The sequence below is a fragment of the Streptosporangium amethystogenes genome (assembly GCF_000721075.1).
Lineage (GTDB): Bacteria > Actinomycetota > Actinomycetes > Streptosporangiales > Streptosporangiaceae > Streptosporangium > Streptosporangium amethystogenes.
Genome location: NZ_JOEQ01000009.1, coordinates 169,135 through 225,860, shown reverse-complemented (window position 1 = coordinate 225,860; position 56,726 = coordinate 169,135). Strand labels below are relative to the sequence as shown.

Annotated in this window: 47 protein-coding genes; 22 read left to right on the top strand and 25 right to left on the bottom strand. The window is 68.4% G+C overall.

Going from position 1 to position 56,726, the window contains the following annotated elements; genetic code table 11:
• Positions 1-287 precede the first annotated feature (287 nt).
• The 7 genes from IG98_RS0115945 to IG98_RS0115915 form a co-directional block, all read right to left on the bottom strand.
• Positions 288-794, bottom strand: coding sequence for a hypothetical protein (locus IG98_RS0115945; protein ID WP_157594360.1), 507 nt, complete (start codon positions 792-794; stop codon positions 288-290).
• Positions 795-908: 114 nt separating this feature from the next.
• Positions 909-1,193, bottom strand: a complete 285-nt coding sequence (locus IG98_RS0115940; protein WP_157594359.1) for a hypothetical protein — start codon at positions 1,191-1,193, stop codon at positions 909-911.
• A 252-nt stretch (positions 1,194-1,445) separates the two neighbouring features.
• A complete protein-coding gene (locus IG98_RS0115935) occupies positions 1,446-1,664 on the bottom strand; it encodes a hypothetical protein (RefSeq protein ID WP_030912261.1) in 219 nt (72 codons plus the stop codon).
• A 586-nt stretch (positions 1,665-2,250) separates the two neighbouring features.
• Positions 2,251-2,811: a hypothetical protein gene (locus IG98_RS0115930; RefSeq protein WP_030912258.1), complete on the bottom strand. Its 561-nt coding sequence runs from the start codon at positions 2,809-2,811 to the stop codon at positions 2,251-2,253.
• A 2-nt stretch (positions 2,812-2,813) separates the two neighbouring features.
• Entirely contained in the window at positions 2,814-4,604 is a 1,791-nt protein-coding gene (locus IG98_RS0115925; protein WP_245651580.1) for a DEAD/DEAH box helicase, read from the bottom strand.
• Positions 4,605-4,608: 4 nt separating this feature from the next.
• Positions 4,609-6,240 (bottom strand): MFS transporter, encoded by a 1,632-nt coding sequence (locus IG98_RS0115920; RefSeq protein ID WP_037970406.1) that lies wholly within the window; start codon positions 6,238-6,240, stop codon positions 4,609-4,611.
• A gap of 1,033 nt (positions 6,241-7,273) precedes the next feature.
• Positions 7,274-7,570, bottom strand: coding sequence for a hypothetical protein (locus IG98_RS0115915; protein WP_030912249.1), 297 nt, complete (start codon positions 7,568-7,570; stop codon positions 7,274-7,276).
• A gap of 45 nt (positions 7,571-7,615) precedes the next feature.
• On the opposite strand from IG98_RS0115915, the gene IG98_RS0115910 reads away from it, so the two are divergent.
• Complete coding sequence (locus IG98_RS0115910) at positions 7,616-7,807, top strand: hypothetical protein (RefSeq protein ID WP_030912246.1); 192 nt, start codon at positions 7,616-7,618, stop codon at positions 7,805-7,807.
• Positions 7,808-8,002: 195 nt separating this feature from the next.
• Here IG98_RS0115910 and IG98_RS0115905 read toward each other — a convergent pair whose 3' ends face one another.
• The 3 genes from IG98_RS0115905 to IG98_RS0115895 form a co-directional block, all read right to left on the bottom strand.
• The gene (locus IG98_RS0115905; RefSeq protein ID WP_157594358.1) at positions 8,003-8,932 is read right to left on the bottom strand and encodes an ADP-ribosylglycohydrolase family protein; all 930 of its coding nucleotides are present in this window, start codon (positions 8,930-8,932) and stop codon (positions 8,003-8,005) included.
• 359 nt (positions 8,933-9,291) lie between these two features.
• A complete protein-coding gene (locus IG98_RS0115900; protein WP_245651579.1) occupies positions 9,292-9,744 on the bottom strand; it encodes a VOC family protein in 453 nt (150 codons plus the stop codon).
• Between the two features lie 10 nt (positions 9,745-9,754).
• On the bottom strand, positions 9,755-10,597 hold the full coding sequence (locus IG98_RS0115895) for a helix-turn-helix domain-containing protein (RefSeq protein WP_037970491.1): 843 nt from the start codon (positions 10,595-10,597) through the stop codon (positions 9,755-9,757).
• A gap of 441 nt (positions 10,598-11,038) precedes the next feature.
• Between IG98_RS0115895 and IG98_RS0115890 the strand changes: the two genes are divergently transcribed.
• Both IG98_RS0115890 and IG98_RS0115885 read left to right on the top strand, forming a co-directional pair.
• The gene (locus IG98_RS0115890) at positions 11,039-11,227 is read left to right on the top strand and encodes a hypothetical protein (RefSeq protein ID WP_030912235.1); all 189 of its coding nucleotides are present in this window, start codon (positions 11,039-11,041) and stop codon (positions 11,225-11,227) included.
• Positions 11,228-11,454: 227 nt separating this feature from the next.
• Positions 11,455-11,682, top strand: coding sequence for a hypothetical protein (locus tag IG98_RS0115885; RefSeq protein ID WP_030912232.1), 228 nt, complete (start codon positions 11,455-11,457; stop codon positions 11,680-11,682).
• A gap of 133 nt (positions 11,683-11,815) precedes the next feature.
• Here the strand turns inward: IG98_RS0115885 and IG98_RS0115880 are convergent, their stop codons facing one another.
• From IG98_RS0115880 to IG98_RS0115870, 3 genes are all read right to left on the bottom strand, one after another.
• On the bottom strand, positions 11,816-12,616 hold the full coding sequence (locus IG98_RS0115880; RefSeq protein ID WP_030912229.1) for a class I SAM-dependent methyltransferase: 801 nt from the start codon (positions 12,614-12,616) through the stop codon (positions 11,816-11,818).
• 151 nt (positions 12,617-12,767) lie between these two features.
• Entirely contained in the window at positions 12,768-14,480 is a 1,713-nt protein-coding gene (locus IG98_RS0115875) for a family 43 glycosylhydrolase (RefSeq protein ID WP_211263992.1), read from the bottom strand.
• 128 nt (positions 14,481-14,608) lie between these two features.
• Positions 14,609-16,066, bottom strand: a complete 1,458-nt coding sequence (locus tag IG98_RS0115870; RefSeq protein WP_211263991.1) for a family 43 glycosylhydrolase — start codon at positions 16,064-16,066, stop codon at positions 14,609-14,611.
• Between the two features lie 323 nt (positions 16,067-16,389).
• Between IG98_RS0115870 and IG98_RS54295 the strand changes: the two genes are divergently transcribed.
• Positions 16,390-17,751 (top strand): S8 family serine peptidase, encoded by a 1,362-nt coding sequence (locus tag IG98_RS54295; RefSeq protein WP_051752164.1) that lies wholly within the window; start codon positions 16,390-16,392, stop codon positions 17,749-17,751.
• Positions 17,752-17,979: 228 nt separating this feature from the next.
• On the opposite strand, the gene IG98_RS0115855 is transcribed toward IG98_RS54295, so the two are convergent.
• From IG98_RS0115855 to IG98_RS54285, 4 genes are read right to left on the bottom strand one after another with little or no spacing between them, the layout of a single operon-like run.
• The gene (locus IG98_RS0115855) at positions 17,980-18,318 is read right to left on the bottom strand and encodes a hypothetical protein (protein WP_030912221.1); all 339 of its coding nucleotides are present in this window, start codon (positions 18,316-18,318) and stop codon (positions 17,980-17,982) included.
• Complete coding sequence (gene scnC / locus IG98_RS0115850) at positions 18,315-19,028, bottom strand: thiocyanate hydrolase subunit gamma (protein ID WP_051752162.1); 714 nt, start codon at positions 19,026-19,028, stop codon at positions 18,315-18,317. The genes IG98_RS0115855 and scnC overlap by 4 nt, the downstream gene beginning before the upstream one ends.
• Positions 19,025-19,336, bottom strand: coding sequence for an SH3-like domain-containing protein (locus IG98_RS54290; protein ID WP_030912215.1), 312 nt, complete (start codon positions 19,334-19,336; stop codon positions 19,025-19,027). The genes scnC and IG98_RS54290 overlap by 4 nt, the downstream gene beginning before the upstream one ends.
• Positions 19,333-19,758 (bottom strand): SH3-like domain-containing protein, encoded by a 426-nt coding sequence (locus IG98_RS54285; protein WP_030912212.1) that lies wholly within the window; start codon positions 19,756-19,758, stop codon positions 19,333-19,335. The genes IG98_RS54290 and IG98_RS54285 overlap by 4 nt, the downstream gene beginning before the upstream one ends.
• Before the next feature lie 424 nt (positions 19,759-20,182).
• On the opposite strand from IG98_RS54285, the gene IG98_RS0115835 reads away from it, so the two are divergent.
• A complete protein-coding gene (locus IG98_RS0115835; RefSeq protein WP_037970403.1) occupies positions 20,183-20,590 on the top strand; it encodes a hypothetical protein in 408 nt (135 codons plus the stop codon).
• Between the two features lie 107 nt (positions 20,591-20,697).
• Positions 20,698-21,009, top strand: coding sequence for a hypothetical protein (locus tag IG98_RS0115830; RefSeq protein WP_037970484.1), 312 nt, complete (start codon positions 20,698-20,700; stop codon positions 21,007-21,009).
• A 27-nt stretch (positions 21,010-21,036) separates the two neighbouring features.
• Here IG98_RS0115830 and IG98_RS0115825 read toward each other — a convergent pair whose 3' ends face one another.
• A complete protein-coding gene (locus tag IG98_RS0115825; RefSeq protein WP_169750123.1) occupies positions 21,037-21,702 on the bottom strand; it encodes a YoaK family protein in 666 nt (221 codons plus the stop codon).
• Positions 21,703-22,101: 399 nt separating this feature from the next.
• Between IG98_RS0115825 and IG98_RS0115820 the strand changes: the two genes are divergently transcribed.
• The 3 genes from IG98_RS0115820 to IG98_RS0115810 are packed head-to-tail and all read left to right on the top strand — an operon-like array spanning position 22,102 to position 30,206.
• Complete coding sequence (locus tag IG98_RS0115820) at positions 22,102-23,571, top strand: AMP-binding protein (protein ID WP_169750122.1); 1,470 nt, start codon at positions 22,102-22,104, stop codon at positions 23,569-23,571.
• Between the two features lie 21 nt (positions 23,572-23,592).
• Positions 23,593-23,859, top strand: coding sequence for an acyl carrier protein (locus IG98_RS0115815; RefSeq protein WP_030912197.1), 267 nt, complete (start codon positions 23,593-23,595; stop codon positions 23,857-23,859).
• The gene (locus IG98_RS0115810) at positions 23,856-30,206 is read left to right on the top strand and encodes a non-ribosomal peptide synthetase (RefSeq protein WP_030912194.1); all 6,351 of its coding nucleotides are present in this window, start codon (positions 23,856-23,858) and stop codon (positions 30,204-30,206) included. Before IG98_RS0115815 ends, IG98_RS0115810 begins: the two co-directional genes overlap by 4 nt.
• Positions 30,207-30,260: 54 nt before the next feature.
• Here the strand turns inward: IG98_RS0115810 and IG98_RS0115805 are convergent, their stop codons facing one another.
• Complete coding sequence (locus tag IG98_RS0115805) at positions 30,261-30,833, bottom strand: histidine phosphatase family protein (protein WP_037970401.1); 573 nt, start codon at positions 30,831-30,833, stop codon at positions 30,261-30,263.
• Between the two features lie 246 nt (positions 30,834-31,079).
• On the opposite strand from IG98_RS0115805, the gene IG98_RS0115800 reads away from it, so the two are divergent.
• Together IG98_RS0115800 and IG98_RS0115795 are read left to right on the top strand one after the other, a co-directional pair.
• Positions 31,080-31,298 (top strand): CbtB domain-containing protein, encoded by a 219-nt coding sequence (locus tag IG98_RS0115800; RefSeq protein WP_030912188.1) that lies wholly within the window; start codon positions 31,080-31,082, stop codon positions 31,296-31,298.
• 19 nt (positions 31,299-31,317) lie between these two features.
• Complete coding sequence (locus IG98_RS0115795) at positions 31,318-32,067, top strand: CbtA family protein (RefSeq protein WP_030912185.1); 750 nt, start codon at positions 31,318-31,320, stop codon at positions 32,065-32,067.
• A gap of 177 nt (positions 32,068-32,244) precedes the next feature.
• Here IG98_RS0115795 and IG98_RS46910 read toward each other — a convergent pair whose 3' ends face one another.
• The 3 genes from IG98_RS46910 to IG98_RS0115780 form a co-directional block, all read right to left on the bottom strand.
• A complete protein-coding gene (locus tag IG98_RS46910) occupies positions 32,245-33,873 on the bottom strand; it encodes a serine/threonine protein kinase (RefSeq protein WP_169750121.1) in 1,629 nt (542 codons plus the stop codon).
• A gap of 638 nt (positions 33,874-34,511) precedes the next feature.
• Complete coding sequence (locus IG98_RS0115785; protein WP_030912179.1) at positions 34,512-36,725, bottom strand: family 2 encapsulin nanocompartment cargo protein terpene cyclase; 2,214 nt, start codon at positions 36,723-36,725, stop codon at positions 34,512-34,514.
• A gap of 148 nt (positions 36,726-36,873) precedes the next feature.
• Complete coding sequence (locus IG98_RS0115780) at positions 36,874-37,095, bottom strand: hypothetical protein (protein WP_030912177.1); 222 nt, start codon at positions 37,093-37,095, stop codon at positions 36,874-36,876.
• A 176-nt stretch (positions 37,096-37,271) separates the two neighbouring features.
• Between IG98_RS0115780 and IG98_RS0115775 the strand changes: the two genes are divergently transcribed.
• The 3 genes from IG98_RS0115775 to IG98_RS50545 all read left to right on the top strand — a co-directional run bounded on the left by IG98_RS0115775 (position 37,272) and on the right by IG98_RS50545 (position 49,018).
• Positions 37,272-39,179, top strand: coding sequence for an N-6 DNA methylase (locus tag IG98_RS0115775; RefSeq protein ID WP_030912174.1), 1,908 nt, complete (start codon positions 37,272-37,274; stop codon positions 39,177-39,179).
• A gap of 730 nt (positions 39,180-39,909) precedes the next feature.
• Positions 39,910-48,657 (top strand): DNRLRE domain-containing protein, encoded by an 8,748-nt coding sequence (locus tag IG98_RS0115770; protein WP_051752154.1) that lies wholly within the window; start codon positions 39,910-39,912, stop codon positions 48,655-48,657.
• Between the two features lies 1 nt (position 48,658).
• The gene (locus IG98_RS50545; RefSeq protein WP_157594356.1) at positions 48,659-49,018 is read left to right on the top strand and encodes a hypothetical protein; all 360 of its coding nucleotides are present in this window, start codon (positions 48,659-48,661) and stop codon (positions 49,016-49,018) included.
• A gap of 285 nt (positions 49,019-49,303) precedes the next feature.
• Here IG98_RS50545 and IG98_RS0115765 read toward each other — a convergent pair whose 3' ends face one another.
• Positions 49,304-49,927, bottom strand: a complete 624-nt coding sequence (locus IG98_RS0115765) for an ATP-binding protein (RefSeq protein WP_169750120.1) — start codon at positions 49,925-49,927, stop codon at positions 49,304-49,306.
• 19 nt (positions 49,928-49,946) lie between these two features.
• Between IG98_RS0115765 and IG98_RS0115760 the strand changes: the two genes are divergently transcribed.
• The 8 genes from IG98_RS0115760 (at position 49,947) to IG98_RS0115720 (ending at position 54,905) form a co-directional block, all read left to right on the top strand.
• Entirely contained in the window at positions 49,947-50,816 is an 870-nt protein-coding gene (locus tag IG98_RS0115760; protein ID WP_084195378.1) for a helix-turn-helix domain-containing protein, read from the top strand.
• Complete coding sequence (locus tag IG98_RS0115755) at positions 50,807-51,046, top strand: DUF397 domain-containing protein (protein ID WP_030912162.1); 240 nt, start codon at positions 50,807-50,809, stop codon at positions 51,044-51,046. The genes IG98_RS0115760 and IG98_RS0115755 overlap by 10 nt, the downstream gene beginning before the upstream one ends.
• Before the next feature lie 223 nt (positions 51,047-51,269).
• Positions 51,270-51,560 carry a hypothetical protein gene (locus IG98_RS0115750; protein ID WP_030912159.1) on the top strand — a complete coding sequence of 97 codons (291 nt, stop codon included), beginning with the start codon at positions 51,270-51,272 and terminating at the stop codon, positions 51,558-51,560.
• The gene (locus IG98_RS0115745) at positions 51,557-51,826 is read left to right on the top strand and encodes a hypothetical protein (protein ID WP_030912156.1); all 270 of its coding nucleotides are present in this window, start codon (positions 51,557-51,559) and stop codon (positions 51,824-51,826) included. The genes IG98_RS0115750 and IG98_RS0115745 overlap by 4 nt, the downstream gene beginning before the upstream one ends.
• A gap of 68 nt (positions 51,827-51,894) precedes the next feature.
• On the top strand, positions 51,895-52,017 hold the full coding sequence (locus IG98_RS48700) for a DUF397 domain-containing protein (RefSeq protein WP_425428044.1): 123 nt from the start codon (positions 51,895-51,897) through the stop codon (positions 52,015-52,017).
• A gap of 123 nt (positions 52,018-52,140) precedes the next feature.
• A complete protein-coding gene (locus IG98_RS0115735; protein WP_157594355.1) occupies positions 52,141-52,539 on the top strand; it encodes a hypothetical protein in 399 nt (132 codons plus the stop codon).
• Between the two features lie 427 nt (positions 52,540-52,966).
• A complete protein-coding gene (locus tag IG98_RS0115725) occupies positions 52,967-53,716 on the top strand; it encodes a hypothetical protein (RefSeq protein ID WP_030912146.1) in 750 nt (249 codons plus the stop codon).
• Complete coding sequence (locus tag IG98_RS0115720) at positions 53,703-54,905, top strand: helix-turn-helix domain-containing protein (protein WP_084195376.1); 1,203 nt, start codon at positions 53,703-53,705, stop codon at positions 54,903-54,905. Before IG98_RS0115725 ends, IG98_RS0115720 begins: the two co-directional genes overlap by 14 nt.
• Here the strand turns inward: IG98_RS0115720 and IG98_RS0115715 are convergent.
• Positions 54,880-55,104 (bottom strand): hypothetical protein, encoded by a 225-nt coding sequence (locus tag IG98_RS0115715; protein WP_030912140.1) that lies wholly within the window; start codon positions 55,102-55,104, stop codon positions 54,880-54,882. The genes IG98_RS0115720 and IG98_RS0115715 overlap by 26 nt on opposite strands.
• Positions 55,105-55,370: 266 nt before the next feature.
• A complete protein-coding gene (locus IG98_RS0115710) occupies positions 55,371-56,315 on the bottom strand; it encodes a helix-turn-helix domain-containing protein (protein WP_051752151.1) in 945 nt (314 codons plus the stop codon).
• Between the last annotated feature and the right edge of the window lie 411 nt (positions 56,316-56,726).

Genomic DNA, 56,726 nt, shown 5'->3' with positions numbered 1-56,726 from the left:
CCCGAAGCGCAGACAACGCCACGAGCAGGCACAGAAGACGATCAAGGTGTCAAGCATCAAGCGAGGCCAGAGTGTCAACCATCAAGCGAGACAGGACACCCTCAAACGCGGCGGCGTTGCCGAATTATTCTTGTAGGTGTCAAGGGCGGCGTGCCGCGCCGCCGTATCCGCCCGCCATCCAGGCGTGCGGCGTGGGCGCCGATCCTGGCGGCGACGACCGGGCCGTATCCGCACCGCACGTTCGCCATACCCAACGCACTCACCGACCCCGGCGGCGCACCGCCGCATCAGGGCGAGACATCCTGGTCCGGTGAGGAGTGACGCGCGACCAGTTCGCCGATCGGCTCTATCCGCCAGTCAGGGACGTAGACACCTACCTGAATTCGTCGATCGGCACCGATCGCGTGCACCTTCGGGGGAACTGCCTTCCGTCGACGGCCTCTCACATCCACCGGCTCCACGGCGCCGACGCTGAAGGTCATCACGTCGACCGAATACAGGCCGGCAATGCGTTTGGGCTGCACATCAACGAAATCCGCCCAGTTCACCGCAACCCTAAAGGTATCTCTCTGAGCGATCATTCCCTCCTCGGTGACTGTCAGACTTCGGCGCCGCACCTTCATCACGACGAAAAGCAGATACACCATGCTCACGGCCACGGTAACCCCTGCCGTCAAATTCGCGGGCAAGCCAAGAGCGACAGCCAGGATGCAATAGATGACAGCGAGCACGATGGCACCGACTCCACCAGAGAAAAAGGCGAGTGACCAACGTGGACGGTAGATGATCTGCATGGGAAAACCGTACCGGTCCAGCCACAATCGCCACTCCTTCAACCCCATCACCCCTGGCGGGCGCTCCGTCTCCGGGATGATCAGGCGGGCGGGGGGTACGCGCAGCCTCGCGAGCTACTCGCCGCAGGTGCCGTCCGGCCGCATGATCGCATCGCATGTCAGCGGTATGACCGCCGAGTGGAGGCTTCTGTCGTTCACCGCCACGACCATCCGGAGGCAGTGGCCAGCGTCCGGGAGCACGTACGTCAGCACCTTGTACTTCTCGCCATCACGCCCAACGACGTTCTCCCGGTCCTTGTCGTCGTTCTCCTCCATGACAGCGAGCTCTGCGTAGGCCACGAGGCAGCGCCGGCGCGCAAGGTACTCCTCCGCGATCTCGGCTGCGACCTGTGCATTCATCCCCTCGTCTTCCCCCGCGCTGTGCCATCGGCATGCCATTAGACAGGGTGACGAGGGGTCAACCACGGTCACTCATGACCGACCGAACGCCCAGGTCAGCTGCTCTACGAGGCGTGGTCCACGCACTTCCCAAGCTGACAGCGCGGGTTCTTTCGTCACCTGATCCAGCGAATAAAGGCCAGGCCGGGGACCGCTTCCCGGCCTGGCTTGATTTTTCTGGGCTTCTAGTCGATTTTCCGCGCCCGTTACGGATTACAGTTGGCGGCCGGCGAAGAGCTCCACGTGGTAGCACTGTGGGCAGCGACGGGCGTCCACCAGCCATTTGGAGCGGCCCATCATCTTGGCTCCGCCGAATACTCCCCGTTCCAGTTCACCTTCCACCCAGACGCCGAAGCCGGGTTGTTTATGGTCGGCCAGGAAGCCCGGCTCCAGACCCTGGTGGCCACAGTGGGTGCACTTTCCATCAGACATTGGGCGATCATACGGACAAGCGGGTTTCTCGGCCATGGGAGATCAGGGGGTGACCCCGCGGCGGTCACCCTGCGGAACGACATGCATCATCGAGGTCATGCCGGACCGTGGCGGCTGCTCCCAGGTGCAGTTCTAGTTGCAATCCAGCGCCGTCCAATGCCGTCCCGGATGGACCGGCCGCGCACGTTGGTCCAGGTGGAACCGATCGGGACGGCCATGAGCCGAGTTGCTAACCCGGTTAGGGTTCACCATCCATTCGAGGCCCGAATTGCTGCTTAGGATTGCAATCCCCCGGCGACAAGGTCGAGATCGGCGATGGGTGTAGCTCGTTCTCGGGGACCTTTTGACACACGGCCAGCTCAGGTCACGTGTACATGGAGGCCATTTCTGCCACCTGCAACAGGCCGGTCTACGGCGAGATCATGTCCCTTTCTCGAAGGACTTCCGATCGACGCCACGGCGCGGGCGGAGCGGGCGAGCGGGGCCGTCACGGCCGGAGGATGCGGGGGCATCCGCGGGCTCAGCGGGTGGTGAGGGTGCGTGCCCTCCGGGTGGGCACGCACCGCTCCTTCTCAGGCCGGCCGGGTCACTCGGCCACCGTGAAGTAGACGGCCGAATCAAGGGAGTTGAGTGCGATCCAGCGCTGCGCCGTCGCTTCGGCGGGCGCTTGGCCGCCGCCCGCCGAAGCGAGGAAGAAGCCCTGCACGTCGAGAGCGATGCGGGGATCGTCGTCGATGCGCCGCGCCATGTCGTAGTAGACGGCCAGCTCATGGACGCACCGCGGGGTGGCAGCCGGGCAGGAGCAGTCGACGCTGTCGAGGACCGGCGCGGGCGGATGGCCCGCGTCAGCGGTCGCGCGGTACAGATCGTCGGTGAGCAGGGGCTGGATGCCGCTCAGCTGACGGGAGATCTCGGCCGTCGCCCCCGCGGACATCGGCGCGACCTCGATCGTGACCACCGAGGTGCCGCGACCTCGGTGTACGACGGCGCGCACGGTCCGGCCGTCGAACGTGATCTGCACCTTCCCGTCGCGTGCCATGCGCCGCGCGCTCGGCAGCTGGGGATCGGGACGGGTCTGGCGCAACAACTCGGCGAACCGGACCCAGTCCTTGCCCCACTTCGCATAACCGTAGTCGCGGTTGGCCATGGTCAGTTGACTCGCTTCCGGCGCAGGATCTCGATGAGAGGGTTGTCGTCCAGGCGGGTCAGCTCGGCGACGCTGGAAATGTCGGCGGTGTCCGACAGCGCGGACTTGCGGTTGTGCATGGCCGCGATGTGCTCCTCGACGGTGGTCAGGGTGGTGACGGTGACCGTGCGGGTCTGACCGATCCGGTGGACCCGGTCGGATGCCTGGGCCTCCACGGCCGGGTTCCACCATCGGTCGAAGTGGATGACGTCGGCGGCGCGCGTGAGCGTGAGCCCGGTGCCCCCGGCCTTCAGGCTGAGGACGAGCACCTTCGGACCGTCGTCGGACTGGAACCGGCGGACGATGTCGGCCCGTTGCTCCTGGTTCAGGCCGCCGTGGAAGAAAGGCGTAATCACCCCGAACTGTTCGGCGAAGTGCCGGACCAGCAGCTCACCGGTCTGCCGGTACTGGGTGAAGACGAGGGTCGGAGAGTCGTTCTCCAGGTTGTTGGCTACGATGTCGGTGCACAGGTCGAGCTTTCCCGACCTGCCCGAGAGCTCACCGAGGTCGTCCGTGATCAGGCCCGGATGGTTGCAGACCTGCTTGAGCGAGGTCAGGACCGCGAGCACCTTGGTCTGCCGTTGGGCGCCACTGCCGAAGCCGTCGTCGATGACCTGCTCCAGCAGCCGGTCGTACAGCCTCTCCTGCTCCTCGGTGAGGTCGCAGATGAGATCGGCGTGGATCTTCGGCGGGAGCGACCCCGCGACTTGGGACTTCTTCCGCATCAGCACGACCGGCTCGATGGCCCCGCGCAGCCGGGCGGAAGCGGCCGGGGAGCCGCCCGCGATCGGCCGTACGAAACGATGGCGGAACTGCGCCCGGTTCCCGAACAGGTGCGGTGCGACCAGATTGAGCAGGGCCCACAGCTCGTCGAGGTGATTCTCGACGGGCGTCCCGGTCAGGGCGATCCGCGCGTCGGCCGCGATGGTGCGCGCGGCCTTCGACACCTGCGTACGGGGGTTCTTCAGGACCTGCGCCTCGTCGAAGACCGCAGTGCTCCACTGGATCCCCGCCAGGGCCGGGCTGTGCGTGCGCAGCGTGGGGTAGCCGGTGAGCACCACCGTGCCGCTGTCCACCGTGGGCAGCGGCCCGCCGCGCCAGATCGTGGCCCGCAGGTCAGGTGCGAACCGCGCGATCTCGTGTGCCCAGTTCCCCACCAACGACGTGGGACAGAGCACCAGTTGCGGCCCCTTTTCGGCCCGTCCGGCGACACAGCCGATGGTCTGCAGGGTCTTGCCGAGTCCCATCTCGTCGGCCAGCACCGCGCCGCTGTGCGTCTCGATGGTCTCGCGCAGCCAGCTCACCCCGCGTACCTGATACGGGCGCAGCTTGGCGGTGAGCGCCGTGCGCATCTCGGCCCCCACCGCGGTGGTGCGGCGGAAGGCGCCGCTCGCGTGCTCCGGCGTCGTGACGGCGACACCTGCGGCGTCGGGGACCGCGTGCGCGGCGATAGGCAGAGCCGACTCGCCGCCCGCGATCCACGACCGCCAGACGTCCACCGACCGGCCGGGCGAGTCGAGGGGCACGGCCACGAGCCGGTCCGGCTCGATCAGCACGCAGTCGACGTCGGACACCTTGAGCCTGCCGAGGTCCGGCGTCGGGATGACCAGGGGGACGGTCTGGACGTCACCGACCGGCGGGGCCGGCCCCACGGCGCCGTCGGCCCAGGTCCACAGGGCGAACATGTGCCGGTCGGGCAGGTACGTGGCCTGACTGTCCGACCGTGTCTCGGGGAGTTTCTGCCTGGTTCCCATGGCGTCAGCGGGTCCCCACGTCGTCGCCTTCGCGGGCGGTCAGGTCCTCGGCCCCAGCCCGGGGGGCCGTCTCGTCCGCGGTCGGGCTGCCGTCCCGCGCGGGCTCCGGCTCGCCACCGGCAGCCGCGGGCTTGCGGATCGCGCGCAGGGCGAGCAGCAGCACGGCCGCGCCGAGGAGCGCGATGAACATGATCCAGACCGCGCCGACATGCATGGCGTGGACGAACGCGTCGTCGGCGGCGTGCCCGAGCGCGGGCAGGTGGGACGTGGTGGCGACGTGCCGCGCCTGTTCGGCGGAGACCCGCGCCTGCTCCCGTACCGGTCCGGGGACACCGTCCAGCGACGGCTCGATCGCGCGTCGGTACACGATCGACATGATCGTGCCGCCGACGGCGATACCGATCACACTGCCGGTCTGGCGCACGGTGTTGGTGACGGCCGACCCGGCACCGGCCCGCTCCAGCGGCAGCGTGCTGATCAGCGCCGCGGTCACCGGGCCGAGCACCATGCCGATGGACAGGCCCTGGACCAGCAGCACGACCTCGATCCAGACGAGGGGCGTGCCCAGTCCGAAGAGCCCGTACGCGCCCATGGTCAGCGCCGCGACGATCAGCGCCGGCACGGCGACGAGCCGCAGCGACCAGCGGTGCACCAGGCGGGCGCCGACGGGCGCGCCGAAGATCGCGCCGAGCGCGGTCGGGAGGCTGGCCAGGCCCGCCTCGATCGGCGAGTAGCCGCGCGCGCCCTGCAGGTAGAACGCGTTGTAGAAGGTGACCGCGGATATGGCGAACAGGAGCAGGCCGAGCGCCGCGTTGCCGCCGCCGAACACGCGCTGGGCGAGCAGCCGGGGATCAAAGCTCGGCATCTCGCTGCGCAGTTCGACGCGGACGAACACGGTCAGCAGGATCAGTCCGACGACGATCGGCGCCCAGACGTCCGTACGGTCCCAGGCCGCCACCTGACCCGCGCGGATCAGTCCGTAGGCGAGCGCCGCGAGGCCGGTGATGGACAGCAGCATCCCGGCCGGGTCCAGCGGTCGCACGACGGGGCTGCGGAAGTTCGGGACCAGCAGGGCGATGCCGATCAGCGCGAGGACCACGACCGGGACGTTGACCAGGAAGACCGAGCCCCACCAGAAGTGGCCGAGCAGCACACCGGCGAGCACCGGGCCCACGGCCATGCCGACACCGGCGGAGGTCGAGGAGATGGCGATCGCGGTCGACCGCGCCGGGCCGGTGAACGTCCATATGAGGATGGCCAGGTTGGCCGGCATGATCAGCGCGCTGCCGACGCCCATCGCCGCCCGCGCGGCGATGAGCTGCCCCGCGTCCCCCGCGTACGCTGCCCACACCGAGGACGCGGCGAAGACCACCAGGCCCGTCGCGAGCACGGCCCGGTGGCCGAAGCGGTCGCCCAGCGCCCCCGCGGTGAACATCAAGGTGGCGAAGGCCAGCGTGTACGAGCCGGTGGCCCACTGCAGCTCGGCCGGGCTGGCGTTCAGCCCACGGACCGGGTCCGCGAGGGTCTCCAGGGTGGTACTCAGGACGGTGTTGTCCAGCCAGATCAGCAGTGAACACACCATAAGAACGGCAAGAATCAACTGCTGCCTGGACTTCGGCAACGTGGATGCAGTCATGAATACCTTCGGATGCGGTCTGGAAAAGCTGACTAGCGGACCGTAGGCAACCATCGGGCGTATGTCAATTCCCGGTCGGCCGGTAACGGTCGGCGATTTTCCGGCGCCCCCGAGGGCATACCGCCAAGTGCTCTGTCAATTCTTGAAGATGTGAGCGGGCCGGCGGTTTAGTGCGCTCCCGTGGGCATACCGCCAAGTGCTCTGTCAATTTCTGATCCTGTTGTTTGACTTCGCGTGAATTCCGTGCCCCACCCCGTGTTCTGCCTCTGCTCCGCGCCCTGTCCCGCCCCGTGTACCGCGTCGTGCGCTGCACCGGAAGTAGGAAGGAGGTGGGCGCCAGCGCCGGTGCGGCCGCCCGTCCTGGGGCCGCCGGGAGCGGCCGAGTACCCAGACGGCTACCCCGTACGGGCGGTCCTTTCGGCCTGCCGGTTCAGCAGGCCGAACATTCTTCCCCGCGTATTTTTGGAATAGAAGGATTGGAATTCACCCGGGTCGGTGGAACGGAAGTCGCCGGGGTATTCATGGAAAGGCGGGGGACAGAGCCGACCGCATTCTTGCCAGGGTGTTGCTCGTCCGCAGAAAGAGGAGAGGTGCGTCCTGGATCAGGTTTGCTCTGGCGGTTCTTCTATTCACGCCCACCAATTGATGTTCTGACCGGTGGTCCCGAAGGCTTCGTTCGGTCGGTTGCTGAGATCACGAAAGGTGCCGCGCTCGGGTTGCTGTCCGGGCGTCCAGGTGGCGTCGCATTCCTCGCGGAGGAGGAAGCTGATCTCGCCGCCCCGTACTCGGTAGGACTTGACCCATCCCTGACCGCATCGAGGACACCACTGTCGCCCGTGCATGCGGCCATGCTTTCCAACTGGAAAGCGTTCGTCACAACGGCACGCCCAGTGAGAGGTCAGGCTGTGAGGTCGCATTCGGCCTGTTAGGTGCGTTTGTGTTCTTGGTGGCCGTGGTAGCGCAGGTAGGGTTCTAGGTCCCCGTTCGTCTGGACGGCGCGGAGGGTGAGGACGGCTTCGGCACCGGACAGGCCCTACCGGGACCCGGCTATGTCGAGCCTGTCGGCGACGAGATGACGGCATGTCTCGTCACCGTCATTATTGGCGACCTCCTGGCCATCGACCAGAATGCGGCACTTGGCCGGCTTGAGCATGCCGCTGGAGTCGCTGACAGAGCCGGGGATGATGGAGAGCAGGTAGCCGACCTTCTGTTCGGCCGCGGTCAGTTCGATGGTCACGGTCTTCTTCCAGGGAAGGGTGACATCCGACTCGCTGCCGTCGGTGTCGGCGAAATAGACGATCGGCTGCTGGACCTTCCCCTTACCGTTCACCTCCAGAGTGACCTCGCGGTCACCTTCCGGGGCGCGGCAGGCTGCGTGGACGGCGAGGTCGACGCGGGAGGAGCGGCGGACGGCGCGGACGCCGACTCGTCGGTTCCGCCACAGGCGGCAAGCGGTATCAGGACCATCACAAGCAGTACGGAAATTCGCCCGTTCATCATCAACTTGGATATAACGGCCAAGGCTATAGCCGTCTACGAGCAACTGGAGCTGCCCCGGTTCAGTTGACGCATCAGGGCTTGCGGGCCGTCGTCCGCTCTAGGACGAGGTCCTTCACACATCGCGGGCCATGGAAGTCGTGGTGCTGGGGATCCGCTGCGAACACATGGGCACCCGCCGGTAGTGCGCCGACCCGCCCGGGAAGGCGCTCCGGGTACGGGGCGGGGCTGATGACACCGGGCACAGTCATCATCACTTCCAGCCCTACGGCTGAGAACCGTCTGCGGCGTCCGGCTCACGGCCGAGGGGCGGGGCTCCTGCCCAGTCCGGTAGCGGCTCGCATCGCCTCCTCCACTCCGAAGGCGGACGGGCGCTCCCTGAAGCCGCGATGATGCCGCCGACGATGGCGCAGGTGGTGTCGATGTCACCACCTGCCGCCGCGGTGGTCCACATGGCCGCTTCGAAGTCCTGGCGTTCGCGAGCCGCGACCCAGAGGGTGAAGGGCACCGTGTCGTGCGCGCTGACCTGCCGCCCGTTGCCCAGCATCGTGGCGGCCAGGGCGGGATCACTGACGGTGAGGAGTCGCCGGGCCTCGGCGATGCCGTCGTGGACCATGCTCGCGGGCACGTGCTCTCTGAGCCTGTCCAGGAAGCCTCCTGGTGGGAGCCGAGGCTCCGTGACGGTCGTCGCCGCGGCCACGGCCACGGCTATCGCGCCGGCCACCGCTTCAGGATGGGTGTGGGTGACCTGCGCCGACAGAGCGGCCTGGTGGACGACGCGCGCGAGATCGTCGGCGAACCAGGCACCGAGCGGCGCCACCCGCATCGCGGCGCCATTACCCCACGAGCCCTTGCCGTCGAACAACTCGGCCGAGAGCGCCCGCCAGTCACCGCCTTCGCGGACGAGGCGGAGCATCCGGTTGGTGGCCGGGCCGTACCCGCGGTCGAAATCGTGACGGGTGGCGAAGCCGGCGGCAAGGCGATCCTGGTCGATGGCGCCATGGTCGGCCAGGACACGGTAGACGGAACAGGCCATCTCGGTGTCATCGGTCCACTGCCATGGGTCGGGCGGGAGCAGACGGCCGGCCAGAGCGTGGCGGTTGGCCGGAACGAAGAACTGGGAACCGAAGGCGTCACCCAGAGCCAGGCCGTGAAGAGACACTGTGGCACGCACAAGAGGATCAGAGGAGGACATCCCCTTCATTGTGAGGTACGCCAAACGTTCACCGTCACGACGGGAGAAACGGGCCGAGCCCGCGTCCCCGATGTTCGCCGTAAGGCACACACCGCCCTGACGGAACAGCGGGCTCTCCACGTACCACTACCGAATCGCTCTCGCATGGATCAAGCCGGTGCCGATAGCCACTCCAGCGCGTCGCCGACCGTCTGCCCACACAGCCGGGGGCGAGTGTCCGCGAAAAAGCGGCGCTCGGAGAATGACGGTGCCCCGGAGTACGGAGAGGACGGCCGGGCCGGATCACCAGCCCCCTCCCGCCCGCGGCCGCAGCGGCATCGGCGACCTGGCCGCCCAAACGCGTACCTGCACCCGCGCCCTCAGCGTAGCTCGCCCGTGATGATCCACAGGTGGCCGAGCGGGTCACGGATGCGGCCCGAGCGCTTGCCGTAGGGCCGGTTCTCGATCGGCACAACCACCTCGGCGCCGTGGACGATCATGCGTTCGCCGACCGCGTCCGGATCGTCGACCTCGACCTCGAGGAGGACCGCGGATCCACCGAGATCATCGGGGGACGTCCACCCCCACGATGAGACGGCCGGCGAGACCCGGAAGGACGACCCGCCGACGCGGTGATCAACGACGCTGGGCCTGCCATCGTCGTTCCGGGGAGCGCGGAACACCTGCTCGGCGCCAAGGGCGACCTGGTAGAACGCCGACGCACGGTCCGGGTCGGGCACGATGAGACGGGGAGAAAGATGAATATCAGGCGTCATGAACCCATCGTCGGGCCGGACGAAGGCAGGGGTCTTGAAGATTTGGGAACGCCCCATGCGTCCGCCGTCATCTGGACGCACCCCCGTGGTCCGGTGGCCTGTCGCGGGCTGATGACCCCTGCGCGGTCAGGCCTTCGGCGCGTAGCCACTCGGTCGGTGTGCACCCGGCCATGGCCCGCCATTCCCGGGTGAGGTGCGCCTGGTCGGCGAATCCCGACGCCGCGGCCACTGCCGCAAGGCTGACCGTCCCGGCGCGGGCGGCGGCCATGAGCCCGCCTCGTGCGGCCTCGAACCGAAGGAGCCGCTGGTACTCCTTCGGCGTCACCCCCAACTCGGTGCGAACCGTACCGCTCAGATGACGCCGGGAGCACCCGAGAAGCCGAGCCGCCTCCTGCACCCGGGCGGTCTCGGACAGTGCCGCCAGCGTGGCCCGCAGTTCTTGGCCGCCGGTCTTTCCCTCGTGCCGGGCCCGTCCAGCGATCAGGGCGCCTTCGACGAGGGCTCGGCGTTGTGGCCAGGACCGGCAGGCCGCCAGCTGCTCCGGCAGGTACGCCATCGCCGGGGCCACGTCGGCGAGATCGGCGACGTGCCCGGCCAGCGCCGACGCCGGGATCCCCAGCAGCGCGCCGGCACCCAGCGGGCTGAGTGTCAACCACACGCCGCGCGTGCCGCCCTCCTGCCTCAGCTCGGCTGCGCCCAGGTGAAGCCCTGCGACGACGGCCCGGAACCGTTTCCGCGAGCCGGGCCGCCCGAGCCACGCGATCTCCAACGAGTCCGCCTCCGGGATCGTGATCGACATCGTGGACGAGGGCAGCCCCCGATGAACGCCGACCGAGCCCGGGCCGAGTTCGTAGGCGCTCAGTGTCGCCACGAACGGCGCCAGAGCCGCGGACCTCTGATGAACAGGCACGATGGTCACCCCTTCACCGTACGGCGGCCCGGCGACGCGACCGATCCACTTCCATGCAGAGCTCCCGCACGTCCGCCCGGCCGCTCTTCTGGATCACCACACCGGCCGTACGCAAAAAGTTGGGCCTCCAGGTCTTCCGGCCGGTGGGACGAGATGGGCGGCTAACGGCACCGTCGGCCGGACCACCCGCACCCTCCGAGGTCGGACCGGTTTCTCCCCGAGGAGATGGCACAAATAGGAACACATGTTTGATACATAGAGGAAGCCGCTTCCCTTTGCGACTCAGGCCGGACAGCTGTGGGAGTGTCCCGAACTCCAACCGTTGTCCGGATGCCGCCCAGAGTTGAACCGACTCTCTCCAGGTAGTCATATGAGTGCGCACAGCAACGGAGAGACGGTCCGCAGCAGGCGGGCCGCCCTCGCCCAAAGGAGAAGACCGCGATGAACCGCACCACGATCGCCGCTGGGCTGATCACTCTCGGCGCCGTCCTGGCCGCGCCCGCGCTAGCCACTGGTCCGGCCCACGCGACGGCCTCCCCCTCCGACCCGTGGGACGGACTCGGGATCGGGATCGGGAACGGAACCGGGACCGGGATGCTCCTCGACTACGGCAACATCGGCATCCTCTAGGAGTAACCGCACAGGTCTGGAAATGCCGACGGCCTCGTTCCCCTCCAGAACGAGGCCGTTCCTCCCCGGCCGACCCGAAGGGCCCGCAGCGGGGAGACTCGGCCCCCGCCGTCCGCTCCGACCACGAAGGCCCAGGGGCCGGATTCCCGACCGACTCTTGATCATTTTGGGGGAGCCTGCCGCCCCTCTGTCGCGAGCGTTCTCACCGGCGGCACATACTGGAGAGGATGAAGCCAGCCAACGGCGCACCCCGCCGTCACCTGCCCACCAGTCCCTTCAAACCCCCGCCCCCGGCTCCGCCCGCCGAGCGGTTCAGCGTGAACGACCGGGTGACCCATGATCGATATGGTCTTGGCATCGTCACCGGTGTAGAGGACGAGGTCGCCGTGGTCGTCGATTTCGGATCCCGGCAGGAACGAGTCACGACACCGTTCAAGAAGCTGTACAAACTCTGAGCCCCCTGCGCCACGGGGAAAGACACAGCCCGCGGGTCCGCCGAGTACGTCGTCGGTGGTGACGGCGGGAGGGCAGGTGTGGCCCTCGGCCCACCACCCCCCCACCCTCGCCGCGCCTTTCAGCACGCGCCTTTCAGCACGTACGACGATGCGCGACTCGCAACTCGGTCAGATAGCGCTTGCTGATCCGGCCACCGTGACGCTCGTCGATCAGGGACCCGATACAGCTCAGGAGATCAGCCCGCGCTCCGCTCTCCAGCGCTCGATGACCGGAGTAGGTGCGCAGCACGTCCAGATACCGCGCGGTCGAGTAGGACAGCTCCCACTCGTAGCGCCGGAAGACGGCCGGCCCGAACCGTGCCGACCGGTCCAGCTCCGCGCTGTCAGCGGGGATCTCCGCCGAGGCGCGCAGGCGCAGTCCCGGCGGGGTCGACGGGTCGAAGCGCTCGTAACAGTCCTGCGCCTCACGGAAGAAGTCCTCGCTGCCACCGGCGACATGATGCGTGCTGATCGTGGCCAGCGCACCCCCGACGCGCAGCGCGTCGGCCGCTTTCTCCACCCGCACCGCCGGGTCGATCCAGTGAAACGCCGTCGCCGAGACCACGACGTCGAACGGCTGTCGCGGCAGCGGCCAATCCTCGAATGCCGAGTTCTCAACGGTGACCAGCGGGAAACGCGCCAGATTGCGGCGGGCGACGGCGGCCATCGCCGCACCGAGTTCCACCGCGATGATCTGACAGCCCCGCTCTGCCAATGGCACGGTGGCCTGCCCCGTGCCGCAGCCGATCTCCAACACCCGGCATCCCGCACGGACCCCGGCCAGATCGGCCAGATCATCGAACAGCTCGGGCGGATAGCCCGGCCGAGCCCGGTCGTACAGTTCGGCGTCCTCGGTGAAGGTCTCGCGCAACCTTTCCCGATCACTCTTGGCCATGCTCGAAGGCTAACCCGTACTCCCGCGGATCAGCAGAGCAGGCGGTACGACCGAGTGGAGAGGTGGTTCTGAGACGGTTCGTACCGCGTAACCGCAGGCGGAGTTCCTTGCCTGGCTGCTCGGCCGCGCGCACCCGCCGAGCCTGGACCGGTCAGGTGGCCCGGAGGTGGAACCGCTGGCAGATGTTGTTCAGCCACGACCACTGCGCGATGTCGGTGCCGTCGGCGAGTCCGCAGTTGGCGAGGTCGAGTGCCTTGCCGCTGTGCCGTGCCACGAACCTGACCGAGCCGTCGGCGAGCGCCTCAAGGCGCCACTGGGCGTTGGTGCCGGAGCAGGTCCCCTGCGCCACATCGGCGCCGTCGGCGGTGGAGGCCGCGTTCACGACCAGGCAGCTGCCGCCGCTGTGGACGGGGTGGATCCGCTGGTAGCCGTTGTCGGTGTGGGTGAAGGTCCACTTCTGGCAGGCGGTACCCAGCCAGGGCCACTGCCGGACGTTCGCGTCGTTGCCGGTCGAGCAGTCGGCGACGTCGAGCACCTTGCCGCTCTGCGCGCTGACGACGGCGGCCGTGCCGACCGGCTGCAGCCGCCACTGCTGGCAGGTGTTGTCCAGCCAGGCCCACTGCCGGACATCGGCGCCGTCCGCGGTGCCGCAGTCGGCGAGATCGAGCACCTTGTTGCTCTGCTTGTTGACCAGGCGGTGGTAGCCGTCGGCGGTGGAGTCCAGCACCCACTGGGCGGCGGAGCCGGTGCAGGAGTGCTGGGCGACGTTGGCGCCGTCGGCGCCGGATCCACCGGTGGTCGCCAGGCACAGGCCGCTGTTGCGGTTGACGAGCGTGTACGCGGCGCCCTTCACCGCCACGGTGAACGGGCCGCGCTCGCCGGAGGGCACCGGCAGGTCGACGGTGGTGGCGGCGGGTGTGCCGAAGTTGGGGGTGCCGTCCGCGTTCCAGGTGAACTTCTGCGCCCTGGTGGAGCGGGTGTTCCCGCATCCCTGGCTGGTGGAGGCGTTGCCGTGGTAGACGATCCAGTTCTCGGAGCCGTCCGGGGACGTGAAGAAGCCGTTGTGCCCCGGGCCGTACACGCCGTTGCCGCGCTGGAAGACCGGGTTGGCGGACTTGGTCCATGACGAGGCGCTGAGCGGGTCACCGCCGGTCAGCGTCAGCATGCCGAGCTTGTAGTCCGGGGTGTTGCAGGAGCTGGCCGAGTACACGATGAAGGTCTTCCCGCCCCGCTGCAGCACCTCCGGGCCCTCGTTGACCCGACCGCCCACGGTCTCCCAGCCGTAGGTGGGCCGGGAGATGAGCACCTTGGAGCCGGTGATGGTCCAGGGGTTGGTCATCCGCGCGACCCACATGCTCTGGTCCGCTCCCTGCCACTCCGACCAGAGCAGGTACAGCTGGCCGTTCAGCTGGAGGTAGGAGCCGTCGATGTTCCAGGTGCCCGGCATCGGCGAGCCCTTGGGGCTGTACGGCCCCAGCGGGTCGTCGCCGGCGCTCTCCAGCACACTGAGGTGCTGGTGGTCGAGGGTGCCGCTCTGTCCGGAGGTGTACATCAGGTACCAGCGGGTTCCGCTGGGACCGTTGAGCCGGTGGAACTCGAACGCCCAGAAGTTGCAGCAGGCGCCGGCGGAGGTGTCCGACCAGACGTACTGCGGGGCGGCGGTGCGCAGGCCCGCCAGGGTCGGTGACTTGCGCATCACCAGCTGGGAGTTCCAGGTGGTGCTGGCCAGGTAGTAGTTGCCCTCGTGGTACTGCAGCCACGGATCGGCGCCGTCGGCCAGCAATGGATTGCGGAATGTGGTCTCCCCCACCGCCTGGGCGGGCGCCGTGAGGGTGGCTATGCAGCTGAGACTAAGGAGAAGCACGCAGATTGCGCCAATGATGCCCTTTTTTCGTGGCATGGGGGCTCCTGGAAACGCTTCGGAATGGGTGTGGCGCGAGCGTCGGGCCGCCCGCGTCGAGCATGGGCGGCCCGGAGAGCCAGGCCGGCGGGTCACTCCAGGGTGAAGGTGGCGCCGGTACGGAAGGTCGCCGAGCCGTCGTCGCGCTCCACCCACATCTGGAGGTCACGATGGCGCAGGTAGTAGCCGGGGAAGTTGACGGACTCCAGCGACACGGCCGAACCGTCGGCCAGGCCGGCGCGGCGGGTGAAGGTGGCGTCGGCACGGAAGGTCGCCGAGCCGTCGTCGCGCTCCACCCACGCCTGGAAGTTACGGTGCCGCAGGTAGTAGCCGGGGAAGTTGACGGACTCCAGCGACACCGTCGCCCCACCGCCCAGCCCGGAGACGATCCGGAACTGGGAGTCGGCCAGCGGCGAGACGTTGGCGTCGAGGCGGGCCCGGAACTCCCAGTGCCGGACGAAACGATCGGGCTGGCCGTGGGACCTCAGCCGCACCGGTGTGACCCCGTCGGGAACCGGGATGCCGAAGTCGGGGGTGCCGTCCGCGGTCCAGTACACCTTCTGGAGCCTGGTACGCCGGTTGGGATCATTGAGCGGGTCGCCGGAGATGTCCCGGTAGTTACGGTCGTGATAGACGAGGATGTCGCTCTGCCCGTCCTCGGAGACGGTGAAGGAGTTGTGCCCCGGCCCGTACTGGCCGGTCGTGGCGTTGGTGGCGAACACCGGGTTCTGGCTCTTGGTCCAGGAGGAGGCGTTGAGCAGGTCGGCCGAGGCCGAGGCGGTCAGCATGCCGAGGCAGTAGTTGGCGTCGGTGGCGCTGGCGGAGTAGGTGAGGAAGATCCGGCCGTTACGCTGGATCACCGTCGGTCCTTCGGCGACCTTGTATCCGCGCGTCTCCCAGGCCAGCGTCGGCACGGTCAGCCGCGTCGTCGACCCGGTGATGGTCCACGGGTTGGCACCCATCCGGGCGATGTACAGGTTCGAGTTGGTGGCGATGCCGGGTTCCTGCTGTGCCCAGGTCAGGTACCGGACACCGCCCGCGACGAACGTCGAGGCGTCCAGCGCGAAGGTGTCCCAGGGGGTGGCGATCCGGCCGCGTTCGGTCCAGGTGCCGGTCAGCGGGTTGGCGGCGCCGCTCTCCAGGACGTACATCCGGATCCGCCAGATGTCGTCGGCGCGGCCGGCGGCGAAGTAGACGTACCACTTGCCGTTGATGAAGTGGATCTCCGGCGCCCAGATGTGGGCTCCCATCTCACCGCTTGCGTGCCTGCGCCAGATGACCGTCTCCGGCGCGGTGGACAGGCCCTGCAGTGTGGTGGCCCGGCGCAGCACGATGCGGTCGTACTCGGGCACGGTGGCGGTGAAGTAGTAGTAGCCGTCGGTGTGCCGGAAGATGTGGGGGTCGGCTCGTTGCGTGGCCAGGGGGTTGGTGTACTGGACGGCCGGTGTGGCGTGGGCCGCGGAGGCTGTCAGCAGGGCGGCGATCAGGCTCAGCACGACCATGGCGGTCAGCGCCGCCGACCGCGACGGGCGACGCGGGAGCCTGTTCATCGGCTTTCCGCCTGCCGGATCGTCACGACGTCGACCGCCGCGCGGGGGGTGATGCGCAGCATGCTCGTATCTCCCAATGAATGTTAGCGCTAACAAGAAACAGGTGACGGGCCGCGAAAGTCACGAGGGAATTTCGCGGAGGTTTCCGCCCAAAGCGTTAACGCAAACATTGCTGACGTCAAGAGCTGGCGTCAATTCCCCGCTGCACTTCGCAGGGTGGTGCGGATCCGGGCCGCTACGGGCCTCGGTTGCCAGGCCATGATCAAGTGCGGCAGGCTGAGAAACATCCCGAGCCGCAGAGCTCCCGAGCCGGGGGAAACCACATGTACCTGTCGAACACCTCACGACGGCTGGTTCGAGCCGGCGTGGCCGTGGCGATGAGCGTCCTTTCCTTCGTCGTCGTACCCGGCGTGCTCGCCACCGCCGCGCGGGCCGACACCGTTCGCGGGCTGGCCTGGCACCTGGACACACTGCGGGTCGAGCGGGCGCACCGGTTGTCCAGAGGCGGCGGGACGGTGGTGGCCGTCATCGGCAGCGGCGTCGACGCCGACCACCCCGACCTCAAGGGGCGCGTTCTCCGGGGACGCTCCTACGACAAGGCCGCGGCGGCCGACGGCCGGGAGGACGGCAGCGATCACGGCCACGACACCGGTGTCGCCGGGCTCATCGTGGGTCCCGGCGGCAGCGACACGCGCCTGCTCGGCATCGCGCCCGATGCCAGGATCCTGCCCGTCAACCTCGGCAGGTCACCCACTTCCGACACCCTCGACCGAGCCATCCGGTGGGCCGCCGACAACGGCGCGAATGTGATCAACGTTTCGGTGTCCCTGAACCACTGCTCTCAGGAGGAGTACGAGGCGGTCCGCTACGCGCTCCGCAAGGACGTCGTGGTCGTCGCGCCCGCTGGTGACCGCGAATACGGTGTCGGTGTCGAGTGCCCCGCCTCGGTCCCCGGCGTGATCGCCGTCGCCGGCACGACCAGGACCGGAGGCGCCTGGTCCGATTCCATAACCGGCCGCGAACTGGCGCTCGCGGCTCCCGCCGTGAAGATCATTCATCCCGCGCCCCGGCGGCTGTCGGACAACGGCTACCTGGTCAGTGCGACCACGGGTAACGCGGCGGCGATCGTGTCGGGGGTGGCCGCCCTGGTGCGGGCGAAGTACCCCGACCTCGACGCGAACAACGTGGTCAACCGGCTGATCCGCACCGCGAGGGACCGCGACGACAAGGGACGTGACATATTCTCCGGTTACGGTGTCGTCGATCCGGTACGGGCACTGACCGCCAGGACGCGGCAGGTCGACGCCAACCCACTCGGTACGCCACCGGCCTCTCCCACCCCGACCCCCCGGCCCGCACGGAGCCGGGCCGACGACGGGCCCGCGATCGAGATCACCGTCACCGACCCCGTCGGCGCCGCCATCCAGGCGGCCGTCATGGTGCTGGTCCTGGTCCTCGTCATCGTCCTGGTGATCCGCAATCGCCGCTCGCGGCAGGCGGGCGCGGCCGGGCCGTCGCTCCCACCGTACGGGATGCCGCCCCAGCCGGGGCCGCACCATCCCCACCAGGGGTACCGGCGACCACCGCCCTACGCACCACCTTCCGGACGACCGGCCCCACCGCCGATGGGCCCGCCCCAGTGGCAAGGCCGGCCACCGCCTCCTCCGCCACCACCGCGCAGGTGAGAGGGGCCGGCGAGGCCCGCGCGTGGGTCACTTCTCAGGCCCGACCTCCCGACCGGCGGTACTCCTCGGGGTGACCCGGCGTCGCCGTGGCTGACACCGGCCATGCCGTTCCGGCCGGATGTGGCGGTCGTCAGGAAACTCGGCAGACCGCGGCCGGGAACTCTGCGGAAAGACCTGCCGTACCCGGTCACGGCAGGACCCGCGCGGCGCCCTGATCCGGTCGGAAGGTCACTCCTCGGCGAAACGGTCGCGCACCACTTCGATCCTCTTCCGGAGCTCCTCCTCGGTGAAGACCTTCTGGTCCATGAGCAGGTGGGTGACCACCAGCGTGGAGCGCGTCTGCACCGGGAACCTGGCGTAGACGGACTCCCCCAGCCTGTCCTCGGCGAGCCGGCGCTCCAGGTTGTCCAGCACGCCATGCGAGGACAGGGCCTCGCAGGTCGCCTGCATCCTCGACTCCCACACGGCGGGCTCGTGCTCCAGACACCCCATACCGGCGTCCGTGCGCTCACCGATGTCCGACAGGGTGTCCATCAGGACGTCATATGTCGTCGGCGCCGCGCTCATCTCCGCCTTCCCCCACTGACCAGGGTCTCCGTCTTGGTGTCCGACTTGCGGTTCGGCGCGGGCAGTGCGACACCGATCATGGTGTCCCGGGTGACGATCTCGGCGAGCTGCTTCTCACTCCACCCCTCGGTGCCCTCGGGGCGCATGGGCATCACCATGAAGCGGGACTTCTGGTTGGAGTCGTGCACGCGGAGCTCGACGTCCTCCGGCAGGTGCAGGCCGAACTCGGCGAGCACCTCGCGGGGGCGCCTGACCATCCTGCGGCGGTAGTTCGGGGTCCGGTACCAGTCCGGCGACATGCCGAGAACGGGCCGGGGGTAGCAGGAACAGAGCGTGCAGACGATCACATTGTGCAGCTTCGGGGTGTTCTCCAGCACATAGAAGAAGGTGTAGTCGCTGGGTGTCCCGCTGCCCGTCGGCTGGAGCCAGTCGATCCCCACCTCAAGACACGCCTTGGTGCCGTCGGCGAGCAGGCGCTGCTTGAACTCCGGGTCGACCCAGGCCTTGGCGACCAGTTTCGACCCGCCGTGCGGGCCGATGCCGTCGGCCCACTCGGCGAACTTGCGGTGGTCCTCGGCGGAGAAGAGCCCCTTCTCGATCGCCAGCTCCCGGACGGCGAGTTCCAGGATCTCGAACTCGCTGACCTTCGTGGCTATCTGGAACTCGCCAGGCGCTTCGCCATGACCGTGACCGTCGTGCCGTGTGCTCATCGCTTTCCCTTGCTAGTCGCCGGCTCCAGCCAGCTCTCCGAGAATTCCGTCTCCAGCGTGTCGATGTGGTGGCCCGTGTAGTCCGGCCACAGATCGTCCTGCTTGAACCTGACGATGTAGAAGGGCTCTTTCCGCCCGTTGCCCGCCGGGTCGAACGCCTCGTCCTCCGGAATGACCCATTCGGGGCGGTATTCCGTGACAACACCGCTCTGGCCCCGGGTGAACTTCTGGGTGCGGTGGTGGAACAGCGTCGTCTTGTCCACGACGGAGACCCGATCACCGATGTTGAACTTCCGCTTGGCCGTCACTTCTTCTTCGCCTCCAACCGTTCGCGGATCTCGTCGATCTTGGCGCTCAGCTCGTCGACGGTGATGAGCTTCTCGTCGACCAGCGCCTTGGCCGCACCCGTGATCCAGCGGGCGTAGTAGGGCAGCCCGAAGTACTCGGTCGCACCGAGATCGTTCTCGCGCCTGCGCCGCATCTCCGAGTTCCACGCACCGCGCCAGGCCAGGCACTCGGAGGTGAGGTAGGCGTTCATCTCCCAGTCCTCCTCCTCCTTCAGGAAGTAGGGCTGAGGAGTGTCCGGCTGACCACCAACGTCATGGAGCACCGACCGCAGCGCGGCGTAGAGCTCGTTGGGGATCGTGTACGGCGAGTCGAGAACGTCGCGCTCTTCCGGTGAAAGGTTCCTGACCTTGGTCAGGAGCTTGTCGTACTGCATCGTGGCCATTGTTGGCTCCGTTCCATTGAGAGAACGTCGCTGGTCGATCTACCCTGACAGTTTGTCGCAAATGCCGTAGCACGGAGTAAATAAACGCAAATAATTTTTGACCCCAGAAACATCTCAGAAGACCTTAACAAGACTTTCCCGTGTTATGGGGAAACGGCCCCTGAACAGGACTATATGGCGCCGATCAGCCCCTCGGGCTGCATGCCAGGTGTTTCCACAGCAAAGGCCGACAGCTCACGGTGTGACAAATTCCAGCAAGATAGACAATCGACTGGTTCCTTAGAGTGGTTTTCGTGTGCTGGATCGGGGGTTCAGTGGTGATTAGCAGGAAATTTCCAGATATGACGGGCATATGTGGGCCGGAGGGCGACCGCACGTCGTCCGGGCACGGCGGAGGAGCGCGAGTCCGAAGGGAAGGTGTCCGATGAGCGGTGCCGTCCTCACCTCCGCGCGGCAGCAGGGCTGCCTGATCACCGTGTGCCGGGGCTGCTGCTGCGGCACGCTGAGAAAGCACCCGGACGTCGACCACCAGGAGCACCTGAACCTGCTCCGCGGGCGACCGACACGGCCCTTGCGGGTCCGCGTCGTCACCGACTGCCTGGGGCCCTGCCTGCAGTCGAACGTCATCGTCGTCACCCCCTCCCCCAAGGGCAGGAGGGCGGGTGGCCGTCCGGTCTGGCTGGGCCTCGTGCTGGACACCGAGGTCATCGAGGACATCGTCGCCTGGGTCGACGCCGGCGGCCCCGGCATCGCCGACCTGCCGGCCGTTCTCGGCCTGCACACGTTCAAGCGGTCGCGGCGGGCACACCGGAGTTCGGCAGAATCGAAATAAACCACGCACGGCGAAAAGTTTTTATGGCGATTACCGGCAGAAGGCGTGGGGAGAAAGGACGACGGAGCGCCTTTCCGCACCGTGTGAACATGATTAAGGAGAAGGCCGTGGCGGAATTTGAGAAAAGACTGGCATGTGTCATCGCGGCCGACGGATCGGTGGTCCGGGGCTACCTGATCGGCGACTGCCGTTTCGAGAAGCCGAACAAGTACACGGTCACCTGGAAGGTGCCGCTCCAGGGAGAGGCGAAGACGAACTTCGCCGGTACGATCGGCAGCGCCAAGGACGAGCCCGTCTCGCCAGGCCTGATCACCGTCGGCCTGGGACGGCAGCCGGACCAGATGGAGGTGCACACCTTCGATCCCGACGGATCCCCCGCCGCGCGCTCCTTCCACCTGGTCTGCTTCCGCGACCAGTGAGACACGGCCGGCGCGACCGGTAACGGGTCAGCGGGCACGCGCCGGTGAGGTGCGCCAGGTGTAGAGGGCGGTTATCAGGGCCATCAGGACGGTCAGCACCACCAGTGTGGCGTTGAACCCGAAGTGCCGCAGCAGCAGGACGCCCACCCAGGCTCCGAGGACCAGCGCGACGATCTCCCCCGCGCGCCGGCGGGCCCGCGTGCGCTTTCCGGTGCCGAGCACCGAATCGGCCGCCAGGTTGGTCAACGTGCCGGTCACCACGGTGGTGCTGATGTCGGGGATCTTGAGACGGCGCACGACGGTGTTCCGTCCGCCCATGGCGAGTCCCAGGGCGACGATCAGCGGGTAGCGGCCGGCCTGGGTGGTGGGCAGCAGGAACGAGCCCACCATGGTGGCGGCGAACAGGCCGGTCTCTATGGTCATGGCGAGGAGCAGCCTGCGGCGGACGTTCGCCACCCGGTCGGTGAGCCGCCCGGCCAGCCCGGCCCCGAGGAAGAAGCCCACCACGGCGATGGCCGTCGCGACGAGCGGGAACTTGGACGGGTCACCCGCGGCGAAGCCGAGGATGAGCAGGTTCCCCGTCATGTTCGCCATGAACACCTGGCCGATGCCCACGTAGCTGATCGCGTCCACGAGTCCGCTGATGACGGTCAGACCGGCCAGTGACGCGTCGGACGGCCGGTCGTCCTTCACCTCCGGCATCGTGACCGGGGGAATCCGTGAGCGCCGGCGCCCCCTGTCACGGCGCTCCCCCGCTGCCGGGCGTGAACTCCCCTGGACGGCATAGTCGAACCTCTCGTTGCCCGGTACCCGCGTCGGCTGCCTCTGAGCGGACACTCTCCACCAGAGGTGAAGGGAGAAGGCTGTACCAAAACCCGGGAGCGTCGGATTTTGGCCAGCATTTTCGGATGACCGTGAACAGCGCTATCCGGCTGTATGGATTTTTTTCATGAAATCTTTAATACTGGCGGCGAGAGGAGCCTGTGCGATTAGCCGGTCGGATCCATCACGGCCAGAGATCAAAAAATCATGGGGGAAGAATTGTCCTCCCATTCGTCCCTTTGTGAAAGGTACGGCGCCGACTGTCAGCGCGTGACGCGGGGAGGGTGGCGCGCTCTGCCGGACCTGGTGGAGGAGGCCGCCGCGCGGGCGCCGGAGACGACAGCGATCATCGGCGAGCACGAGACCACCTACGGCGAGCTGGCACGGGGCGTGCGTGCGGTGGCCGGTCGGCTGGCCGCCGCCGGAGTCGTACCCGGTGACGTGGTCGGGCTCGCGTCGGGCCGATCCGAGCGCGCGCCGGTGCTCGCGCTGGGCATCATGCGAGCGGGCGCGATCTATCTGCCGCTCGACCCCCTCTACCCCGCCCCGCTGCTGGCCCACATGACCGAGGCCGCCCCGGTGCGGACGATGATCGTCGACAGGGCCGCCGGCGGGCTGCCGGCCGAAGGGCACCCCGGTCTGGACGCCGCCCCACTGCTGGCGTCCCCCTCCGCCCCAGGCCGCCTTCCCGGGCCCGCGCCGTGCGCGGCGGCCTACGTCATGTTCACCTCCGGATCCACCGGCCTGCCCAAGGGCGTGCTGCTCGGTCACGCGGGACTGGCCGAGTACGCGCGCGCGTTGCCGGCCCACCTCTCCCTGAGCGGCGAGGACCGCTGTCTCGGCGTGGCGCCGCTGGGTTTCTCCTCCTCGATCAGGGAACTACTGCTCCCCCTCGCGCGCGGGGCCTGCGTCGTCGTGCCGAGCGAGGAGGAGGTCCGTACCCCATGGGGGGTGGCGGACCTGGTGCGCGAGCACCGGGTGACCCATCTGGACCTCACGCCGTCGTACTGGCGTGCCGTCCTCGACGCGATGCCCGCCGGCGAGCTCGGCGACGCGCTGGCGTCGGTCCGCGGCCTGCTGTTCGCCAGCGAGCCCCTCGACGTCACGCTCGCCCACCGGAGCAGGCGGCTGCTGCCACGGGCCAGGCTGTGGAACACCTACGGCTGTACCGAGACCACCGGGATCATCGCCGCCCACGAGGTCACCGGCACCGAGTCGGCCGGCTCCCTGGTGCCGATCGGCACGCCCCTCGGCCATGTGGCGTTCCGGACCCGGCCTGGCGACGGCGAGCTCGTCGTCTCCGGCGACGCCGTCGCCCTGGGCTACCTCTCCGGCGGGCCCCCGTCCGACGGCGGCTGTGCCCGGCGGCAGTGGGAGACGGGCGACCGGGTCACGACCGTCGACGGCACCATGGTGTGGACCGGCCGCACCGACCGCATGCTCAAGGTACGGGGGATGCGGGTGGATCCGGAGACCGTCGAGCACCACCTGCGCGCCTACCCCGGAATAGCACAGGCGGCGGTCGTCGGTGCGGGTGAGCGGGGAGTGGCGTGCGTGGTGGCCCGCACGTCCGTGTCCGCCCCGCTGGACTCCCGCGCGCTCACCGCGTGGCTGCGCGAGCGGCTGCCCGGCCACATGGTGCCCACGGTGATCACGGACATCCCCGCCTGGCCCGTGCTGCCCAACGGCAAGACAGACCATCGGCTGCTGATCGCCCGGCATCGGCCCGACCCCGGATAGTCCCCATCAGTGAGGAGCGAGATGTCGCACACGTACGACACCGCACATGATCCCCGCACCCTGGTACGCGATCTGTGGCTGAGCCTCCTGCCTGACGGGCACAGCGGCACGTTCACCGACGGTGGCGGTGACTCGCTGAGCGCGCTGCGACTCATCGGCGCGGTGTACGCGGCCTGCGGCGTCCGGATGACCTGGGACGACCTCAGCACGGCCACGGACGTGGGCGACTTCGCCGCGCGCGTCCTCGACGCCGTCTCCGCCTCCGTCTCCGGGGAGGACGGGCGTTGAACGAACCCCTCACCCCGGAGGAGGCGACCCTCTGGCGCCACCAGCGGCGCCACCCGCTCAGTGCGATCTACAACATCTGCGTGGCCCTGGAGATCCAGGGCTCCGTCGCCGTCCCCTCGCTGCGAACCGCCGTCGCCGCCCTCGCCGACCGGCACCGGCTGCTGCGCTCGGCGGTCCGTGATGACGACGGGCGGCTGGAGTGGGAGGACGTGACCTCGGAGGGGCTCCGGGTGATCCGGGCAGACGCCGCGAGCCCGCACGCCTGGACGCAGGAGGCCGCCGAGGTCCGTCAGGAGGCCCGGCGGCCGTTCTTTCCCGGCGAGGCCCTGCACCGGGCGGTGTACTGGGACCTCGGCCCGGCGGGCGGTGTCCTGCAGCTCACCTTCCATCACTGCGTGTGCGACGGGCTGAGCGTGCGGCTGGCGGTCGAGGAGATCATCCGCGGCTACCAGGGCCTGGCGGCGGCCGAGCGGCCGGTGCTGCCGTACCGGCCGCTGGTGACGCCGGAGGAGGCCGCGCGTTTCTGGACGCCCCGGCTGGCCCTGGCCGGGGCCGGCTCGCCGCTCGGCACCGGCGAGCCCGCGGCGAGCGGCGAAGGCGTGCTCCTGCGGCGGGTCTGCGCCGTGGACCTGCGGCAGGTGGCCGTGCCACGGGCGAGGGACCTCGGCGTCAGCATGTTCGCCCTGACGATGAGCGGGGTGGCCGCGGCGCTGTCACGGTGGGACGGCGACTCGCGCGCGGTGGCCGTGGGAGTTCCGTTCAGCCACCGCACCCCCGCCGAGGACGCCCAGATCGGCTACCGGGTCAGGACGCTTCCCGCCCGGCTGGAGATCGAGCCGGAGGACACCCTGAGGTCGCTGGCGGCTCGCGTGGGCCGCGAGCTCCAGGACGCGGCCATGCACGCCGACTGGGGCATTCGGGCCGGGGACGGCGCGGGGGTGGGCGGCGAGTCGGTGGTCGTCGTCAACCTGCTGCAACCGGCCGGGATGGTCGGCCATCATCGACCGCCGCCCATCGAGGCCGGGGGCCTGCGCTGGAGGCCCAGGCTCCTGCACAACGGCACCGCCAAGTTCGCGATGAACGTCTACGTCGCCGCCCGCGACGGCCGGCTGGCCCTGACCTTCGAGTGCCGGGCCCCGGGCGGGCGGCGCACCGAGCTGGAGTGGTTCGCCGACCTCGCCGCGGCCACCGTCACCGACGTCTTCACCCTGCCCGCCGACCGGCCGGTCGCCCTGGCCGGCCGGGGCGCGCCAACGGCCCCGCCCGCCCGGACCCCGCCCGCCCAGACCCCGGCGGCGGCGTCCTTGCGGTGGGCGGGCGGTGGGCTGCGCGCCGTCGCGGAACGACATCCCGACGCCCCCGCCGTGGTGGAGGACCGCCCACGGGGCGCCCGCCGGGTCACCTACCGGGAACTCGCCGAGGCGAGCGAGCGGATGGCGGCGCGGCTGAGCTCCGCCGGGATCGACGCCGGCCAGGTCGTGGCCGTACGCCTGCCACGGGGCGCGCCACTGATCGCCGTGGTGCACGGCGTGCTGGACGCCGGTGGCGTCCTGCTGCCGCTCGACCCCGAGCTGCCGCCGGCCCGCGCGCGGTACATGCTCTCCGACAGCCGGGCCCGCCTCCTCGTCGAGGAGGGCTCGACCACCGAGCCCGGTGACCTCGCCGTGCTCGGGCAGCCGCTACGCGTCTCGGTGGCCGATCCGGCCGCGGGACCCTTCTCACCGACCCGGTCGAAAGACGCTCCCCGGGCCGCGTACGTGATGTACACCTCGGGGTCGACGGGCCGCCCCAAGGGGGTCGTGGTCGGCCACGACGGGCTCGCCAACCGGCTGGCCTGGATGCAACGCGCCTTCCCGCTCGGGCCGGGCCACGTCGTCCTGGCCAAGACCCCGCTGAGCTTCGACGTGTGCCTGTGGGAGCTGCTCTGGCCGCCGGCGACCGGCGCGACGGTCGTCACCGCGGCGCACGGCCGCCACGGCGACGCGGGTTACCTGTGCGACGCCGTCGAGCGTTACGGCGTCACCACGGCGCACTTCGTGCCGGCCATGCTGGGCACCTTCCTCGACGTCGCCGGCCATCGGCCGCTGCCCAGCCTGCGGCAGGTCTTCACCAGCGGTGAACGGCTGTCGCGGGCGCTGGCGGAGCGGACTCACACCCGGCTCGGCGTGCGGGTGCACAACCTGTACGGCCCCACGGAGGCCTCCATCGACGTCACGCGGTGGACCTTCGACCCCGTCGACCGGCGGCCTTTCGTGCCCATCGGCCGTCCAATCGACAACCTCGGCGTGCGACTCCAGGATCGTGCGGGGCGCGAGGTGCCACTCGGGGCCGTCGGCGAGATCGTCGTGGAGGGTGTGGGCGTCGGCCTGGGCTACCTCGGTGACGCCGCCGGAGACGGAGGCCGGTTCGGCGTCCGTGCCGACACCGGGGATCGCTTCTACCGCACCGGCGACCTGGCCCGATGGCGAGCCGACGGGGTGCTGGAATTCCTCGGCCGCCTCGACGACCAGGTGAAGATCAACGGCCGGCGGGTGGAGCTGGAGGAGATCGACGCGGTCCTCGGAGAGCATCCGGGCGTCATGGCCGCAGGAGTGCTCCACCGCGAGAACGTGACGGGGCCGGCCCGCCTCCAGGCGTTCCTGGTACCGCACGACGACGGCACGGCCGACGCGATGACGGCGGAGGACCTGCGCGCCCACGCGGCGGAGCGGCTGCCGCGCGTCATGGTGCCGACCCTGTTCACCGTGGTGGACCGGCTGCCGTACGCCGCCAGTGGCAAGCTCGCCCGTGCCGCACTCGGCGAGCTGACCGGCCGGGACCTGCCCTGGCCCGGCCCCGGTGTGGGGGCGGCCGGACCCGCCAAGCCGGGTGAGCCGGGTGAGCCGCCGGAGCGGGTGGCGGCACACGCGGCGGTGTGCGAGCTGCTCGGGCAGGCGGAGATCCCCGCCGACGTCGACCTGTTCTACCTGGGGGTCGACTCCATCAACGCGGTGCGGCTGGTGGCGCTGCTGCGCCGTTCCGGCTTCGCCGTCGAGGTGGCCGACATCTACGAGGCGCGTACGCTGCGCGCGCTCGCGGACCGGCTCAAACCCGGCCGCGAGGACCGCCCCGGCGAGGAAGAGGCCCCGGGGCCCGTACCGGACGAGCTCCGGCGCGGGCGCCGCGTCCAACGGCGGTTCCCGCTGTCCCACCTCCAGACGGGGCTGGTCTACCACCGGCAGGTGAGCGACGACTACCTGACGTACGTGACCTCGTACGAGCTGGACGGCACCGTGGACGCCGACCTCCTCCGTACCGCCATCGCCGGCGCGGCCCTTCGCCACGAGGCGGTCCGCACCGCCTTCGACCTCACGGCCGACGCGGGACCCGAGCAGGTCGTGCTCGACCAGGTCGAGACCGGCCTGATCGAGCACGACCTGCTCGGCGAGGCCGAGCCGGATGCGGCGTTGACGCGCTGGCGGGACGAGGTGCGCGGGCGGCCGTTCGCGTGGGACGCCCCCCCGCTGTTCGCCTTCCACCTGCACCGGCTGGCTCCCGGCCGGGCGGTGTTCTCCATCGTGGAGCCCTTCCTGGACGGCTGGAGCGTCGCGGTGCTGGGACGCGACATCCTGGACGGCTACGAACGCGCCAGGTCGGCCCGTGACGGCCACCCCCTGCCGCCCACCGTGCGCGAACCGGTCCCGTCGATCCCCTCCTACGCCTCCTTCGTGGCCGCGGAACGCGCCGCCGCCAGGGACGAGGCCGCGCTGTCGCACTGGCGTGCCGTGGTCGACAGCCCGGACGTGTCCTGGCGGCTTGCCGTGGGTGCGGGTGAGCCGGGCACCTCCGCCACCTGGCACCGGCACGACCACGTGTTCGGCGAGGAGGAGCTGCGGGCGCTGCGCGCGGCGGCCGATGCCGCACGGGTGTCGCTGCGCACCCTCGTCTGGGCGGTGCACATGCGCACCGTCGCGCTGTTCACCGGCCGGCGCCGCAGCGGATCCACGCTGATGGTGAACGGCAGGCCGGAACTGGCCGGCGCCGAGGCCATGTGCGGGCTGTTCCTGAACATGCTGCCGGTGACCGTCGACCTCGGCGAGGACACCACCTGGCGTGAGCTGGTCGACCGGCTCGTGGCCGCCGAACAGCACTCCTGGCGCCACCGGCGCACCCCGTACGCGGTGCTGCGCTCCCTGGCACCGGGCTTCGAGCCCTCGACGGTTTTCAACTACACCGAGTTCCGTCCCTACCGCGATCTGATCGAGGACACCGGCCGGTCACTGCGCGTCCGGAGCGTCACCGCCCTGGACCAGACGTACATGGACCTCACCGTGCAGTGCTCCCTGGACGCCGCCGGACGCCGGCTCCGGCTGTCCGTGGAGCACCGCGCGCCCGCCGTCACCGTGGCCGACGCGCGCCGCTTCCTCGCCTGCCTGGTCCACGCGGCCCGTACCGCGGCGCGGGACCTGGACTCCCCCGTGCACGCCGACCCGCTGCCCGCCGGGGAGCTGGCGCGCCTGGCCGAGGTCGGCCACGGCCCGGCGCGTACCTGGCCCGCCGAGCTGTCACTGGCGCGCGTCGTCGACGACCACGCGGCCATCCGCCCCCGGGCCGTGGCGGTGGAGGACGACGTCGAGTCGTTCGGCTACGCCGAGCTGGCCGCGCTGAGCCGCCACTACGCGCGCGGCGTCCACCGGCTGAGCTCGGCCCGGCACCCGGTCGTCGGCGTCCTGGCGCCACGCTCGGCCCGCTCATGGGCCGCCGTGCTGGCGATCTGGCGTGCCGGAGGCACCTACGTGCCGCTCTCGGCCCGGCTGCCCGCCGAGCGGATGGCGCGGATCGTCGAGCAGGCCGGTGTCGAGATGGTGTTCACCGACCCCCGCCACCGGGAGGTGGCCTCGGCGCTGCCCAGAGGCGTACCCCTGCTCCCCCTGGAGGGCCTGCCGTCCGGGGAGGTGCCGGCACAGCCGCCGCGGGCCTCCGCCGAGTGCGCCTACCTGCTGTTCACCTCGGGCTCCACCGGCCGGCCGAAGGGTGCGCGGATCGGCACCGTCGCGATGGTGAACCACTGGTGGAGCAAGGTCGAGCTGCTCGGCCTGGACGAGAACTGCGTGGTCGCCCAGTCGGCGCCGGCCTCCTTCGACGTGTCGGTGTGGCAGTTCGCGGTGCCGTGGCTGCGTGGCGGGCGGGTCGTGGTGATGGACGACGACCTGCTCCTGGAACCCGGCCGCCTGTTCGGCGCGCTCGACGAGCGCGGCATCCGGGTGTACGAGACGACCCCCAGCCACCTGGCCACCCTGCTCGACGCGGCGGAGGCGGCCGGCCTGAGCTGGCCACGGCCGGGCAGCGGCCTGGAGTGCATGATGGTGAACGGCGAGGCCGCCGGCGCCGACCTCTGCCGGCGCTGGCTGCGCGCGGGCGGCGCTCCCCTGGTGAACGCCTACGGGCCGACCGAATGCGCCGACGACATCACCCACATGGTGATCGACGATCCCGGCATCACCGGGAACGTGCCGATCGGCCGCCCCATCCCGAACATCGTCTGCGAGGTCACCGATGAGAGCGGCCACCCGGTGCCGCTCGGCGTCGAGGGCGAGCTCCGGGTGCGGGGGGCCTGCCTGGGTCTTGGCTATCTCGACGCCGATGACGAGCCTCGACGGTTCCTCCGGGCGGACACGGCGCCGCACCCGGTGGTCGCCTACCGGACCGGGGACCGCGTCCGTTTCACCGAGCGGGGCACCCTGCTCTGGCTGGGACGCGACGACGGGCAGGTCAAGGTACGCGGGCGGCGGATCGAGCTGGGCGACGTCGAGACACATCTGCGCGCTCATCCCGAGGTGCGGGACGCGGCGGCGACCGTCGTGCGGAGCGGCGGCGGACGGCTGCGGGCCGTCGTCGTGGCGCGCTCCGATCCGCCGAGGGCGGACCGCCGCGCGCTGCTGGACCACCTGGCCGCGCGCGTCCCGTCCTGGATGCTGCCCGACGAGATCGTCTTCGCCCCGGCGCTGCCGTCCACGGCGCACGGAAAACTCGACCGTCGTCTGCTGGCCGAGGCGCGGTACGCCCCGGCGGCCTCCGCCGCACACGACGCGGTCGCTTCCGTGGCGGTCGCTCCCTCCGAACTCGACGCGGTGGTGGCCCAGGAATGGCAGCGGATCACCGGCAGGTCGCCGGACCCGGACAGCGACTTCTACGCGGAGGGAGGATCCTCGCTGGACAGCGTGCGCCTGACGTCCCGCGTCGGGGCCCGCCTCGGCCGCGCGTTGAGCGTGACCGACCTGCTGCGCGCCCCGCGGTACCACGATCTCATCGCGCACCTGCGTGAACCCGACGAAGCAGACCCGGCCGGATCAGACCCGGCGGGATAGGCCGCCGGTCGAACCCGGCACCGCGACCGCCGTGTCCGAGGTCGTGGCTCTCCGTCAGACCGGCGGCCGGTCGGGCTCGGTCGCGCGCAGCTGCCAGCGGCCGTGGTGGGCGGTGAGCCGAACCCGGGACAGCGGCGGGACGTCGACGCGCCAGAACGAGGTGGGAGGCGCGGCGAGCACGTTCACCAGCGCGGCCCGGATGACCGCGGCGTGCGTCACCGCGACCGCCCGGCCGTGGAAGGAGTCCCGCCACAGGCCCGCCAGCCAGTCACCGGTCCGCTCGATCAGATCCACGACCGACTCCCCGCCGTGCGGCCTGGCGGCGGGATCGGTGAGCCAGTCCTGGACCGCCTCGGGTTCGGCGGCCTGGACCTCGGTGAGCCCGAGGCCGCGCCAGCGCCCGTAGTCGCAGTCGCGCAGGGCGGGCTCGATCGACGGGTCCAGCCCGAGCGCCGCCGCGGTCTCCCTGGCCGCGGCGGCGGGGCTGCACCAGGCCGTCGCCGCGGACTCCCACACGTTCCCGGCCGCCTGCCCGCCTCGTTCGGTGAGCGGTTCGTCGGCCGGGAAGGACGCCCGGGAGAGCGCGGCGGTGGGACCATGACAGACCAAGATCAAACGGATCGTCACGTGGCGGCTCCGGATGGTGAGCGGGAAATGGCGTCTGCGGATGGCTTTGGTTTCCTTACGGCCCATGGACGGAGCCGGATTCGCATCGTACGTTGTCATCAACCTGACTACGACGGCGAGCGGAATCGGTCGGATCTGAGCCGGCATGCCACTGTGAACGTACCGTTGCGGCCTTCTGGACCACGTCTGCGCATCGTCGTAGCCTCCCCACGATCGGGACGTGGCATTCCCGAAGGAGACGATTCCATGGCACAGGCTGCCGTACCCATCCCCCGGCCCCGTTCTCAGCCTCTCCAGATCCCCCTCCGCGAAGTCCTCCCATGGGCGATCTTCGGTGCGGTGCTGTCGCTCCTTCTCCTCTACTTCGTCGGAGCCGAACAGGGGGCGTTCTCCGTGTTCGGCGGTCAGTTCGTCCACGAGTTCGTCCATGACGGCCGGCATCTCCTCGGCTTCCCCTGTCACTGACCAGCAGACGGGACGTTCCATGACGATGCGCGCACTGCTGCTGCGCGGAATGCTCGTCGGACTCGTATCGGCCGCCCTGGCCCTGGTGTTCGCCTGGATCTTCGGCGAACACCAGGTGAGCCTGGCCATCGCGTTCGAGGGGCATCACGCGCACGAGACGGCGGCCGCCGAGCCGGAGATGGTCTCACGTGTCGTTCAGCAGACCTCCGGCCTGGCCGTCGCGATCGGCCTGTTCGGAGTGGCGGTCGGCGGGTTGTTCGCCGTGGCGTTCGCCCTCGCCTACGGACGGATCGGCGGGTTCGGCGTCCGCGCCACCTCGGCGTTGGTGGCCGGCGGCGGATTCGTCACCGTCGCGCTGGTGCCGTTCCTGATCTACCCCGCCAATCCGCCCTCGGTGGGCGTGGGTGACACCATCGGCGCCCGCACCGGCCTGTACTTCGCGGTGATCGCCATCTCGGTGGCGATCGTGATCGCCTCGGCGCAGGTGGGTCGCCGTCTGGCGGCGCGACTGGGCAACTGGAACGCCACGCTGGTGGCCGGTGCCCTCTTCGTCGCGCTCGTCACCGTCACCTATCTGGTGCTACCGGAGGTCAACGAGGTCCCCGCGGACTTCCCCGCCGTACTGCTGTGGCGGTTCCGCCTCGCCTCGCTCGGCACCCAGGTCGTTCTCTGGTCCACCCTCGGACTGGCGTTCGGCGCCCTCACGGAACGCAACCTGGCCGCCCGGCCGGGAAACGACCGGGCAACGGCGACGGCCAACGCCGGCTGATCCGCACCTGTGCCCGTACCCATGCCCGTGTCCGGTCCCGGACACGGGCACATCCGTGCCACTTATTGCTAGCCCCTCGACCGCGCCCACGCGGCATGACGGTGTGACCGCCCGGACGTCCCACGACTGGCGCACGACGTGACCGAGCGGGACGTCCGACGACCGCTCGCGGCCTCGTCAGCGGGAGACGTAGCAGTAGTTCGAACTGTTCTTGAAACGGTGGACGGCCTTCGGCCTGTCGAACCGCCACCGGCAGCCGGCGTCACGTTGGGCCTGGGTCAGATACATGGTCTGGTCTCCCTTCCGCCTGACACAGTAGGCACCCGGCCTGGGGGTCTTTCGGTATTCCACCCACTCCCAGCCGATCTCCTTGCAGTAGCCGGTGAAACGCCCGGGACCGAGTTCAACGAGCCGTGCCGATGCCGGTTCGGGCGACGGCCGTCCGGGCCACGAGTCTCCGGGCGAGGGTTCGGGGCCGGTGGAGGCTGAGGGTTCACGGGAGGGCGAGGGCACCGCCGGCTCCGTCGCGGGGCGACTGCTCCCGGCGGGAGCGGACACCGATGGTTCCGGCGCCTCAGGAGAGGCCGCCCCCGTACCGGTGGAGGCCGAAACACGGCCGGCGACGTCCTCCGGCGTTCCCATCGCGCCGGTCGGCGCCCGCGAGGTCCCTGGCCCCCCTGCCCCCGGCACGGTCGAGTCTCCGATGGTCAGCAGAGCGACGGAGGCCCCGGCGACTCCCGCGAGGATCACGAGGACCGCGAGGACCGTCGTACGCCTTCTCCCGCGCCTCCCGTGCACGTCCAGGTCCGTGGCGGCACCCATGACACCGGAGGCGTCCGCTCCGCCCCTACTCGGGAAACCCGACTCCGTACCCCGGACCGGCGAGTCATCTCCACCGTTCCCGCCCGGCGACCCCGGCCTCCCGACCCGGACCGGTGATCGCGAAGCACCGTCTCCTCCGGAAGCGCCCGGGCGGGGGACAGCGCGGGTCTCCGGTGAGTCGTCAGGAGCGGCCCCCCTCCCACGCACCAGCCGATCGAGGATCTGCTGCGCCGTGGGCCTCCGGCCGGGGTCCTTGGCAAGACATTCGGCGAGCAGGTCCCGCAGCGGCGTCTCGATCCCGTCGAGGTCGGGATCGAGGTTCAGAATCCTGTTGATGATCACGGGGATGGCGTCGTCACCGAACGGGGGGCGGCCCGTGGCCGCGAAGGCGACGGTGGAGGCCCAGGCGAACACGTCCAGGGCGAGACCGGGCCGACCGGCGCTCAGTTGCTCGGGGGCCATATAGGCGGGCGTTCCCACGATCCCGCTGGTCACCGGGCCGGTCCCGGCGAGGTCGCGGGCGATGCCGAAGTCGATGACCCGGGGACCGTCCGGGCCGATCAGCACGTTCTGCGGCTTGAAATCCCGGTGGACGATTCCTGCGTCATGCAGGGCGACCAGGGCGGTGGCCGTGCCGATGGCCAGGCGTTCCAGAACGCTGCCCGAACGCGGCCCCTCCTCGGTCACCACCTCCTGGAGCGCGCGGCCCGGGACGTACTCGCTCACGATGTACGGACGGTTCCCCGAGATGCCGAAATCCAGGACCTGCGCCGTGCAGAAACGGGCGACCCGTTTGGCGACTTCCAGTTCGCGCTCGAAGTCGTCACGGACGGCGCTGTCTCGACCGAGCCGGATGTGGAACAGCTTTATGGCCACCAGAGCGCCGGAATCCGTCTCGCCCAGATAGACGACGCCCTGCCCACCTTCCCCGATCTTCCGAACAATGCGATAAGCGCTGATTCGTGAAGGCTCCCCTGATTCCATAGATTGATCATCCTTCATACGCCCTTCACCGAATATGAACTATTCGACATAAATATCGGCCACGACAGCACAGGGCGGCGAGCCCCCCAGAGAGCACACTCCGGAGACGGCGGCTGAACTCCCCAGCCGCGCGACCGTGATCACCCATATGACGGTGAGGGGTTCCCCACATAAAGAAGAAGTCTTCAACCTGACATCCCGTGGAAGAGGGCATGGTCACACCGCTCCCTTCCGCCCGGCAGAGATCGGTGATGCAGTTCGCCGAATCGTTCATCGCAGCCGCTACAAGGACACCGCTTCCACGCCTGGTGGGTGGTGCGAAACTGCGCGATGCGCTCGTTCCACTCCCAGCGGCACCGGTCCCACTCCGACAGCGGCGCCGCCGTGGCAGTCGATGACAGGCATGGCCGGTAGGCGTACCGGGCCCCTCCAACTCGCCTGATGTCGTCATACGGAACCTCGTGAGAGGGAACAGAGCCGGGTCCCGCTCCTGACCGGGACCCGGCCGTACGATGAGCCTCACCCCCGATGGCCCGTGCCCGGACCCCTGACCGGAGCGCGGTCGCATGGTGGACCTCCCCCTCGACGGCCCGCAGCCGGGCTTCCCGACCGGAGACCGGGCACGGTGAGTGTGTCGTTCAGCGTCCGCCGACGTAGGCGGCGAGGGTCCCCAGCCCGGTGGGTCCGCCGACCGGCCGCGTCGTCGCGGGTGGGTAGTTCAGCTCGGACTCGTCGTAACGGCGGGTCTTCATGTGCCAGAGCAGGACGCCCGCCATCCAGTCCTGCAGCTCCGTCACGTAGCCGTTGAGTGCTTCCCGAGCCTCCCCGTCGAGGTCGAAGTCGTCGACCAGTACCGGGAGCTCGGTGGCGACGATGTGCTCGAACTGCCGCATTCGAGACGTCATCAGGTCGTTGACGATGTCGACCGCCTGTCGCAGGTCGCAGTTGAGGAAGTCCTGGACGACCAGCACGCAGTTGTGCAGCTCGCCTTCGAACTGGATCTCCTTCTGGTAGGAGCAGAGGTCGTTGACCAGGCAGGCGTAGTCGGCGGCCGAGTCGTCCAGCCCGCGCATCGTCCGGGTGTTGTAGACCTCGGGCGGCACCGACTGGCCGTGGGCCAGCCGGGACAGGCTCATGGTGAGGTCGGAGCCGAAGGTCTTGCGGCGCATCTCGATGTAGTCGACCGGGTCGGGAACCCGGTTCTGGATGTGGTTGGCCAGCTCCCACAGCCAGCTCTCCGTCATGTCCTCGACGGTCCGGCGGAACCCGGCACGCGCGCTCTCCGTCATGGGGGTCGCCGTACGGAACCACAGGTCGGCCAGGCCACGCTCGATCGGGTTGGTCGGCGGCGGGGTGGCGGAGAGGTCGAGCGGCATGAACGCCGACAGCCGCTCGTTGAACACCTTCGCGCCGAGCATGTCACGCCGGGACCCGAACACCACCGGGAAGTAGTCGTCGGCGTAGGTCCCCCAGGTGAGCCAGAACGTCGAGATGTCCAGTTCGGGGCCGGACGCGTCCGGGTTGATCGCCCCGGCGCAGATGGCGAAGTCGTAGCCGTCGAGCTTGTGCTCGGTCCAGACGGCCAGCCCGGGGAAGCCGGGTAGCTGCTCGAACATCCCCATCTCGCGCGCCCACTCCACCGCGTGGCTGCGGGCGCTGTCCAGGTTGGGGTTCATCCTGGCCGTGTACGGCATGTAGATCTCGGGCAGCGGCACCGACCCCACCTTCCGCAGGGGGACGTGGGTGTGGCTCCTGATCCCACCCGGGCCGGTGACGCCGGACGCCAGCCTGATGCGCGTCGCCGAGGTGCCCAGGCCGGTGGGACCACCGAGGAGGGCCGGGGCGACCGGGGAGGTCTGCGAGGCCCCGTTCATGTAGCGGCTGGAGCGCATGTGCCACTCATGGCCACCCGACTGCCAGTCCTGGAGCCCCTTGACGTACGCGAGGACGTCGATGCGGGACTTCAGGTCCAGGCCGTGCTCCTCGAAGAGGGCCGGCAACTCGGTGAGGGCGGTGTTCTCGAACTGGTGCAGCCTGGAGGTGATCAGGTCGTTGACCGCGTCGGCCGCCTGCTGGGTGTCGTAGCCCAGGAAGCGCTCGAAGACCAGCACCCCGTTGCTGAGCTCGCCCTCGTCGCCGACCTCCCGCTCGTAGGAGAAGAGGTCGTTGCGCAGGTGCACCCCGTCGGAGAAGGTGTCCCTCAGCACGCGCATCGGCCGGCTGGCGGCGACGACGGCCGGGACCTCCGCGCCCGCTGCGTGCTCCACCAGGTTGGCCGACCAGGGGGCGCCGCCGACCTTACGCCGCATCTCGATGTACTCGATCGGGTTGGCGACGCGCCCGGCGTTGATGTTGGCGAGCTCCCACAGGGACTCGTCGAGGAGGTTCCTGGTGCTCTCGACGAACCGGGCCCGCCAGTCGGCGGACATGGCCGGGATGGTCCGGGCCCACAGGTCGGCCAGGCCGCGCTCCACCGGGTTCTCCGGCTCGGGAGCGGGCCCGGTGGGGTGCACCGGCATGAAGGCCGCCAGCCGGTCCAGGTACTCCTTGGCGCCGGCCAGGTCACCGCTGCGCTTGAAGGTCTCCAGGAAGTGGTCGTCGAAGAAGAACACCCACACGTACCAGTCGGTGATGAGGTCAAGCTCACCGGCGGGCGCGTCGGGGTGGGTGTAGGCGCAGAGCAGGCCGTAGTCCATCGCCTCCAGCCTGTCCTCGTCCCAGATGCCGAGGTCGGGATCGAGGATGCCCATGTCGTGCGCCCAGGCCCTGGTGTGCTCGCGCGCGGTCTCCACGTGGGGGTTCAGCCTGGCCGGATACGGCAGGTAGAAGTCAGGGAGCTCGAAGGGTTGCATGTTCCGTCCTTCCGTATCCGACGTCGACGCGTCCGGCGGCGTCCCGGGCATCGGGCGTCAGGAGCACGGCGAATCGATGAGGCGACTCCTCTTTCCGGAAGCCACGACAGGCAGAACGTTACGCAATGACCACGGAGAGTGAAAGGGATTATCGCGAATACGCCATGGCACGGTCAGGACATCCGGTGCCCGCCGACCAGTGCTCCCGGCGACCCGGGCGCGACGCGTCGGCCGCGAGGTCGCGGAGCTGGTCGGCGAACGCGAGCGCCTGTTCCGGCGTCATCCGGGGCTCGGTGCCGACGTAGAAGACCACGATGTCCCCGCTCGGGGACGTCGTGGCGGTGAACGGGAGAGACGGGTGGATAACCATGATGGGGTCATCCTTGCCTGCTCCACCGACAATTCGCAGGTCCTTTTACGCCAGGCACCCTCATCACGTGAACCAAATACACGTACTCGATGCCGCCGATCGACGTCCGTCAACGCTGTGAGATAAGTTGTCGTCCACATGTCGAATGGGCTGACGTGGGAAAACGGAGGCTGGCGATGGCAGGGGACGAGGCGAGCGTCACCGCCGCCGACATCGCGCGGATGGCGGGCGTCGGCCGCGCGGCCGTGAGCAACTGGCGGCGACGGCACGAGGACTTCCCCGAGCCCGTGGGCGGGACGGCGACCAGCCCGACCTTCTCGCTCGGCGCCGTCGAGGCGTGGCTGCTTGCGCAGGGCAAGGTGGCCGAGCTCCCGCTACGCGAGCGCGTCTGGCAGCAGGTCCGCGCCGCCGGCGACGACCTCAGGCTCGGCGAGGTCGTCGCCGAGGCCGCCGAGCTCCTGCTCGGCCAGGGCAGGCCCCACACCGTCCCGGCCCCCGCGTGGGAGCTGATCAGACGGTACGCCGAGGAGGAGGGCGGCCCCCAGGCCATCCGCTTCCTGCTGGACCGCTACGCCGACGTCCACTCGCGCCGCCTGGCCGAGACACCCGCCGAGATCGCGGACTTCATGGCCCACCTGGCGGGGCCCGGCGCCCGGTCCGTCCTCGACCCCGCCTGCGGCCTCGGCGTCCTCCTCGCCGCGGCGGCCCCGGGGCGGCGCGCGTACGGGCAGGAGTACGACGACTCCCTGGCCCGGCTGGCACAGTCACGCCTGGCACTGGCCGGAGCGGGCGACGAGGCACCGGCGGGCGGCAGGGCGAAGACGGGCGGTGCGCCGGAGATTGGCGGCGAGGTCAGGGCGGGCGACTCGCTGCGCCATGACGCCTGGCCCGACCTGACCGTCGACGCCGTCGTGTGCCATCCCCCGTTCAACGAGCGCCACTGGGGATACGACGAGCTGACGAGCGACCCCCGCTGGGAGTACGGGCTGCCGCCCAAGATGGAGTCGGAGCTGGCCTGGGTCCAGCACGCGCTCGCCCACCTGGCGCCGGGCGGCGTCGCGGTGCTGCTGATGCCCGCGATCGCCGCCAACCGCCGCTCGGGCCGCCGCATCCGCAGCAACCTGCTGCGCCGCGGGACCCTGCGGGCCGTCATCGGCCTCCCCCCGAAGGTCGCGTCGGGTGGCACCGCGCTGCCCGTGCACATCTGGGTGCTGCGCAAGCCCACCGCCGACGACCGCACCCCCTCCCGCGTCCTGATGGCCGAGGCCGACCTGGGAAACCTCGACGCGGTCGCCGAGCGGTGGCGTGAGTTCCACGCGGATCCCGACCTCGACGTCGACAGGCCGGGCGAGAGCCGCACGGTCCCGATCATCGAGCTGGTCGACGAGGACGTCGACGTCACCCCTTCCCGGTATCTCGGCACCGAGGAACAGGTCTCCGCGGAGGGATACCTCCTGCTCCGCGGGCGGCTGGCCGAGCGGCTCGGACGGCTGGCCACCCTCGTCCCCGAGGCCGTCCCCGGCACCGGCCAGGAGTTGCCGTCCGTCACGCTGGCGGAACTGGAGCGAATCGGGGCGCTGGCCGTCTGGCAGGCGGGGCGCTTCGAGATCGACGGCTCTGGCGATCCGGTGCTGACCGACCGGCACGTCCTGGACGGGGGCGCGGTGGAGACGCGCACCCGCCCCGGGGGCCGGGTCAGGATCGAGCCCGGAGACGTGGTCGCCGCCGTCGGGGCCGGCGGCCTGGTCACCCGGGTGATCGAGGAGTCCGGCCTGCTGCTCGGCCCCCGGCTCGTCCTGCTGCGCCCCGACCCCGACCGGCTGGACCCGTTCTTCCTCGCGGGCTTCGTCCGGGCGCTCTCCCCGGGCGCCACGACCGGCACCCAGTCCGGCTCCACCCGCTTCGACCCGCGCCGCGCCCAGGTGCCGCGCCTCTCGGTCGAAGAGCAGCGGAGGTACGGCGACACCTTCCGCAGGATCTTCACCTTCGAGGCCGAACTCCGGGAGCTGACCACCTCGGGCCAGACCGCCGCCACCGCCCTGACCCACGCCCTCGCCGCCGGAACCCTCGCTCCCCCGGCCTGAGGTGTTCTTCTGTATGGGCGGGCACGACCTGGCCCTGCCCAGTCGATGGCTGATAGCTGCGGGGTCGACACCGCCGAGGCCGGCGCGTTGCCGACGCCGACCATGGAGAAGATCACCCGTCGATCGCCCAGACCGTCCGGCACCTCTCGAGACGCCACCCGAACCCTGGCCGTCCTCGGCCTCATATGATCAACAATCCTCAACCGACTTTTCCGGACCCCTGACATGTCGACGCTCCCCATATCGGAGGGGGCGATGGAGTGCCTTTCTCCCATTGACAGTGAGTGATGATCGGCCGTGACCTTCACATATCCATTGCTGTGATTAACGCCACACGCCTTCTTTGGAGCGATCCCAAACTTGAACGTGTAGCCGACCATCCTTCGGTTGACAAATGGTGAAAGTAAGTTTCAGCAGGCAGTTGCCTGAGCGACGACTCAGTACTCGGGCGATAGGACGAATACATCGCTCCGTCCCCGCATTTCGTTACACCGTGCCGATGGGATCACTGACAGCAATCATTTACTCCGTTTGACCAACTTCTTACGATCAGGGCGCTTTATTCCCTCTTTACACCCCTTGACTGTGTGAGTGGAGCCTGCGTGCGCCCGTTTCCCCCCACCACCCCACCCCGCCCGAAACCTCCGGGCCCGAGCCGTACCGAAGACGTAAACGGTTACGGCGACGGTGCCTGGTCGCCACCGCGATCAGCGTCACCCTGCTGGCGTCGATGGCCCCGGCCGGCCCGGCACTGGCGCAGACCTCCGCGACGGCGGCCGGGCCGGGCCTGCTGTCGCAGCTGGCCTCCGGGATCGGCGGGCTGTTCGCCGAGACCCCGCGCGGGCAGATGCGCACCGGAACCGGTGCGGCCGCGCTGCCCGGCCGCACCGGAGCTTCCAGGTCGGGTAAGCCGAAACCGCCGGGCAAACGCGTCAAGGAACTGACCGCCAAGCGCTCTGCGCACGGCACGGTGTTCGAACTCGACGACGGCCGCCGGCAGGTGGAGCTGTCGAGCGTGCCGCGCCACTACCAGGACGCGGCCGGCACCTGGAAGGACATCGACACCCGGATCGGCTCGGTCGCCGAGGACGGCTTCACCCACGGCAACGATGCCAGCGGGTTCTCCTCCCGGTTCGGTGAGGCCACGAGCAAGCTCGCCAAGATTCAGCTGGGCAAGCGGCAGCTGACGCTCGGCGTGGCCGGGGACTCCAGGAAGATCGTCCCGAAGGTCGACGGGTCCACGCTCACCTATCCGGGGGTATGGGACGGCGCCGATGTGGTCTACAAGGTCACGGCGGAGGGGGTGAAGGAGTACCTGGTGCTGTCCAAGCCGCCGGCGGCCGACGCCTCGTTCGCCTTCACCGTCAAGTCCGGCGGCGTGAGCGCCAAGCAGAACACCGACGGGTCGATCGCGTTCACCGCGGATGGATCCGATGCGCCGACGTTCACGATCCCGAAGCCGTTCATGATCGATGCGACGGATGATCCGGTCTCGCCGTACGGCAAGCGTTATTCCGAGGCGGTCACCCAGACGCTGAGCGGGCAGGGCGCCGAGACGACGATCACGTTGAAGCCGGACGCGGCCTGGCTGGCCGCGCCGGAGCGCAAATGGCCGGTGGTGATCGACCCCACGATCACGATCCAGTCGAACGGGTTCGACGGCAGCGACACCTACGTCAACTCCGCGGCCAAGACCACCAACTACGACGGCTCGTGGAAGCTGCCGGTCGGGAAGATCTCCTCCACCGGGATCAACCGGGCGCTGCTGTACTTCAACATGCCCTCGGAGATCGCGCTCGGTACCCAGGTCGATGAGGCCCACCTGGAGACCTACTTCGACCAGGCGCTGGGTGAGGCCGGGCCGGTGACGGTGGCCGCGCACGAGATCACCAGCGAGTGGTCCGGCTGGGATGTCACCTGGAACACCCAGCCCACCGTCGCCGCCACCCCGGCCGCGACCGTGGTACGCAACGCGGGTGAGCTGTCTCGCTGGCATTCCTTCGACGTCACCGCCATGGTCAACGGCTGGTACTCCTCCTATGAGGCGCCGATGAACGGCATCATGCTCAAGGCCGTCGATGAGACCTCCACCGGCAAAATCGCCGGCCCGGTGTATGCGGCCGGTGAGGACCTCTACGGCGGCGACGGCATGACCGGGGAGACGGCCACCTTCCCCAAGCTGGTCGTCACCTACGGCAACCCGGGTGTGGTGCTGAACCCGGTCACCACCGCGACCTCGGTGGGGGCGTCGCTGTCGTGGAGCGCCTACGCCGACCCCACCCCCGGCGACGCGTCCGATGACCTGGCCGAGTACCGGCTGTATCGCACCTGCCCGAGCGGCTGTCAGCTCGGCGGCGGTCACGGCACCAGCGATGCCCAGCTGGTGGCGGCGATCTCACCGGATGCCACCTCCTATGTCGACACCAGCAGCGGCGGCGACCCGGACGCGGTCACCGACCCCTCCTACACCCACGAGGCCACCTACCGGCTTGAGGCGGTGCTGAAGAACGGACAGGCCGTCCCGTCGCCGGAGCAGACGGTGATCCTGCCCCGCCCGGGTCAGATCGCCAAGATCCTCTACACCGGCGCCGATACCACCTTGGCCTCCGGCGAACCCGACGCGGTCCACGACCAGGTGAGCGGGCAAAAATGGCTGCAGGCCGCCAACACCGCCACCACCCTGGGTAACACCCGCGCGGTGGTCAAATTCGCCGACTACGCAGACGAGATCCCATCTGATGCGCAGGTCACCGAGGCGACGTTGTCGCTGTGGGAGGCCAACAGCACCGGCACCGGCGCGGCATTCACCGCCCATAAACTCACCCGTGCCTTCGACGAGGCCGCGACCTGGGCCAAGGCGGATGCCGCCACCTCCTGGACCACCGCCGGCGGCGACTTCGACGCGGCCGCGCTCGCCACCGTGTCAGCGGTGAGCGCGCAGCCGGGCTGGCGCAAGTGGACCGTCACCGGCGCCGCCCAGGCCTGGAGCGCGACCCCGGCCGCCAACCACGGCCTGCTCGTCAAGGTCGCAGCCGAGGCCGGATCAGCCAAGCAGTCCGTGCAGTTCCTGGCCTCCGAGGCCGATGAGCCGGTGCTGCGGCCCCGGCTACGGGTCACCTATGTCGAGAAGACCTCCGGCTCCTCGGCGTTCTACGTGCCGGGCACCCCGGAGCGGATGGACGTCGGCGCCACCACCAAGCTCCCGGTGGTCATCACCAACACCACCACCCAGACCTGGCCGGCGGCCTCCACCAAGGTGGGCTACTTCTGGAAGCTGCCCGACGGCACCGACATCTCCACCACCGACAACCAGTTGAAGACCGCGCTGCCGGCCACCCTGGCCCCGGGGCAGAGCACTGTGGTCGACGCCGACGTCAAGGCGCCCACCCTGTCGGCCGAGGGCAACAAGGCCGAGGCCGTGTCCCTGGTGTGGGACGTACAGGACACCCTCACCAACAACTGGAAGTCGGCCTCCCACCAGCTGCCGCAGCTGCCGCAGCAGATCCGCGTCGACTCGCCGACCTCCGACCTGCTGGGGGCGGAGAAGTTCTACGCCTACACCGGTAAGAACACCGGCGCCGGCTCCACCGCGTTGGTGAACCCGTACGCGGGCAACGTGGTGTGGAACTACAACGCGTTCTCCAACCCCTCGCGCGGCATCTCCACCTTCGCCCGGATGACCTACAACAGCCTCGACACCAGCGCCTCGGCGATGGGTTACGGGTGGTCGTTGCAGGCCTCGACGTTGCAGCGGCTCGGCTCGCAGGTCTACTTCCACCCGCCCGGCCAGACCTGGCCCACCCAGGTCCGGTTGACCGACGGGGACGGCACCACGCATGTGTGGACCCTGCCCGAAGGCACGGACCCGTCCGCCTGCAGCCCGTCCACCTGCGCCTACAAAAACCCCCGCGGCATCCACCTGTATCTGCAGAAGGTCGACCCCTCTTCCTTCGGAAACGATCGTGAGCTGGCGGCGCAGCGCACCTGGGTGTTCACCAAGCCCGACCGCACCCAGTTCTTCTACGACGACGAAGGCTTCCAGTCGGCGATCGTCGACAAGAACGGCAACACCATGTCGTTCACCTACGAGCGCCGCAAGTCCAACAACAAGCCGACCAAGTTCCTGACCTACATCACCGACGCCGCCGGGCGGCGCACCCTGACCCTGAACTACTACAAAAAGGGCCAGGACTACACCTACATCAACGACGCCGGGACCGAGGTCAACGACACCAAGCTGACCAACCCGCACATCATCGACACCGTGGAGTCGATCACCGACATCGCCGGACGGAAGGTCACTTTCACCTACAGCGACAAGGGCCTGATGGCCAAGATGGTCGACGGCGCCGGCGATCCCGAAGCCAAGACCTTCCGCTTCACCTACGACGCCACCCAGGGCAACAAGAACGTCAAGCTCGTCGCGGTGAAGGACCCGCGGGGCAACACCACCGCGCTGAAGTACTACGAGGCGCCGGTCGACCCCAAGGACAAGTGGAAGATCGAAACGCTCACCGACCGGTTGGGCGGGGTGACGAAGTTCGACTACGTCGACCCCGACGGCCCGCAGGGCGGCGTCATCCACGCCACCGTCACCGACCCGTTGCAGCACGCCACCAAATACGTGCTGGACGCCTACGGCCGGCCGGAGTCGATCGTCAACGCCAAGAACGAGACCACCGCGCTGACCTGGGACCCCGATCACAACGTGGTCAAGCTGACCGAGGCCAACGGCGCGTTCGCCACCTGGACCTTCGATCAGAAGACCGGCTACCCGCTGGAACTGAAGGACTCCGAGGCCAACCACAACAACACCGCCCCCACGGTGCTGGGCTATCAGAGCTTCCTGAACGGCTACGTCGCCGACCTGACCGAGAAGACGTCTCCCGAGGGCCGTAAGTGGAACTTCGGCTACGACGCCAAGGGCAACCTCAAGACGGTCACCGACCCGCTCGGCGTCGCCTCTCCCGCAGCCGGGGACTACACCACCTCCTACGACTACGACGGCTTCGGCCAGCTGACCAAGAGCACCGACGCCAACGGCAACCCGGCTACTTACGGTGATTACCACCCGACCGGGTATCCAGAGAAGATCACCGACGCGTACAACAACGCCACGGTGACGTCGTATGACGTGCGCGGCAACGTGTTGTCGGTGACCGACGCGCTGGGCAAGAAGACCACCCAGACCTACGACCTCTTCACCCGGCCGCTCGAGTCGAAGGTGCCCAAGGACCAGGACGCCGGGAAGTTCATCACCACTCCGGCCCCGGTCTACGACCGCAACGACAACATCACCAAGGCGACCGCGCCCAACGGGGCGATCTCGACCGCGGCCTACGACGACGCCGACCAGCTGCTGGAGTCGCTGCTGCCGAAGGATGCTGCGGACGGGCCGGAGCGTAAGGCGTCCTTCACCTACGACCTGGCCGGCAACCTCAAGACGCAGACCGAGCCTAAGGGCAACCTCACTCCCGAGGCGGGCGACTTCACCACCACGTATGCCTACGACCCTATCTACCAGCTGACCGACGTGCTCAACGCCGCCCAGCACAAGATCACCTACGTCTACGACAACGTCGGCAACACCATCAAGGTCGTCGACCCGCGCAAGAACGCCACCGCCGATGCCGGCGACTACACCACCATCTCCACCTACGACCGCAACCACCAGGTCACGCACGTCAAGGACGCCGCCGGACATCAGACGGTCACCGACTACGACCTGGACGGCCTCGTCGAAGGACAGACGGATCAGGAGGGCAACAAAACCCTCATCACGCTGGACAAGCGCGGCGCGGTGACCGAGACGAAGGTCCCGCACTCGGCCACCGACGGGACGATCAAGTACACGACCACGCAGTTCGTCTACGACCAGGTCGGCAACCGCACCAAGGTCATCACCCCGCGCGGGGTGGAGACCACCGACGATGCGGCCGACTTCATCGCCGAAACCAAGTACGACAAGCTCAACCGCCCGGCCGAGGAGATCTACCCGTTCGATAAGGACGACCCGAAGTACAACACCCCCGACTCGGTGAAGTACGCCTACGACGCCGTCTCCCGGCTGAAGGAGATCTCCGCGCCGCCCTCGCACGGGCAGACCATCCGCAACATCACCACGATGACCTACTGGGACAACGGCTGGTCCAAGACCACCGCCGACCCGTGGGACATCAAGACCACCTACGACTACAACACCCTCGGAGCGCAGACCAACCGTACCGTCACCAGCGCGGCTGGCTCCTCCCAGCGGGCGCTGGACTGGTCCTACTTCCCCGACGGCAAGCTCAAGACCCACTCCGACGACGGCACCCCGCTCGGCCTGGACGTGGTACTCGACGACAACTCCGATGTCGGTCAGGTCACCGCCACCGGCTCCTGGACCACCATCGGTACCAACAGCGTGGGAACCGGGCTGGCGGCCACGGTCGAGCCGGGGACCGGTTTCACCGGTTATGACTACGCCATCGCCCCGGCCGGCACCGGTTCGTCGTCCTTCACCTGGAACCTCACCACTCCCTCACAGGGCACCTACAAGGTCCAGGTGAAATACCCCACCGGCGCGACCGCGACGAACGCCAAGTACACGATCAAGCACGACGGCGGCCAGGCGACCGCCACCATCGACCAGACCACTCGCGCGGGTGAGTGGGTCAGCCTGGGCGAGTTCACCTTCGCCGAAGGCAACACCCACTCCGTCACGCTGACCGACGAGGCCAACGGCATCGTCGCCGCCGATGCGGTCAAGCTGGTGCGCGACACCACCGGCACCATCGACACCGAAAAGAAGGACTTCGCCTACACCTACGACCCCAACGCCAACCTCACGAGAATCGCCGACAACTCACCCACCGCGAAGATCGACACCTGGGACATCGCCTACACCGGCCTCAACCAGATCGATCGGATCCTCGAAAAGGTCGGCGGTGCGGGCGGCACGGTCAAGAACACCACCACCTTCACCTACAACGAAAACAGCGCCGTCACCGAGCGCACCCACGACAAGACGCTGGCCACCTACCGCTACGACGTCCGCGACCTGGTCGACCAGGTCGTCAACAAGAAGTCGGCCACCGACACCGGCCCGAAGACCACCACCTACACCTACACCCCCAAGGCCGAACGCCTCACCGAGACCAAGGCCAACGGCAACACCGTCACCTACGACTACTTCCTCGACAGCCTGCTGCGCCACTCGATCGAGAAGAAGCCGAACGCCACGGTGGTCTCCGAGCACACCATCGGCTACCAAGGCAACGGCCACCGCTCCCGCGATCTGGCGAAAATCCAGAACGCCGACAACCCCGGCGCCTACCTGGAAAACGACTACACCTACACCTACGACCCCCGCGACCGCATCGCCAAAACCGTCAAAACCCCCATCGGCGGCGGCGCCGCGACCACCGAAACCTACAGCCACGACGCCAACAGCAACGTCTACGACCAAACGGTCCAAGGCAAGCAGACCACCTTCACCTTCGACCGCAACCGGCTGATGACCTCCACCACCGCCGGAGCCACCTCCACCTACAACTACGACCCCTACGGCCGGCTGCGCACCATCACCGGCGGCGGCGCGGTGCAGGAGAAGTACACCTACGACGGCTTCGACCACGTCGTCAAACACGAAAAACTCGGCGCCGCCGGCAGCACCGTCACCACCTACACCTACGACCCGCTGGACCGCACCACCACCAAGACCGAAAAGACCGGCACCGCCGGCGCGAAGACCACCGCCTACTCCTACCTCGGCCTGTCGGCCGAAGTCCTGGACGAGGAAGTCGCCGGCAAACTCACCCGCTCCTTCCAATACAGCCCCTGGGGCGAGCGGCTGTCGCAGGTGAAGATCAAGGCCGACGGCGGCGAGGAGTCCTCCTACTACGGCTACAACGCCCACACCGACGTCGAAACCCTCACCTCCGAAACCGGCGACACCCGCGCCACCTACGGCTACACCGCCTACGGCAGCAACGACGACACCCTCTTCACCGGCATCGACAAACCCGACCCCATCGACCCCACCGCCAAGGAGGAGTACAACCCCTACCGCTTCAACGCCAAACGCTGGGACAACTCCACCAGCATGTACGACATGGGGTTCCGCGACTACAACCCCGGCCTCAACCGCTTCCTCACCCTCGACTCCTACAACGGCGCCCTCGCCGACCTGAGCCTCGGCACCGACCCCTGGACGTCCAACCGCTACTCCTTCACCGGCGGCAACCCCATCACCAACATCGAAATCGACGGCCACTACAACGTCGCCAGCTCAGACGGCGGTGGCATACCCGCTGCCACCACGTCGCCGAGCCCGACGCCCAATGCGTCTCCTACTGTGCCGGTTTCCGCTCCCTCACCGAAGCAGTCCTCTGCTGCGTCGCCGACTCCTACCCCTTCTCCCGGTCAAGACATCAACAAGTACTTCAGGCACTGCGAGAAAATCGGGCACGAGAATTGCCAATGGGGCAAGTCAGAGGTAGCTGCACTCTATGACCTTTTCGTCGCAGACTACGTCGACTGTGCCGGCGGTGACACCGAAGCGTGTGCCTGGGCCTCTGCGGGAATTGTCACCGCCGGCATTGGCAAGATTGCATCAATGATCGCCAAGGCCGGTCGGGTCGCCAGCACGGTCAGAAAGATCGCTAAGGCCTGTCGCCAAAGCTTCGTGCCCGGCACCGAAGTGCTCATGGCCGACGGCACCCGCAAACCGATCGAAGACGTCAAGGTCGGCGACGAGGTGCTGGCCACCGACCCGGAAACCGGCAAGACCGAAGCCAAGCCCGTCATCGCCCTAATCACCGGCGAGGACGACAAGAACCTCGTCCAGATCACCGTCGACACCGACGGCAAGAAGGGCGACAAGACAGGCCTGGTCATCGCCACCGAGATCCACCCCTTCTGGGTACCCGCGCTACGCAAATGGGTCAACGCCAAGGACCTCAAACCTGGCATGTGGCTACGCACCGCCGCCGGCACCCACGTCCAAGTCACAGCAATCGAAAAGTGGACCGCCTACCAGCGAGTCCACAACCTCACCATCGCCGACATCCACACGTACTATGTGCTCGCAGGCACTGCGCCGATCCTCGTCCACAACTCAGGCGACTGCGGTGAAGTGGCTCTCGGTATTAGGAAAGAAGGCGATCTCCGCAATTTTGCGGATTCACGCGAACTTACTCACTTCCTCGACAAAACTAGAGACGAGGCGCTTGGATCCGTGCGAGATGTAGCCTTCTACAAGCCCGGGAATAGAATTCATATCAACCTCGATGGCTTCGATCACGCGGACGATGCGGCTCTCGCCTTTAGAACGGCATACAATCGAGGCGGCGGCGACAACTGGTTCACAACGGAGCGTGAGATGAGAATCGTCGGAGACTCGGTGCGAAGGGGCTACCGGGACTGGAGCAGTATCACCTTCTACCGCAACGGGAACGTAGTGGATGTCCCGCTCCCCGGATTTTTGGGAGAGTGAGATGACAAAGGTCGCTGGCTGGGGACGGGAATTCCGACTCTGGCACTACACCGTGAGCTATTCACAGCTGTTGTTAAGAAGCATCGATATCAACGACTCTACTAAGCGAATCGATCTACTCTTCAGTAACGTCGAGCGGATGCAGGTCAGCTCTGAATATAATCACCTCACTATCGAAGAGTTCGCTTCATCAACCGATCCAAAATTATCGGAACTCGGCCTCCAAGTACCGAAGTTTGGGAAAATATTCCTGATCAACGGCGGCCCTGACTTTGTGACTGCTACCCATTGTCAGTGGCATGAGGACGACGGTGATGCGCGTTCACCGTCGAAGTTCGGGCCCCTTCGGGGGACTGATTAGAAGACGGGCGACCGGATAGGTGGGCACATCTCTGGCGGTGGCGAACATATGAAGAGGGTCGCGAGACGGCGGTCCCCATGCGTATGTGGCTGGCTCTGTTTCCGTTAGCGTTGTCCGTCAATCTGTGAGGGCGGTTATAGGACCTCTATAATCGCCCTCTGGGCGTTGAAGACGGACGGTTGTGCTTGGGTGGTCCCCGGAGGGCTCGTAGGTCACATGCCGACCAATAACGGAGTCCCATATGCTCCGCGACCCATCGAGGTGATCTCAGCAAGATCAATACCCCTATCTGTCAGACTGCCGCGAAACACGGACGTATGAGTCCTTTTGATATGAAGCAGGGCGATATAGGACATGCGACCTATCATCGTGATCCTGAGCGATGTGGATACTCACAGGAAGCTCGTGGACCGACTGCGCCATGTCGGCTCCTACAGCGAGGGGGAGTTCTTCGATCGCCTGGAACGAGGGGGTCCAGCCCCAATTGTGGGAGAGGTCTTCGACGATGGTGAGGCCCCTGCCGGAGGTGTCCAGGGGGTCGGCCTGTCTCATTCGGGGGACGGCTATGCAGGAGTCGTAGACGTCGACGGTCATCAGCTCATTCTCTCTGGTGATCCTGATGCGGATGGCGGTTGGGTCGGGGACGGCTGATGAGCCGTATGCGATCGCGTTGGTGACGAGTTCGGAGGCCAGGAGTTCGGCGATTTCCGGGGTGTCTTCCGACGTGTTCCAGTCGGTGGCAATGTCCCGGACGAATCGGCGGGCGGAGGCCACGTTTCTCGTTTCGCGCGGTATCCATCTCTCCCCCAGCACGGCCAGGGAAGGGTCCAGCGTGTAGCGATATTCGATCAGCGCCGCGTACGCCTTGAGAGCCTCTTTTCCGGTCTCCCCTTCTTCTTTGGAATCCATATGGCCAGCGTGCCGTGACATGGCTACGCTTGGTAGTCGAACGGTTACCATCGACGAGCGTTGGGGATTCGCACGGCCGTTGTTGAATTCCGGCAAGGAGGGCATCGTGATCGACCTTTACACACCTCAGGCAATATGGGGCCGGGAGCTGAAGCACTACCGGAAAGCGGCGGGGCTCACCCAGAGCCAACTGGCCGAGAAGATCCATTTCAGCGAGTCCCTGATCAGCGGGGTGGAGACCGGCCAGCTCCCGGCCAGCCCGGAGTTCGCCGACGCCTGCGACGCGGTCCTCAACACAGGCGGCGCCCTCCGCCGCCTCCTCGACTGGCGGAAGGGGCAGGTCTTCCCCTCCTGGTTCGGAAAGTGGGCCGACAAAGAGCAGGTGGCGACGGCTCTGCGCGCATACGAACCGATCTTGATTCCCGGGCTGCTCCAGACCCCCGAGTACGCTCGCGAAGTTCTCTACAGGGACGAGACCGCCGTGCAGGCCCGCCTGGAACGCCAGGGAATATTCAGCCGGGAGAGTCCCGCGCCACCGCTCCTACGGTGCGTGATCGACGAAGCGGCAATCCATCGTCTGATCGGAAGCCCTCAGATCATGCGCGCGCAACTTGAGCACCTGACCTCGATCATCACTCCCCGTATCAGCGTGCAGGTGGTGCCACTCGGAGGCATGCGTGCGGGCCTTGAAGCGGGATTCATAATCGCTACGCTGGAAGGCGGAAGCGAGGTAGCTTACTTTGACACGGCCGTTCGCGGGCTGGTCACCAGCGACCAGGACGATATCGCAACAGCCGCAGAAAAATTCGAGGCCATTCGCATAGAGGCACTTCCATTGGACATGTCGATGGACCTCATTAAGAGAACGGCAGAGGAACGATGGACCTGAGTAACGCCAAGTGGCAGAAGTCAACCTTTACCGGTAGCAACGGCGGAAACTGCGTTGAGGTCGCGGAGCTCAAGGATGTCGTCGACGCCCCCGGCCACAAGGCCGAGCACCCCGAGCTGATCGCCGTACGCGACTCCAAGGACCCCGAAGGTCCCAAGCTCTTCTTCACCCCCGCCGAGTGGGACGCCTTCATAAACGGCGTGAAGGCCAACAAGTTCGACCGAAGCTAGAACACCGCCCCCGGCCGCCCCGACAACCGTCGCGGGCGGCCTTCACCTTCCATCCGTGAGAGCCGTTCAGCAGGAAGATCGGTCAGAGGGACACAGCAGCACACTCTCCTCGTTGCCCATGCACCATCACGTCGCGAAACGTCGGTAGCCGGATGTCGTCCGAGTGGCTGCGGAGTCACTGCCACCGCTTTAGGCTGGTGGCAGGAACGGAAAGGTGACAGCGATGACCGCTCAGCCCGTTGGCGGATACGAGACCAGGCAGCCGAGAGTGCCTCGGACCATCGGTGCGATCTCCGACGCGCTGCGTGGTGGCCGCCGGGCCCAGTTCTTCGCCGAGTTGCTGGAAGCCCAGCAAGGGCCGGAGCTGGACGGTGTCCTGAGCGCCTGGTGGGGCCGGGCGATGCTCGACACCGATCCCGACCGCGACCACGTTCACGCCGGCGCCGAGGCGGGCACGTTGCCGACATCGACCATGGAGAAGATCGTCGGTCGGCGGGAGCGCAACGTTTCGTGAGCGAGGAGGACGACCTGTGGCCGGTCCTCCCTTCCGAGATGGTGGCCGACACTCTCGCCGATCCTGCCGTGTCCGCCGAGGTGTTCTCCACGGTGGCCGCACTGACGGTGGCGATCTGTGAGAACCCGTGGCTGACTGGAAGCAATCAGCTTGGCGCCGATCCTGACTGGCGGGAGATCCTGATTGCCCACGGATACGGCATCGCCGAATATCGGATCAACAGAGACGATCACCAAGTGATCTTGACGCGGATCGTCCTGTTCTGAGGTCTCCAGCGTCTGCCACGCCACCGTTCTGACGAATTCCGAGCGGCCACAGGGCCGAGCACCCCGAAGTGATCGCCGTACGCGACTCCAAGGACCCCGAAGGCCCCAAGCTCTTCTTCACCCCCGCCGAGTGGGACGCCTTCATCAACGGCGTGAAGGCCAACGAGTTCGACCGCGGCCACCAAGGCTGAAAGCTCGACGAAGGGTTCGAACGAGCCCCACGACCACGCCCTGACGAAGACCCCGAGGTTTGGAGAGCGCGTCGTCGTTCGCCGGAAAGTGGCCTGCAAGGGGGCGGACATACCGTCACGTTCATGACTTCTGGTAAGCACCTGATCCTGGTGGCCGCGGCCACCCTCCTGCTGTCCGGGTGTGGCGGCGGGGAGGACGGCGCGCCCGTGGCGGACAGCCCGGGCGGGAACGTCCGGACGACGGCGCCGCCCGCCGAGGCGTCCTGCGACGAGGTCGCCGACAAGGTCGAGCAGCACGTACGGCAGGAGAAGGTCCGGTCGGTCACCGTGGCGGGGCAGTGCACCTCGGTGTCGATCGAGACCTCCCTGACCGACGACGAGTCGGCCACGGCCAAGGAGATCTGCGACGCTGCGGCCGAGGTCGCCTACATCGGCGACACCAACTCCATCCGCGTGCTGGGCGCCTCGGGCAGGGAACTCTCGGTGGGCATCTCCGACGCCCCCTGCCTGGCGCAGCCGTAGCATTCGCCGCCGAGGCCTCAAGCGGGTGACCCGCACCTGCCGACGGCTCATCGGCTCCGCACCGGTGAGAGAGCGGCGTACGGAAAGGCCACGACTCCCGGGATCTCTCGTGACACGAAGTTCGGACAACATCAACTAGAGCCCCGACGGGGGTATGATGCCGAAAAATGAAGTGTCAGCGATGATCATCTGACACCGAGCGAAGTGTGAGCGGAGGTCGCCGATGGACACGGGGTCATCGTTACCGGACCGAACAGTGCCCAACCGGACGAGGTCCAGCCGAACGGAGCCGAATCGGCCTGGGTCGCACCAGACAGCCACCCTCAACATCCGACCACATCAGGCAGGGTCCGACTGGGCGAGGGAGCGGTTCGGCGAGCGTGCCGACGCCGTTCGGCGGCGGCTGGCCGCCTCGCTGCTTGAGGCGATGGGCAACGCGCAGGACGCGCAGAGCTCCGCGCACAGCGACAAGCGGTACACCTACGGCTTCACCATGATGACCAGACGCTATGAGGCGCTCGCCGAGGGACTGCGTGACGAGCCGGGCTTCCGGCTGGTCAGGCCGCATGGCTCGCCGCACCACCTGGTGGTGCTCGGCGGCAACCTGCTGCTGCCGTTCCGCTACGCCGAGGACGACCGCACGCCGATCTCCGAGGCCCGGATCAGCGACGGCCGCATCTCCTCGCTGATCCGCGAGCTGTTCGACCGGTTCGGCCCCGCGACCTCCTACCACCAGGAGGAACTGGACCTGGCACTCGACGGGGGACGCGCCCAGGAGGAGCTGGACCTGTCCTCGGGGGCGGACGGTCCGGCCACGGTCCGCCCCGCGCTCACCGGGCTGCCCGACGAGACCCGGCTGGTCCCGGTCGCCTACGCGGGCAACGCGCAGGCCGGCCTGCTGCGGCTCTACTGGGGCGAGGCGGAGCTCGTCGACGAGTTCGGCAGGATCCGCTGGCTGCACCACGAGCCGATCCCGCTGCCGGCCGCCTCCGCCGGTCCCCTCAGCGGCCCGTGGGCGATGGAGCCCGGTGCCGCGTCGCGCTTCGACGGCGGTCTCCTGCCCGACCTCGCACTGAGCACACGGTCTCCGGCCGAGCGGAAGAATGGCAAGATCTTCCCCGTAGGCAGTGAGGCACCAGAGGAAACCGTGGTCACCGGCGACAATGAGCAACCGTAACCAGACCCCCCTGTTCGGCGTCGTCGAGGGCGGACCGAGCCCGCAGGCCGTCACCGACGCGTTCGACCAGGCGCGGCTGACCCAGGCGCGGCAGCTGGCGGGGATGACGAAGAAGGACCTGGCCGAGCGGATCGGCGTCACCCCCGCGGCGGTGGGCCAGTACGAGACGGGCATGACCCGTCCACGCCCCGAGCTCGTTCCCCGCCTGGCCGACGCGCTCGGCGTGCCACCGGCGTTCTTCCTGCTCGGCCGCCCGCACGGCAAGCTGGACGGGTCCATGGCGCACTTCAGGAGCCTGCGCTCCACCCGGGCCCACCAGCGCGCCAAGGCCGCGGCCTTCGTCGAGCAGGTCTGGGAGCTGGCCCACGCCCTGGAAAAGCAGGTCAGGCTGCCGGACGTGGCCCTTCCCGGTTTCTCCGGCGGCGCGGTCCACTCCGACGTCGAGTTGCCCCGCGACCCCGTCCAGGCCGCCCGTGCCCTGCGGCGGCTCTGGGGGCTGGGCACCGGCCCGCTGTCGCACGTCGTACGGCACATGGAGGCGCAGGGGATCGTCGTGGTCCTCCCGCCGCCGGACGAGGACGCCACCACGGTGGACGCCTTCTCCACCTCCCAGCTGCCGCGCCCGATCGTGGTGCTGACCGCCAACCGGTTCGACGACATCCACCGTTACCGCTTCACCGCCGCCCACGAGCTGGGCCATCTGGTGCTGCACGGCGACGCGGCCTCGGGAGACACCCAGCAGGAGCGCGAGGCCGACGTCTTCGCCGCCGAGTTCCTCACCCCGCGCGACAGCATCCTGCCCGAGTTGCCCGGCCGCCTCGACCTGCGCAGGCTGGTCGAGCTCAAGCGCACCTGGGGCGTGTCCGTCGACTCCCTGCTGTACCGCTGCCGCGAGGTCGGTCTGATCTCCGACTCGGCGGCGAGCCGCGCCTACCAGCGGCTCAAGACGCTCCGCGACCAGCCGGGCTTCGCCGCCGAACCGATCAGCGGCTATCCCGGCGAGCAGCCCGTGCTGCTGCGCCAGGCCTTCGACCTGGCCGTCGGCGAGACCGGCCTCACCATGGAGCGGCTCGCCGCCCAACTGGCCTGGCCGGTCTCCCGGGTGCGTGAGCTGCTCGACCTGCCCGACCGGCGCCCGGCGTTGCGCCTCGTACCCGACGGCCCTACTCGGCCTCGACGCGCTCCCTGATCCATTCCATGCCGTCCTGCCAGGAGGCGAACGCCTGGAGATAGCGGCCGTCACGGGCGTGAAAGGCGTGATACCTGAAGTCCCCGTCGCTGCCCGTACGGATCAGGTCATAGACGTCACCCTTGGAGCGGTACCACACGCACTCGCCGTCAGCGGGACGCGAGGGCGAGGCATAGGCGAACTCACGCGTGATGGACATGTGACGGATGCTACGGATCGACGAATCCGCAGGCAATGCCGTATCCATTTCATTCAGGGATAAAGTTCACCTTCCATCTCGGCCGGCTCGCGGGCGACCGTGACGATCGGCCGATGTCGTCGCACTCGCGGCGCCCCTTTTGCGACTCCTCCGCTCTCCGAGGGGAGCGGCTTCTCGCCAGGCCGGCGATGGACATCCCGCCGACTCTAGTGGCGCTAGACAAAAGATCCTTGACAGAGATATCGGGGCTCGCACATCTAGCGGCGCTACGGCAAGTGACCCGGCCTCCCTGCCGGAGCTTCCGAGAGTTCCTCGCGCAGCTTTTCGAGGAACCTCCTGCTCTCGACGAGGGAGTACGCCTGGACGCAGAGGCGGTCCATGACCTGCATGTAGTGGTCGGTCTCGTCGAGCTTGTCCAGGTAGAGGGCGCTGTTGAGCTGTTCCATGTAGACCACGTCGGGCAGGTCCCGCTCGGGGAAGCGCAGGATGGAGAACGGACCGCCCGCCGCGGCGTGGCCGCCCCGGTCGAACGGCATGATCTGCAGTTTGACGTTGGGCAGCTCGACGGCTTCGAGCAGGTGGTCTATCTGGGCGCGCAGCACCTGGGGCCCGCCGATGGGCCGCCGCAGCACGGCCTCGTCCATCACCGCCCAGAGCGTCGGAGCGTCCGGCCTGATCAGCCGCTTCTGACGGGCCATGCGGAGCGAGACCCGGCGGTCGACCTCGCTCGCCGAGGCGCCACCGTGCACGAGCATGATGACGGCCCGCGCGTACTCGGGGCTCTGCAGGAGGCCGGGGATGAACTGCACCTCGTAGGTCCGGACCGTCGAGGCCGCCTCTTCAAGCCCGACGTAGACCTCGAACCAGTTGGGGAGCAGGTCGTTGTACTTGTGCCACCAGCCGGGCGCGTTGGCCTGACGGACCAGTGTCAACAACGGGGCCCTCTCCTCGGTATCGGTCACCCCGTACATCGTCAGCAGATCCGCGACGTCGCGCTCCTTGAAACCGACCCGCCCGAGCTCCAGCCGGCTGATCTTGGCGTGCGAGGCGCGGATGGCATAGCCGGCCTGCTCACGGGTGATGTTCCTGGCGACGCGCAGCCTCCGCAGCTGGGCACCGAGAAGAATGCGCAGGACGGTGGGACCGCCACCCCCCGCGTAGCTGAGAACACCGCTCTGCGCGCCGCTGTCCTCGGCGGTCCCTCTGTCCATGCAGACTCCCTGTCGCACCTTCCTACGGTGCCACAGTTTCACATATACGGTGCGAATCTCGCAGTCCTGCTAGGTATGCACTTGCAATCGCATGTGCATACCTGGACAAATCTTCTTTTACACCCCATTTTCTGACTCAGGGTCCCGTATTCGAAACCTCGCCGACGCTACCTGCCCGAGGCGAGGTCGCGGGTGTCGTCGTGCGGGACACCTCGGCCGGCCGCACCACGGCGGGACAACATGCCCCGCACGATGTCGCGCGATGTCGCACGGTTCGCTCGTCTCCCCCGGCGACAGCACCCGGCTGAGGCGGCGCTCGACACAGGGCCGGCACGCCGGTTCAGCCCGGTGACCGGCAAGGCCTGTCGGCTCGCAAGGAACTCGGCCTGCTCTCCCTCTCGGCGGACGGGA

Bases quoted from the DNA above. Each gene is read 5' to 3' on its own strand.
- IG98_RS0115945 (WP_157594360.1), bottom strand. From the start codon at position 794: ATGCAGATCATCTACCGTCCACGTTGGTCACTCGCCTTTTTCTCTGGT.
- IG98_RS0115940 (WP_157594359.1), bottom strand. From the start codon at position 1,193: ATGAATGCACAGGTCGCAGCCGAGATCGCGGAGGAGTACCTTGCGCGC.
- IG98_RS0115935 (WP_030912261.1), bottom strand. From the start codon at position 1,664: ATGTCTGATGGAAAGTGCACCCACTGTGGCCACCAGGGTCTGGAGCCG.
- IG98_RS0115930 (WP_030912258.1), bottom strand. From the start codon at position 2,811: ATGGCCAACCGCGACTACGGTTATGCGAAGTGGGGCAAGGACTGGGTC.
- IG98_RS0115925 (WP_245651580.1), bottom strand. From the start codon at position 4,604: ATGGGAACCAGGCAGAAACTCCCCGAGACACGGTCGGACAGTCAGGCC.
- IG98_RS0115920 (WP_037970406.1), bottom strand. From the start codon at position 6,240: ATGACTGCATCCACGTTGCCGAAGTCCAGGCAGCAGTTGATTCTTGCC.
- IG98_RS0115905 (WP_157594358.1), bottom strand. From the start codon at position 8,932: ATGTCCTCCTCTGATCCTCTTGTGCGTGCCACAGTGTCTCTTCACGGC.
- IG98_RS0115900 (WP_245651579.1), bottom strand. From the start codon at position 9,744: ATGGGGCGTTCCCAAATCTTCAAGACCCCTGCCTTCGTCCGGCCCGAC.
- IG98_RS0115890 (WP_030912235.1), top strand. From the start codon at position 11,039: ATGAACCGCACCACGATCGCCGCTGGGCTGATCACTCTCGGCGCCGTC.
- IG98_RS0115885 (WP_030912232.1), top strand. From the start codon at position 11,455: ATGAAGCCAGCCAACGGCGCACCCCGCCGTCACCTGCCCACCAGTCCC.
- IG98_RS0115880 (WP_030912229.1), bottom strand. From the start codon at position 12,616: ATGGCCAAGAGTGATCGGGAAAGGTTGCGCGAGACCTTCACCGAGGAC.
- IG98_RS0115870 (WP_211263991.1), bottom strand. From the start codon at position 16,066: ATGAACAGGCTCCCGCGTCGCCCGTCGCGGTCGGCGGCGCTGACCGCC.
- IG98_RS54295 (WP_051752164.1), top strand. From the start codon at position 16,390: ATGTACCTGTCGAACACCTCACGACGGCTGGTTCGAGCCGGCGTGGCC.
- IG98_RS0115855 (WP_030912221.1), bottom strand. From the start codon at position 18,318: ATGAGCGCGGCGCCGACGACATATGACGTCCTGATGGACACCCTGTCG.
- scnC (WP_051752162.1), bottom strand. From the start codon at position 19,028: ATGAGCACACGGCACGACGGTCACGGTCATGGCGAAGCGCCTGGCGAG.
- IG98_RS54285 (WP_030912212.1), bottom strand. From the start codon at position 19,758: ATGGCCACGATGCAGTACGACAAGCTCCTGACCAAGGTCAGGAACCTT.
- IG98_RS0115835 (WP_037970403.1), top strand. From the start codon at position 20,183: ATGAGCGGTGCCGTCCTCACCTCCGCGCGGCAGCAGGGCTGCCTGATC.
- IG98_RS0115815 (WP_030912197.1), top strand. From the start codon at position 23,593: ATGTCGCACACGTACGACACCGCACATGATCCCCGCACCCTGGTACGC.
- IG98_RS0115800 (WP_030912188.1), top strand. From the start codon at position 31,080: ATGGCACAGGCTGCCGTACCCATCCCCCGGCCCCGTTCTCAGCCTCTC.
- IG98_RS0115795 (WP_030912185.1), top strand. From the start codon at position 31,318: ATGACGATGCGCGCACTGCTGCTGCGCGGAATGCTCGTCGGACTCGTA.
- IG98_RS46910 (WP_169750121.1), bottom strand. From the start codon at position 33,873: ATGGAATCAGGGGAGCCTTCACGAATCAGCGCTTATCGCATTGTTCGG.
- IG98_RS0115785 (WP_030912179.1), bottom strand. From the start codon at position 36,725: ATGCAACCCTTCGAGCTCCCTGACTTCTACCTGCCGTATCCGGCCAGG.
- IG98_RS0115780 (WP_030912177.1), bottom strand. From the start codon at position 37,095: ATGGTTATCCACCCGTCTCTCCCGTTCACCGCCACGACGTCCCCGAGC.
- IG98_RS0115775 (WP_030912174.1), top strand. From the start codon at position 37,272: ATGGCAGGGGACGAGGCGAGCGTCACCGCCGCCGACATCGCGCGGATG.
- IG98_RS0115770 (WP_051752154.1), top strand. From the start codon at position 39,910: ATGGCCCCGGCCGGCCCGGCACTGGCGCAGACCTCCGCGACGGCGGCC.
- IG98_RS50545 (WP_157594356.1), top strand. From the start codon at position 48,659: ATGACAAAGGTCGCTGGCTGGGGACGGGAATTCCGACTCTGGCACTAC.
- IG98_RS0115765 (WP_169750120.1), bottom strand. From the start codon at position 49,927: ATGGATTCCAAAGAAGAAGGGGAGACCGGAAAAGAGGCTCTCAAGGCG.
- IG98_RS0115760 (WP_084195378.1), top strand. From the start codon at position 49,947: ATGGCTACGCTTGGTAGTCGAACGGTTACCATCGACGAGCGTTGGGGA.
- IG98_RS0115755 (WP_030912162.1), top strand. From the start codon at position 50,807: ATGGACCTGAGTAACGCCAAGTGGCAGAAGTCAACCTTTACCGGTAGC.
- IG98_RS0115750 (WP_030912159.1), top strand. From the start codon at position 51,270: ATGACCGCTCAGCCCGTTGGCGGATACGAGACCAGGCAGCCGAGAGTG.
- IG98_RS0115735 (WP_157594355.1), top strand. From the start codon at position 52,141: ATGACTTCTGGTAAGCACCTGATCCTGGTGGCCGCGGCCACCCTCCTG.
- IG98_RS0115725 (WP_030912146.1), top strand. From the start codon at position 52,967: ATGGGCAACGCGCAGGACGCGCAGAGCTCCGCGCACAGCGACAAGCGG.
- IG98_RS0115720 (WP_084195376.1), top strand. From the start codon at position 53,703: ATGAGCAACCGTAACCAGACCCCCCTGTTCGGCGTCGTCGAGGGCGGA.
- IG98_RS0115715 (WP_030912140.1), bottom strand. From the start codon at position 55,104: ATGTCCATCACGCGTGAGTTCGCCTATGCCTCGCCCTCGCGTCCCGCT.
- IG98_RS0115710 (WP_051752151.1), bottom strand. From the start codon at position 56,315: ATGGACAGAGGGACCGCCGAGGACAGCGGCGCGCAGAGCGGTGTTCTC.